55 protein-coding genes, 1 tRNA gene and 1 pseudogene (2 of these 57 cut by a window edge) are annotated in these 55,638 nt (G+C 60.8%); 21 read left to right on the forward strand and 36 right to left on the reverse strand.

The window, feature by feature from the left end; genetic code table 11:
• Nucleotides 1–369: the 5' end (the start) of an EamA family transporter gene (locus C7U61_RS17390; RefSeq protein ID WP_106999516.1), read on the reverse strand. Its footprint begins 528 nt before the window's first position; the window shows 369 of its 897 coding nt (coding positions 1–369); the start codon lies at nucleotides 367–369; its stop codon lies beyond the left edge, outside the window.
• Between the two features lie 83 nt (nucleotides 370–452).
• On the opposite strand from C7U61_RS17390, the gene C7U61_RS17395 reads away from it, so the two are divergent.
• From C7U61_RS17395 to C7U61_RS17405, 3 genes and pseudogenes are all read left to right on the forward strand, one after another.
• The gene (locus C7U61_RS17395) at nucleotides 453–941 is read left to right on the forward strand and encodes a MarR family transcriptional regulator (protein WP_106999332.1); all 489 of its coding nucleotides are present in this window, start codon (nucleotides 453–455) and stop codon (nucleotides 939–941) included.
• A gap of 146 nt (nucleotides 942–1,087) precedes the next feature.
• A pseudogene (locus C7U61_RS19685) lies at nucleotides 1,088–1,371 on the forward strand (MFS transporter); the annotation flags it as partial.
• Nucleotides 1,372–1,541: 170 nt separating this feature from the next.
• Nucleotides 1,542–2,633, forward strand: coding sequence for an acyltransferase (locus C7U61_RS17405; RefSeq protein ID WP_162703278.1), 1,092 nt, complete (start codon nucleotides 1,542–1,544; stop codon nucleotides 2,631–2,633).
• Between the two features lie 73 nt (nucleotides 2,634–2,706).
• Here the strand turns inward: C7U61_RS17405 and C7U61_RS17410 are convergent, their stop codons facing one another.
• A complete protein-coding gene (locus C7U61_RS17410) occupies nucleotides 2,707–3,537 on the reverse strand; it encodes an aldo/keto reductase (protein WP_106999335.1) in 831 nt (276 codons plus the stop codon).
• Nucleotides 3,538–3,678: 141 nt separating this feature from the next.
• Nucleotides 3,679–4,227 (reverse strand): L,D-transpeptidase family protein, encoded by a 549-nt coding sequence (locus C7U61_RS17415; protein WP_106999336.1) that lies wholly within the window; start codon nucleotides 4,225–4,227, stop codon nucleotides 3,679–3,681.
• 148 nt (nucleotides 4,228–4,375) lie between these two features.
• Here C7U61_RS17415 and C7U61_RS17420 point away from each other — a divergent pair, with 148 nt between their 5' ends.
• The gene (locus tag C7U61_RS17420) at nucleotides 4,376–5,059 is read left to right on the forward strand and encodes a response regulator transcription factor (RefSeq protein ID WP_106999337.1); all 684 of its coding nucleotides are present in this window, start codon (nucleotides 4,376–4,378) and stop codon (nucleotides 5,057–5,059) included.
• A gap of 7 nt (nucleotides 5,060–5,066) precedes the next feature.
• Complete coding sequence (locus C7U61_RS17425; protein WP_106999338.1) at nucleotides 5,067–5,522, forward strand: cyclic nucleotide-binding domain-containing protein; 456 nt, start codon at nucleotides 5,067–5,069, stop codon at nucleotides 5,520–5,522.
• Nucleotides 5,523–5,537: 15 nt separating this feature from the next.
• Here the strand turns inward: C7U61_RS17425 and C7U61_RS17430 are convergent, their stop codons facing one another.
• The 6 genes from C7U61_RS17430 to tesB all read right to left on the reverse strand — a co-directional run bounded on the left by C7U61_RS17430 (nucleotide 5,538) and on the right by tesB (nucleotide 13,127).
• A complete protein-coding gene (locus C7U61_RS17430) occupies nucleotides 5,538–6,341 on the reverse strand; it encodes an exodeoxyribonuclease III (RefSeq protein WP_106999339.1) in 804 nt (267 codons plus the stop codon).
• A gap of 201 nt (nucleotides 6,342–6,542) precedes the next feature.
• On the reverse strand, nucleotides 6,543–7,205 hold the full coding sequence (locus C7U61_RS17435; protein ID WP_106999517.1) for an outer membrane lipoprotein carrier protein LolA: 663 nt from the start codon (nucleotides 7,203–7,205) through the stop codon (nucleotides 6,543–6,545).
• Nucleotides 7,206–7,339: 134 nt separating this feature from the next.
• Nucleotides 7,340–10,009, reverse strand: a complete 2,670-nt coding sequence (locus C7U61_RS17440) for a DNA translocase FtsK (RefSeq protein WP_106999340.1) — start codon at nucleotides 10,007–10,009, stop codon at nucleotides 7,340–7,342.
• A 273-nt stretch (nucleotides 10,010–10,282) separates the two neighbouring features.
• Nucleotides 10,283–11,650, reverse strand: a complete 1,368-nt coding sequence (locus C7U61_RS17445; protein WP_106999341.1) for an ammonium transporter — start codon at nucleotides 11,648–11,650, stop codon at nucleotides 10,283–10,285.
• 28 nt (nucleotides 11,651–11,678) lie between these two features.
• Entirely contained in the window at nucleotides 11,679–12,029 is a 351-nt protein-coding gene (locus tag C7U61_RS17450) for a P-II family nitrogen regulator (protein WP_015341499.1), read from the reverse strand.
• Nucleotides 12,030–12,242: 213 nt separating this feature from the next.
• A complete protein-coding gene (gene tesB / locus C7U61_RS17455; RefSeq protein ID WP_106999342.1) occupies nucleotides 12,243–13,127 on the reverse strand; it encodes an acyl-CoA thioesterase II in 885 nt (294 codons plus the stop codon).
• 81 nt (nucleotides 13,128–13,208) lie between these two features.
• Here tesB and C7U61_RS17460 point away from each other — a divergent pair, with 81 nt between their 5' ends.
• Nucleotides 13,209–14,423, forward strand: a complete 1,215-nt coding sequence (locus C7U61_RS17460) for a ubiquinone biosynthesis hydroxylase (RefSeq protein ID WP_106999343.1) — start codon at nucleotides 13,209–13,211, stop codon at nucleotides 14,421–14,423.
• A 41-nt stretch (nucleotides 14,424–14,464) separates the two neighbouring features.
• Here C7U61_RS17460 and C7U61_RS17465 read toward each other — a convergent pair whose 3' ends face one another.
• Nucleotides 14,465–15,343, reverse strand: coding sequence for a LysR substrate-binding domain-containing protein (locus tag C7U61_RS17465; RefSeq protein ID WP_106999344.1), 879 nt, complete (start codon nucleotides 15,341–15,343; stop codon nucleotides 14,465–14,467).
• Between the two features lie 241 nt (nucleotides 15,344–15,584).
• Here C7U61_RS17465 and C7U61_RS17470 point away from each other — a divergent pair, with 241 nt between their 5' ends.
• Nucleotides 15,585–16,754 carry an MFS transporter gene (locus C7U61_RS17470; RefSeq protein WP_245410823.1) on the forward strand — a complete coding sequence of 390 codons (1,170 nt, stop codon included), beginning with the start codon at nucleotides 15,585–15,587 and terminating at the stop codon, nucleotides 16,752–16,754.
• 87 nt (nucleotides 16,755–16,841) lie between these two features.
• Here the strand turns inward: C7U61_RS17470 and C7U61_RS17475 are convergent, their stop codons facing one another.
• From C7U61_RS17475 to C7U61_RS17495, 4 genes are all read right to left on the reverse strand, one after another.
• Entirely contained in the window at nucleotides 16,842–17,030 is a 189-nt protein-coding gene (locus C7U61_RS17475) for a Trm112 family protein (RefSeq protein ID WP_037154712.1), read from the reverse strand.
• Nucleotides 17,031–17,040: 10 nt separating this feature from the next.
• The gene (locus C7U61_RS17480) at nucleotides 17,041–17,700 is read right to left on the reverse strand and encodes an LON peptidase substrate-binding domain-containing protein (protein ID WP_106999345.1); all 660 of its coding nucleotides are present in this window, start codon (nucleotides 17,698–17,700) and stop codon (nucleotides 17,041–17,043) included.
• Between the two features lie 335 nt (nucleotides 17,701–18,035).
• A complete protein-coding gene (gene trxA, locus C7U61_RS17490) occupies nucleotides 18,036–19,007 on the reverse strand; it encodes a thioredoxin (protein WP_106999519.1) in 972 nt (323 codons plus the stop codon).
• A gap of 159 nt (nucleotides 19,008–19,166) precedes the next feature.
• Entirely contained in the window at nucleotides 19,167–19,676 is a 510-nt protein-coding gene (locus C7U61_RS17495; RefSeq protein ID WP_106999347.1) for a prolyl-tRNA synthetase associated domain-containing protein, read from the reverse strand.
• A 244-nt stretch (nucleotides 19,677–19,920) separates the two neighbouring features.
• On the opposite strand from C7U61_RS17495, the gene C7U61_RS17500 reads away from it, so the two are divergent.
• A tRNA-Gly gene (locus C7U61_RS17500) sits at nucleotides 19,921–19,995 on the forward strand.
• A gap of 127 nt (nucleotides 19,996–20,122) precedes the next feature.
• Here C7U61_RS17500 and C7U61_RS17505 read toward each other — a convergent pair.
• On the reverse strand, nucleotides 20,123–20,737 hold the full coding sequence (locus C7U61_RS17505) for a LysE family translocator (RefSeq protein ID WP_106999348.1): 615 nt from the start codon (nucleotides 20,735–20,737) through the stop codon (nucleotides 20,123–20,125).
• A gap of 195 nt (nucleotides 20,738–20,932) precedes the next feature.
• Between C7U61_RS17505 and C7U61_RS17510 the strand changes: the two genes are divergently transcribed.
• Nucleotides 20,933–21,574 (forward strand): DUF1007 family protein, encoded by a 642-nt coding sequence (locus C7U61_RS17510; protein WP_106999349.1) that lies wholly within the window; start codon nucleotides 20,933–20,935, stop codon nucleotides 21,572–21,574.
• A 20-nt stretch (nucleotides 21,575–21,594) separates the two neighbouring features.
• Here C7U61_RS17510 and C7U61_RS17515 read toward each other — a convergent pair whose 3' ends face one another.
• The gene (locus tag C7U61_RS17515; RefSeq protein WP_106999350.1) at nucleotides 21,595–22,341 is read right to left on the reverse strand and encodes a phosphatase PAP2 family protein; all 747 of its coding nucleotides are present in this window, start codon (nucleotides 22,339–22,341) and stop codon (nucleotides 21,595–21,597) included.
• Between the two features lie 463 nt (nucleotides 22,342–22,804).
• Here C7U61_RS17515 and C7U61_RS17520 point away from each other — a divergent pair, with 463 nt between their 5' ends.
• A complete protein-coding gene (locus C7U61_RS17520) occupies nucleotides 22,805–23,575 on the forward strand; it encodes a MipA/OmpV family protein (protein WP_245410824.1) in 771 nt (256 codons plus the stop codon).
• Here C7U61_RS17520 and C7U61_RS17525 read toward each other — a convergent pair.
• From C7U61_RS17525 to C7U61_RS17580, 12 genes are all read right to left on the reverse strand, one after another.
• Complete coding sequence (locus C7U61_RS17525) at nucleotides 23,516–24,856, reverse strand: cyclopropane-fatty-acyl-phospholipid synthase family protein (protein WP_106999352.1); 1,341 nt, start codon at nucleotides 24,854–24,856, stop codon at nucleotides 23,516–23,518. The genes C7U61_RS17520 and C7U61_RS17525 overlap by 60 nt on opposite strands.
• Nucleotides 24,856–25,281: an EamA family transporter gene (locus C7U61_RS17530; RefSeq protein ID WP_181315868.1), complete on the reverse strand. Its 426-nt coding sequence runs from the start codon at nucleotides 25,279–25,281 to the stop codon at nucleotides 24,856–24,858. The genes C7U61_RS17525 and C7U61_RS17530 overlap by 1 nt, the downstream gene beginning before the upstream one ends.
• Nucleotides 25,281–26,429, reverse strand: coding sequence for a GNAT family N-acetyltransferase (locus tag C7U61_RS17535; protein ID WP_106999353.1), 1,149 nt, complete (start codon nucleotides 26,427–26,429; stop codon nucleotides 25,281–25,283). Before C7U61_RS17535 ends, C7U61_RS17530 begins: the two co-directional genes overlap by 1 nt.
• Complete coding sequence (locus tag C7U61_RS17540) at nucleotides 26,410–27,225, reverse strand: alpha/beta fold hydrolase (protein WP_106999354.1); 816 nt, start codon at nucleotides 27,223–27,225, stop codon at nucleotides 26,410–26,412. Before C7U61_RS17540 ends, C7U61_RS17535 begins: the two co-directional genes overlap by 20 nt.
• Nucleotides 27,215–28,087, reverse strand: coding sequence for a fatty acid desaturase (locus C7U61_RS17545; RefSeq protein ID WP_106999355.1), 873 nt, complete (start codon nucleotides 28,085–28,087; stop codon nucleotides 27,215–27,217). Before C7U61_RS17545 ends, C7U61_RS17540 begins: the two co-directional genes overlap by 11 nt.
• A complete protein-coding gene (locus C7U61_RS17550; RefSeq protein ID WP_106999356.1) occupies nucleotides 28,084–28,437 on the reverse strand; it encodes an EamA family transporter in 354 nt (117 codons plus the stop codon). The genes C7U61_RS17545 and C7U61_RS17550 overlap by 4 nt, the downstream gene beginning before the upstream one ends.
• Complete coding sequence (locus tag C7U61_RS17555) at nucleotides 28,434–29,387, reverse strand: arginase (RefSeq protein WP_106999357.1); 954 nt, start codon at nucleotides 29,385–29,387, stop codon at nucleotides 28,434–28,436. The genes C7U61_RS17550 and C7U61_RS17555 overlap by 4 nt, the downstream gene beginning before the upstream one ends.
• A 4-nt stretch (nucleotides 29,388–29,391) precedes the next feature.
• Nucleotides 29,392–30,810, reverse strand: a complete 1,419-nt coding sequence (locus C7U61_RS17560; RefSeq protein ID WP_106999358.1) for an aminotransferase class III-fold pyridoxal phosphate-dependent enzyme — start codon at nucleotides 30,808–30,810, stop codon at nucleotides 29,392–29,394.
• A 20-nt stretch (nucleotides 30,811–30,830) separates the two neighbouring features.
• Nucleotides 30,831–31,514 carry an MtnX-like HAD-IB family phosphatase gene (locus tag C7U61_RS17565; RefSeq protein WP_106999359.1) on the reverse strand — a complete coding sequence of 228 codons (684 nt, stop codon included), beginning with the start codon at nucleotides 31,512–31,514 and terminating at the stop codon, nucleotides 30,831–30,833.
• A gap of 103 nt (nucleotides 31,515–31,617) precedes the next feature.
• A complete protein-coding gene (locus tag C7U61_RS17570) occupies nucleotides 31,618–32,994 on the reverse strand; it encodes a HAMP domain-containing sensor histidine kinase (protein ID WP_106999360.1) in 1,377 nt (458 codons plus the stop codon).
• On the reverse strand, nucleotides 32,991–33,647 hold the full coding sequence (locus C7U61_RS17575; protein WP_106999521.1) for a response regulator transcription factor: 657 nt from the start codon (nucleotides 33,645–33,647) through the stop codon (nucleotides 32,991–32,993). The genes C7U61_RS17570 and C7U61_RS17575 overlap by 4 nt, the downstream gene beginning before the upstream one ends.
• 162 nt (nucleotides 33,648–33,809) lie before the next feature.
• The gene (locus C7U61_RS17580) at nucleotides 33,810–34,667 is read right to left on the reverse strand and encodes a LysR family transcriptional regulator (protein WP_106999361.1); all 858 of its coding nucleotides are present in this window, start codon (nucleotides 34,665–34,667) and stop codon (nucleotides 33,810–33,812) included.
• Between the two features lie 103 nt (nucleotides 34,668–34,770).
• Here C7U61_RS17580 and C7U61_RS17585 point away from each other — a divergent pair, with 103 nt between their 5' ends.
• Complete coding sequence (locus tag C7U61_RS17585) at nucleotides 34,771–35,199, forward strand: VOC family protein (protein ID WP_106999362.1); 429 nt, start codon at nucleotides 34,771–34,773, stop codon at nucleotides 35,197–35,199.
• A 76-nt stretch (nucleotides 35,200–35,275) separates the two neighbouring features.
• Here C7U61_RS17585 and C7U61_RS17590 read toward each other — a convergent pair whose 3' ends face one another.
• Nucleotides 35,276–36,712, reverse strand: coding sequence for a PLP-dependent aminotransferase family protein (locus C7U61_RS17590; RefSeq protein ID WP_181315869.1), 1,437 nt, complete (start codon nucleotides 36,710–36,712; stop codon nucleotides 35,276–35,278).
• A 121-nt stretch (nucleotides 36,713–36,833) separates the two neighbouring features.
• On the opposite strand from C7U61_RS17590, the gene C7U61_RS17595 reads away from it, so the two are divergent.
• The 4 genes from C7U61_RS17595 to C7U61_RS17610 all read left to right on the forward strand — a co-directional run bounded on the left by C7U61_RS17595 (nucleotide 36,834) and on the right by C7U61_RS17610 (nucleotide 40,414).
• Nucleotides 36,834–37,697 (forward strand): DMT family transporter, encoded by an 864-nt coding sequence (locus C7U61_RS17595; RefSeq protein WP_106999364.1) that lies wholly within the window; start codon nucleotides 36,834–36,836, stop codon nucleotides 37,695–37,697.
• Nucleotides 37,698–37,781: 84 nt separating this feature from the next.
• A complete protein-coding gene (locus C7U61_RS17600; RefSeq protein WP_106999365.1) occupies nucleotides 37,782–38,246 on the forward strand; it encodes a nuclear transport factor 2 family protein in 465 nt (154 codons plus the stop codon).
• A 1-nt stretch (nucleotide 38,247) separates the two neighbouring features.
• The gene (locus tag C7U61_RS17605; RefSeq protein ID WP_106999366.1) at nucleotides 38,248–38,811 is read left to right on the forward strand and encodes a TetR/AcrR family transcriptional regulator; all 564 of its coding nucleotides are present in this window, start codon (nucleotides 38,248–38,250) and stop codon (nucleotides 38,809–38,811) included.
• 277 nt (nucleotides 38,812–39,088) lie between these two features.
• Nucleotides 39,089–40,414, forward strand: a complete 1,326-nt coding sequence (locus tag C7U61_RS17610; RefSeq protein WP_106999367.1) for a glucoamylase family protein — start codon at nucleotides 39,089–39,091, stop codon at nucleotides 40,412–40,414.
• A 94-nt stretch (nucleotides 40,415–40,508) separates the two neighbouring features.
• Here the strand turns inward: C7U61_RS17610 and C7U61_RS17615 are convergent, their stop codons facing one another.
• Nucleotides 40,509–42,044, reverse strand: a complete 1,536-nt coding sequence (locus tag C7U61_RS17615; RefSeq protein ID WP_106999368.1) for an aldehyde dehydrogenase family protein — start codon at nucleotides 42,042–42,044, stop codon at nucleotides 40,509–40,511.
• A gap of 40 nt (nucleotides 42,045–42,084) precedes the next feature.
• Entirely contained in the window at nucleotides 42,085–43,368 is a 1,284-nt protein-coding gene (locus C7U61_RS17620) for an FAD-binding oxidoreductase (RefSeq protein ID WP_106999369.1), read from the reverse strand.
• Between the two features lie 207 nt (nucleotides 43,369–43,575).
• Here C7U61_RS17620 and C7U61_RS17625 point away from each other — a divergent pair, with 207 nt between their 5' ends.
• Nucleotides 43,576–43,812, forward strand: coding sequence for an Lrp/AsnC ligand binding domain-containing protein (locus tag C7U61_RS17625; protein ID WP_015341532.1), 237 nt, complete (start codon nucleotides 43,576–43,578; stop codon nucleotides 43,810–43,812).
• Between the two features lie 244 nt (nucleotides 43,813–44,056).
• Nucleotides 44,057–45,259 carry a glycosyltransferase family 4 protein gene (locus C7U61_RS17630; protein ID WP_106999370.1) on the forward strand — a complete coding sequence of 401 codons (1,203 nt, stop codon included), beginning with the start codon at nucleotides 44,057–44,059 and terminating at the stop codon, nucleotides 45,257–45,259.
• Here C7U61_RS17630 and C7U61_RS17635 read toward each other — a convergent pair.
• Nucleotides 45,226–46,080: a glycosyltransferase family A protein gene (locus C7U61_RS17635; RefSeq protein WP_106999371.1), complete on the reverse strand. Its 855-nt coding sequence runs from the start codon at nucleotides 46,078–46,080 to the stop codon at nucleotides 45,226–45,228. The genes C7U61_RS17630 and C7U61_RS17635 overlap by 34 nt on opposite strands.
• A 186-nt stretch (nucleotides 46,081–46,266) precedes the next feature.
• Here C7U61_RS17635 and C7U61_RS17640 point away from each other — a divergent pair, with 186 nt between their 5' ends.
• From C7U61_RS17640 to C7U61_RS17655, 4 genes are all read left to right on the forward strand, one after another.
• Complete coding sequence (locus tag C7U61_RS17640; protein ID WP_106999372.1) at nucleotides 46,267–47,781, forward strand: polysaccharide biosynthesis C-terminal domain-containing protein; 1,515 nt, start codon at nucleotides 46,267–46,269, stop codon at nucleotides 47,779–47,781.
• A 10-nt stretch (nucleotides 47,782–47,791) separates the two neighbouring features.
• Nucleotides 47,792–49,582 (forward strand): alpha/beta fold hydrolase, encoded by a 1,791-nt coding sequence (locus C7U61_RS17645; RefSeq protein ID WP_106999373.1) that lies wholly within the window; start codon nucleotides 47,792–47,794, stop codon nucleotides 49,580–49,582.
• 63 nt (nucleotides 49,583–49,645) lie between these two features.
• The gene (locus C7U61_RS17650; protein ID WP_106999374.1) at nucleotides 49,646–50,314 is read left to right on the forward strand and encodes a response regulator; all 669 of its coding nucleotides are present in this window, start codon (nucleotides 49,646–49,648) and stop codon (nucleotides 50,312–50,314) included.
• Nucleotides 50,304–51,719 (forward strand): sensor histidine kinase, encoded by a 1,416-nt coding sequence (locus C7U61_RS17655; protein ID WP_106999375.1) that lies wholly within the window; start codon nucleotides 50,304–50,306, stop codon nucleotides 51,717–51,719. Before C7U61_RS17650 ends, C7U61_RS17655 begins: the two co-directional genes overlap by 11 nt.
• 138 nt (nucleotides 51,720–51,857) lie before the next feature.
• Here C7U61_RS17655 and C7U61_RS17660 read toward each other — a convergent pair whose 3' ends face one another.
• From C7U61_RS17660 to C7U61_RS17675, 4 genes are all read right to left on the reverse strand, one after another.
• Nucleotides 51,858–52,739: an ABC transporter permease gene (locus C7U61_RS17660; protein WP_106999376.1), complete on the reverse strand. Its 882-nt coding sequence runs from the start codon at nucleotides 52,737–52,739 to the stop codon at nucleotides 51,858–51,860.
• Between the two features lie 13 nt (nucleotides 52,740–52,752).
• Nucleotides 52,753–53,571 carry an ABC transporter ATP-binding protein gene (locus tag C7U61_RS17665; RefSeq protein WP_106999522.1) on the reverse strand — a complete coding sequence of 273 codons (819 nt, stop codon included), beginning with the start codon at nucleotides 53,569–53,571 and terminating at the stop codon, nucleotides 52,753–52,755.
• A 121-nt stretch (nucleotides 53,572–53,692) separates the two neighbouring features.
• Nucleotides 53,693–54,706 (reverse strand): ABC transporter substrate-binding protein, encoded by a 1,014-nt coding sequence (locus tag C7U61_RS17670; RefSeq protein WP_106999377.1) that lies wholly within the window; start codon nucleotides 54,704–54,706, stop codon nucleotides 53,693–53,695.
• 246 nt (nucleotides 54,707–54,952) lie between these two features.
• Nucleotides 54,953–55,638, reverse strand: the 3' portion of a protein-coding gene (locus C7U61_RS17675) for an ABC transporter substrate-binding protein (protein ID WP_106999378.1). 328 nt of this gene lie beyond the right edge of the window; only the last 686 of its 1,014 coding nucleotides appear in the window; its start codon lies off the right edge, out of view; the stop codon is at nucleotides 54,953–54,955.

Consider the following 55,638-nt stretch of genomic DNA (forward strand, 5'->3'; position numbering starts at 1 on the left):
AATCGCCGCAATGATGGAAAGGCTGCGGATCGGCGACCCCAGCAGAAATCGTGCGAGCACGATGACGATCAGCGGCTGGACGGCACCGACCGTCGCGGCCACGCCACCCGGCAGCCGGTAAGCCGAAATGAACAGCAGCCACCAGAAGACCGAGAAATTCAGCGCCCCGAGCACCAGCGACTTCAGCCACCAGGCCCCATGCGGCAGCCGCCGCACGATAAGGAGCAGTAGCAAGCCGGCCGGTAGCGCGCGCAGCATCGCGACCGTAAGGGGATAGCCGGCGGGCAAAAGCTGCGTCGTCACCAGATAGGTGCTGCCCCAGATCGCCGGCGCGATGGCGGTGAGCAACAGGTCGACATTGCGGTTCATGGCATCAGCCTCGAAATTTATCTTGACCTCAAGATAACTCAAGATACCTTGACGTCAAGATAAATTTATGGCGTGATCCCGGCATGGATCGCATCGACAAAATTCTTGAGCAATGGCGCCGCGAACGGCCTGACCTGGACACGACCGCCATGGGCCTGCTCGGGCGCCTGCGCAATCTCGCGCTTCATCTCTCACGCGAGATGGAGAAGACCTTCGGCCGCTTCAACCTGAACGCGGCGAATTTCGATATGCTGGCGACCCTGCGCCGCTCGGGCGAACCCTACACCCTCTCCCCCAGCGACCTGATGGAGACGATGATGGTGTCATCGGGCACGATGACCAATCGCATCGATCAGCTCGAGAGGGCCGGCCTCGTCGCTCGCAGCCAGAATCCGGATGATGGCCGCAGCTTCCTGATATCCCTGACGCCGAAAGGCTTCGAGCTTATCGACGCGGCGGTGACGGCGCATGTCGAAACGCAGAAACGCCTGATCTCCACTCTTTCTGAAGGCGAACGAAAGGCTCTTGACCGGCTGCTGCGCAATTATTTAGCCGACCTCGAATCTGGTTGAACGCGATCCGGGGCAGATATCGCGAATTCAGCCCCTCAGCCAGCGATGCGCCGGGTCGACATCCATCCGCGGATGCCAAAGCAGCGAGATCATGACATCCTGGTTATCGCGACCGCAAACTATGCGCTCATTCAGGGGTCCAACAAAGCACGATCATGGAGGACATAAATGCGGAGCAACGTGGCGTGATTTCCGGTATGTTGAGCTGTCACGAAATCTTGGCCTGATCGCCGGCGCAGCCGTCATGGGGGCGGTCTTCGCCTTCGCCTCCGGAGCTGCCGACATCACGGCTGCACATCCGGACGCAGTGGCGAGCGGAACGCAGATTGCATTTGCGGTGGCTGCTCTGCTGATCGCTGGGACACTCGCCGTGGCTATTATGAATATTGCCTTGCTAAGACGCGCCACCTTCTCGCCTGGGGAATTGTAGAGCGCTTAACCTTATTTTCTGGCATCTACTTGGCGTTGTGCACAATATTAACCGAAGCCCACTGTCATGAGCTGCAAGAATGATATTCAGGAGTCGAGTTTCGGCAAATGCTACTCGGAGATGACAAGGTATCTTTAACAGCGTCTGCGAAACTAACGTCATTGGAAGCGATGCGCGGCATCGCCTCCATAATCGTCATGTTCCATCATTTCTGCCTTGCCTTCCTGCCTTGGATCAAGGAACCATATCCAAAGGGCCTGGCCGGCACACCATTCGCCTGGATCATGCGTGGCGAGTCGGCGGTAACCTTCTTTTTTGTCCTTTCCGGCTTTGTACTCGCTCTGAAATTCTATCGGCGCCCTGAATACAAGTCGTTACTCATATCCGCGTTGAAACGACTTCCGAGACTGATGGGACCCGCAGCCGTCTCAATCTGCTGCGGCTTCCTCATCCTGTTTTTCAGCCTCCACTATAATGAGGAAGCCGCTCTCATAACGGGTTCTGACTGGCTCAAGACGTTCGGAAATGCCTATCTGCCGCAAGACTTCACGCCGACACCCGCATCCGCAATCGGACAATTCCTGCTGGTTTTCCTCTTAAAGAACCATTTCTGGTACAATTCCAATCTTTGGACGATGCGATACGAATATTTTGGCAGCCTTCTCGTTTTTCTGCTGTGCGGGCTGACGATGCGCCGATCATCGATCGTGCAGCTGATACTGATGATCGGCTCTGCCTACCTCCTCTGGAGGTACGGTCACGCACTCCTGCCATTTGCCGCAGGCACCTATCTGGCATTCCTCTTCGCATCGACGGGCATGAAAGCCGTCGACAATATCTGGATTGCCGCGCTCGTTGGTCTCATCTCGGTTCTCCTGCTCTGCTCGCTCGATCTCGATCTCCAGATTGCCGGATCCATAGGCCTGATGGTCTGTCTCATCTATTGCCCGAAACTCGCGCGTCCACTCTCGGGCAGGCTCGGCCGACTGTTGGGACGTTTCTCCTTCCCTCTTTACCTCGTGCATTTTCTGGTGATCGCGTCGGTGTCGTCCTTGGGCTTTGCCACCATGTACGATTGGTGCGGTTCCTACGCATGGGCCGCAACGGTCGCGGGGATCATCACTGTTCTCGTGAGCTTGGCCGCAGCAATTCCATTGCTGCTTTTCGATGAGCGCTGGGTCGCGACCGTAAACGATATTGCCTCGATGGTGAGCAGGAACGCAGCGGCAATGTACAAGGCGCGCTTTCCAATATCGGACTAAATGCTGAGAAAGCAAAAAGGCCCGGCTGCCATCGCAACCGAGCCTCCTTCAAACCTGGAGATTCGCAAGCGGGTTAAAAGCTCGCCGTCAGCGGATCCGGGCCGATGCGGCCGCCGGCCGAATCGAGCTTGGCGATCTCTGCCAGATCGTCGCCGTCGAGCTTGAAATCGAATACCCTATGGTTTTCCTCGATGCGGCTCGGCGTCACCGATTTCGGGATGACGATCAGACCATTGTCGATGTGCCAGCGGATGATGATCTGTGCAGGGGTGCGGCCATGCTTGGCGGCGATCTTGCCGATGACGGCATTGGTGAGAAGCTTGCCCTGGCCGAGCGGGCTCCAGGATTCGGTCTTGATGCCGAGCTTGTCGTGCACGGCGCGCAATTCCTTCTGCTGGAAGGTCGGGTGCAGCTCGATCTGGTTGAGGACGGGCGTCACCCCGGTCTCGCCGATGATACGTTCGAGATGCGCCGCGGCAAAATTGGAAACGCCGATCGAGCGGGCACGGCCTTCTTCCTTCAGGCGCACGAAGGCCTTCCAGGTATCGAGATAGCGGTTGCGATGCGGCGACGGCCAATGGATGAGGTAGAGATCGATATAGTCGGTGCCGAGCCGCTTCAGGCTTTCGTCGAAGGCCTTCAGCGTGGAATCGAAGCCTTGCGCCTCGTTCCATAGCTTGGTGGTGAGATAGATGTTCTCGCGGGCAACGCCCGACTGGCGCACGCCTTCGCCCACACCATCCTCATTGGCATAGATGGCTGCGGTGTCGATATGGCGGTAACCGGCTTTCAAAGCCGTGCTGACGGCCATCGGCGCGACGTTTTCCGGCGTCTGCCAGACGCCGAGGCCGACCTGGGGAATGGAATTGCCGTCATTGAACGTGATTGTCGGTTGGGCGGTCACGATAAGTCTCCAAAGGATGATAAGGGGGTGGAGTGAAGGCGTAATTTAAATTCTGAAAGATGGGCGGTCAGGTCCGCAAAGGCGCACCGGTCGAAATCCCATATAGTGGAGAATATCGGGATGTTAACCCCGGGCGGCATTTCAGACAACCCGAACGGTCGTACCTTTCCGCAGGGATGGCAGGATGCGCTTCATGTCGCGCAGGCTGACTGCGACACACCCGGCCGTCGGCTCATATCCCGGCCTGATCAGGTGGAAGAAAATCGCTGAGCCGCGGTTGCGCCGGCGCGAGCGCACATTCCAATCGAGCACCAAGCAGATATCGTAAAGACCGTCGCCCCGCCGCAATTCCTCGTGACTTGGTTTGAAGGGCGCCTTCACCGGCCTGTTGTAGTTGGGATCGTCGGATTGATCGCACCAGAGCATATCCTTGCGGATATGCCGCATCGGCAGGGCTGTCCGTAGAAAGCGGACGCGATCGCCGCGCGTGAAGCCGTAGAGCAGCTTCATGGCGGCAATGGGCGTCGCGCCGTCGCCCTCCCGCTTCAATATGCTGCGTCCGGACCGGCCGATCGCCGCCAGCACGGTCATGCCCCCAACCCGCACCAATGCGCGCGTCTTCTGGACCGGCGCAGGCCGCACGACGATCGTCGATGCGGTCCGCCCTGCCCCCGCTCTTGTCTTTTGCATTTTCCTCACATGTTTTTGCTTTGCGTGTGATTTCGTTTGAAATCATAGCAGTTTCAACCAAACGACCAAGCCTGAGTCGCCTCGCGACTTGCCAAAAGTGCAATTTGGCGTAGGACTTAGGAGGAATGAGAACAAGGACCCGAACGGCATGACGGCACGCACCATTCTCCTGGTGGATGATGACAACGACCTGCGTGAGATGTTAGTCGAGCAATTATCGCTTTACGAGGAATTCAACGTCCTGCAGGAAGTGACCGCCGGAAAGGGCGTGCAGACGGCGCGTACCGTACCCGTCGATCTCCTGATCATGGATGTCGGCCTGCCCGATATGGACGGCCGCGAGGCCGTGAAGCTGCTGCGCAAGAACGGCTTCAAGCCGCCGATCATCATGCTGACGGGCCATGACACGGACTCCGACACCATCCTCGGGCTTGAAGCCGGCGCCAACGATTACGTGACGAAGCCTTTCCGCTTCGCCGTCCTCCTCGCCCGCATTCGCGCGCAGCTGCGCCAGCACGAGCAGAGCGAGGACGCGACCTTTACCGTCGGTCGCTACCTCTTCAAGCCCAGCCAGAAGCTGCTCACTACCGAAGACGGGCAGAAGATCCGCCTGACGGAAAAGGAAGCGGCCATCATCCGCTATCTCTATCGCGCCGACCAGAGGGTCGTGACCCGCGATATCCTTCTTGAAGAGGTCTGGGGCTACAATTCCGGCGTCACCACCCATACGCTCGAGACGCATGTCTACCGCCTTCGCCAGAAGATCGAACGCGATCCCTCCAACGCCGAAATCCTGGTCACGGAAAACGGCGGCTACAAGATCATTCCGTAGGCAATCGATGGCGCTGAACGACGATATCCGACTGCTGTCGCAACTGCCGCTGTTTCACGGCATGGGCGACGAGCCGCTGCGGCTGATCGCCTTCGGCGCCGACCGCCGCCATGTGAATGAAGGCCAGACGCTGTTCCGCGAGAAATCGCCCGCCGAATGCGCCTATGTCATCACGCGCGGCAGTTTCGAGCTCAGCACCATCGACGCAGACGGCCGAAAGCAGGTGGAAGCGATAGTCCAGGCAGGCACCATGCTTTCGGAACTGGCGATGGTGACCTTGGTGGAGCGGAAGTATACGGCTGTCGCCGCCGAAGAATCCGACGTGATCCGCATCACGCGCGCCCTCTTTCACCGGTTGATCGAAGAATATCCGGACGCCGGTCTGCTGATCCAGAACCGCATCCGTGAAAACTTCGCCGCTCTGGCGAGGCAAGCGGCCGCAATGCTCGGCCGCTTCTCTTAAAACGAGCAATCCCTTTTAGAGATTGAAATGCGCCACGACCGGCACGTGGTCGGACGGACGGTCCCAGCCGCGCGCCGCCTTCAGAATCTCGATCCTCTGCAGATGCGGACCGAGATCAGATGACGACCAGATGTGATCGAGACGACGGCCGCGATCGGCGGCCTCCCAGTCCTTGGCGCGATAGCTCCACCACGTATAGAGCTTTTCGTTTTCCGGCACCTGCTGGCGCATCAGATCGAGCCAGGAGCCGCGCTTCATCACCTCGAGCAACCCTTCTGTCTCCACAGGCGTATGACTGACGATCTTTAAAAGCTGCTTGTGCGACCAGACGTCATGCTCCAGCGGCGCGATATTCAGATCGCCGACAAGGATGGCGGAGGTGTTCTGCTCGGCATTGGCATGCAGCTTCTTCATCTCCTCGATGAAATCGAGCTTGTGGCCGAATTTCGGATTGATCGTGCGATCAGGTTCGTCGCCGCCGGCCGGAACATAGAAATTATGCAGGCGGATGCGCCGGCCGCCGCGCTCGAAGATGGCCGAGATATGCCTGCTGTCGCCGACATTGCAATAATCCTGGCGATGATCCTCGGTCAGCGGGAAACGCGAGGCGATTGCCACCCCATGATAGCCCTTCTGACCATGGATGATGATGTGCTCATAACCAAGCGCGCGGAGCGGCGCATGGGGGAAAAGCTCGTTCGGAACCTTGGTTTCCTGCAGGCAGAGAATATCCGGCCGGGCCTGCATGACGAACCGCTCGACAATGGGCATACGCAGCCGCACCGAGTTGATATTCCAGGTCGCAATCGAAAATCCCATGCCCGAGCCTTTCCTTAGAGCAATTCGAGGAAAAGTGCGCAGCGTTTTTCCATCCGGAATTGCGTCAAAACAGACAGCCGGAGCGACTGAGCGATTCGATCAAGCGCTGGTCTCTCCGGTCAGCGTAAGGCTTTAGACCGGCTGCAGCGGAAAGAAAAGCGCCATTCCGCGCTTACCTATGGCTCGGTACGGAGACGACGCTCAGCGCGTGTAATCGATGCGGAAAACGCTGTCGTCGAAGGCAACGTTGGTCTTCACGTTGTTGATGATCACGTCGGTCGTCTTGCCCTGCGGATCGATGACGGTCCACTGGCGCAGGTCGTAGGTCTTCGAATCGAAGATCATCGTGATGGTGGAATCGCCGAACACAGTCCGGTTGCCGAGCGTGATCTTGGTGAGATCCGGTTTCGAATCGACATCGCGAACCATGTCGGCGGAAAGATCGATCTTGTTGGCGAGCAGCAGGCTCAGCGGCGTCTTCGACAGCTGATACATGTTTCGCGTCTGCGTCTGGTCGTTGATGACCTGCACATTGTTGCCGTCGCAGATCACGCGCATGCGAGACGGCGGATCGTAGTTGAAACGCATCTTGCCGGGCCGCTGGATGAAGAAGGAGCCGCTCATCTGATCGCCGCGCGGGCCGATCTGCAGGAAGCCGCCCTTCATCGTCTTGATGGACGAGAAATGATCGGCGATGGCCTGGGCAATACCGGGATTGAGGGTAGCGGCAGCTGTCTGGGTCTGCGCCTGCGCGAAAGCCGAAACCGGCAGCACGCCTGCCGCGCCGAACGCAACCACGGCACCGAGCAAATGCCGGCGGGTCAGGGAAAGTCGGCTGGACGGCTGCGCATCAAACTTTGTCATCGAATTCTCCTTCATGCTTCGTCCATGGCGCGCAAAATCGGCGTCTTCATGGCGCAACGGCTAAGGCCGGTAAGGGGTTGCGATCAAATTTCCCTGAACTTCGCCCGGATATGCCGCTGAAAGGAACTTTGGCCTCAGCGATCCAGAATATCCGCTTCGGTCGGAACGAGAATTTCGCGCTTGCCGGCATGGTTGGCCGGACCGATCACGCCCTCCTGCTCCATGCGCTCGATCAGCGACGCCGCGCGGTTGTAGCCGATACCGAGGCGGCGCTGGATATAGGAGGTCGATGCCTTGCCGTCACGCAGCACGATTGCGACCGCCTGATCGTAAGGGTCCTCCGAATCGGAAAGATTGGAGGTGCCGACCGGACCGTGACCGTCATCATCCTCTTCATCATCGGCGGTAATGGCATCGAGATATTGCGGCGCGCCCTGCGTCTTCAGATAGGCGACGATATCCTCCACTTCGCCGTCGGAGACGAAGGGACCGTGGACGCGCTGGATACGTCCGCCGCCCGCCATGTAGAGCATGTCGCCCATGCCGAGCAGCTGTTCGGCTCCCTGCTCGCCGAGAATGGTGCGGCTGTCGATCTTCGAGGTAACCTGGAAGGAGATGCGTGTCGGGAAGTTCGCCTTGATCGTGCCGGTGATGACATCGACCGAGGGGCGCTGTGTCGCCATGATGACGTGGATCCCGGCTGCACGGGCCATCTGCGCCAGACGCTGCACCGCGCCTTCGATATCCTTGCCCGCGACCATCATCAGGTCGGCCATCTCGTCGATGATGACGACGATATAGGGCATCGGCTTCAGGTCGAATTCTTCCGTTTCGTAGATCGCCTCGCCGGTCTGGCGATCGAAGCCGGTCTGCACCGTGCGGCTGATCGCCTCGCCCTTGGCAACGGCCTGCTCGACGCGGCTGTTGAAGCCGTCGATATTGCGCACGCCGATCTTCGACATCTTCTTGTAGCGCTCTTCCATCTCGCGGACGGTCCATTTGAGCGCAACGACGGCCTTCTTCGGATCCGTGACGACGGGCGAGAGCAAATGCGGAATGCCGTCATAGACGGAGAGTTCGAGCATCTTCGGATCGATCATGATCAGCCGGCACTGCTCGGGCGTCATGCGGTAGAGCAGCGACAGGATCATGGTATTGATCGCGACGGACTTACCCGAGCCCGTGGTGCCGGCGACGAGCAGATGCGGCATCTTGGCGAGATCGGCAATCACGGGCTCGCCGCCGATCGTCTTGCCGAGCGACATGGCAAGCTTCGCCTTGGAGGCCTCGAAATCGCGGCTGGCGATGAGCTCGCGCAGATAGACCGTCTCGCGCGTCGAATTCGGTAGTTCGATGCCGATCGCATTGCGGCCGGGAACGACGGCGACGCGGGCGGCGATCGCGCTCATCGAGCGGGCGATATCGTCGGCGAGGCCGATGACGCGGGACGATTTGATGCCGGGCGCCGGCTCCAGCTCGTAAAGCGTGACGACCGGACCGGGGCGGACATGGATGATTTCGCCCTTGACGCCAAAATCCTCCAGCACGCCTTCGAGCATGCGGGCATTCTGCTCCAGCGCATCGGCAGAGAGCGTCGCATCGCGGGCAACAGCCTTCGGTTCGGCAAGCAGATGGGCGGCGGGGAGCTGGAAACCATACGGACGGATGAAGGAGGTCTGCGCCTCGCGCTCTGCCCGCGCGCCGGGCTTCGGGCGCGGAGCGGCTGGCGTGACGCGATGGCCGGCGGCGGCTCCCTTCGGGGCGGCCGGGGCCAACGGCCAATCCTCATCTTCGTCGTCGGGCAGGATATCGGCCGGACGCCGGGGATCGCGATCATAAAGAGAATCCTCGTCCTCATCGTCGTCACCGAGACTGATCGAGGGCGCGGAAACGACGCGGCGGGCGGCGGGCACATCCATGGAGGGCTCGAGACGGTCGCCTCGCGCCATCGGCGCCTTGGCGCGCACGGGCTCGTTCAGCGTGCCGAATTCGTCATCGTTGAAATCGTAAGGGGCATCGAAGGCATGGTCGCGGCGCTTGCGCGGACCCATGCCGAACAGCCGGCGCAGGCGGGCCTGGGTGTTGTACCAGGCATGCATGACCGCGCCGAAAGCCATGAAATTGGCGAGGAAGCTGCCGCGGTCATCATCCTCGTCGACGTCGCCCACCCGGCGGGCACGGCTGCGGGTTTCCTCGTAATCGTCCTCATCCTCCCCGTCTTCCACGAGGTTTTCGCCGATGATGCCGGAGGCAAAGAGCATGAGCCATGCGGCCGGCACGGCAAGAACCGAACCGATGATGATGGCGACCACACCGCTCGGATAGGTGCCGATGAAAAGGGCCGGGAGGCGCAAAAGAAGATCGCCGACGACACCGCCGATACCGTTCGGGATGGGCCAGGTCGGCGGCGCCGGGAAGCAGGCGATGGAGCCGGCCGCGACGATGCAGCCGCCGAACCAGGCGCCGAGGCGCGAGGGCACACGATGAAGCTTGCGGTTGGCAATCAGCGCGAAGGCCCAGGCGACGACGGGCAGCATCGCCAGAACCGAGGCAAGGCCGAACGACTGCATCACGATGTCGGCAAAGGCGGCGCCGGGAAAGCCGAGCAGGTTGGTCGGCGCGTTGGCGGTGGCATAGGAGTAGCTGGGATCCATGACGTTCCATGTCGCCAGCGCCGCAACGGCGAGTGCCAGCAGGAACAATATCGCGAAGCCCGACAGCCCCTTGATCTGACGCCAAACCACGCTCGAAAGCGATAAACGGTCGGGGCGACCGCTCAACGCCGCCGAATTGCTTCTGCCCATGATATCAAGCCCCGTTCCAGTCCAAAGCGCAAGCGAATCGGTCTATGCCCACTCGCCGGCAGGTTAGCCATACCTAATCAGAGGAGGGTTAATGGCATGTTAACCATGCACGCCGAGCGGGGGGATCGCCGGCTTTTCCGGCTGGATATGATTGCACCAAAGAAAAGGGCCCGAACCGAGGTCCGGGCCAAGAGCGGCCTATTTGCGATGAAACAGGACGCGACGGGATGTTGAGCGAAACCGGAAGTTTTGCTCCGGTTTCGCAAGCTCCGATCAGGAATTATGGTAGGCGGCTTCGCCGTGCGAAGCGAGGTCGAGACCTTCACGCTCGGCTTCCGGAGCGACGCGCAGGCCGATGATGACATCGACCACCTTGTAGAGGATCGCCGAGCCGATGCCGCACCACAGGATTGTCGTGACGACGGCGGTCAGCTGGACGACGACCTGGCTGCCCATCGTGACACCGTCGGCATAGCCGACGCCGCCGAGCGAGGCGCTGGCGAAGATGCCGGTCGCAATGGCGCCGAAGATGCCGCCGATGCAGTGTACGCCGAAGACGTCGGCCGTATCGTCATAGCCGAACTTGTTCTTCACGACAGAGACGAAGAAGTAGCAGAGCGGCGAGACGATCAGGCCCATGACGATCGCGCCCATCGGGCCGGCGATACCGGCTGCAGGCGTAATGGCGACGAGACCGGCGACCATGCCCGAAGCACCGCCGAGCATGGAGGCCTTGCCGCGGGTGAAGGTTTCGACCAGCGACCAGGAGATGATGGCGGCCGCGGTTGCGACGAAGGTGTTGACGGTTGCGAGCATTGCGCCGCCGGATGCTTCAAGGTTCGAACCGGCATTGAAGCCGAACCAGCCGACCCAGAGCATGGATGCGCCGACCATGGTCAGCGTCATGGAATGCGGAGCCATCATGTCCTTGCCGAAGCCGACGCGCTTGCCGACGAGCAGGGCGCCGACGATGCCTGCGATACCGGCATTGATGTGAACGACGGTGCCGCCTGCGAAGTCGAGGGCGCCCATCTTGAAGAGCATGCCGTTGGAATCCCAGACCATGTGAGCGATCGGGAAGTAGACGAAGGTCGCCCACAGCGCGCAGAAGAGCACGGCTGCGCCGAACTTGATGCGCTCGGCGAAGGCGCCGATGATGAGCGCCGGCGTGATGGCGGCAAAGGTCATCTGGAACAGCATGAAGATGAATTCAGGGATGACGACGCCCTTGGAGAAGGTGGCCGCCGTGGTCGAAGTCGAGACGCCCGAAAGGAACATCTTGGCCGTGCCGCCCCAATAAGGACTGGTGCCGCCGCCGAAGGCGAAGGAGTAACCGTAGAGAACCCAGAGGATCATCACGACAGCGCCGATCATCGTGCACTGCATCAGCACCGAGAGCATGTTCTTGGCGCGGACGAGGCCGCCATAGAACAGCGCAAGGCCTGGCACGAGCATGAACAGCACGAGAATGGTGGAGATGAACATGAAGGCGGTGTCGCCCTTGTCGGGAACAGGAGCGGCGGCGGTCGCGGCCGCAGCAGCCGGGGCGGCCTCCTGCGCAAAGGCGATCGCCGGCGCAAGCAAGGCCGCAGAAAGCGCGCCCACCCGTGTCAAGGCGGAGGAAATCGTGGAAAATGACATGCAAATAACTCCCTGGTCCGCCGTGTTCTTACAGCGCTTCTGAATCGGTTTCGCCCGTACGGATGCGCACGGCATGGTCGATGGAATAGACAAAGATCTTGCCGTCGCCGATCTGGCCGGTCTTGGCGGCCGACGCGATGGCCTCGACGGCCTTGTCGACGGTTTCGGATGCGACCGCGACCTCGATCTTCAGCTTCGGCAGGAAGCTGACGGCATATTCGGTGCCGCGATAGATCTCGGTATGCCCCTTCTGGCGCCCGTAGCCCTTCACTTCGGTCACAGTCAGGCCCTGGATGCCGACAGCCGTGAGGGCCTCACGGACCTCATCGAGCTTGAACGGCTTGATAATGGCCATCACAATTTTCATCTGGTTTCCCATCCTTTGTTAGCCTCGGCACGGAGCCGACTCTCCTTGCCGCCGACGATTGTTTTTGCAGCGACTGGCCATACACATTCAAAGGACGTGCCAGATTCGTGACACATTTATAACCTATTGAAATAAAACGGATTTTTTGCGCAGACCCAATAAAGCGGCATTTGTCGCCGCGCGAGCCGCACAAACAAAGTGCAAATTTATAAAATTGCACTTTATTTAATCATTTGCCTTTTTACGAATCAGACCCTCCTGCGCCACCGACGCAATCAGGACACCGGATCGTGTAAACAGGCTGCCGCGGGTAAACCCGCGCGCGCCGGAGGCGCTGGGGCTCTCCTGGCTGTAGAGCAGCCAGTCGTCGAGCTTGAACGGGCGATGGAACCACATGGCGTGATCGAGGCTCGCCACCTGGACGGTCGGGTCCAGAACCGATGTCCCATGCGCATTCAGGGCAACATCGAGCAGCGTCATGTCGGAGAGATAGGCAAGCACGGCATTCTGGTAGAGCCGGTCATCCGGCACGGGTCCGGTGACCCGAACCCAGATATTCTGCCGCTGGCTTGGTTGAGAGCGCGAGAAATAGCTCTCGATCGACACCGGCCTGATTTCGATCGCCCGCTTGCGCTCCCAGTAGCGGCGCACATTCTCCGGCGCATGGGCGAGATAGCGCTGCTTGACCTGCTCTTCGTCCATCAATTCCTCCGGCATCGGCACGTCGGGCATCTCACCCTGATGATCGAAGCCGGGTTCGTCGACCTGGAAGGATGCGGTCAGCGCAAAGATCGCCTTGCCATGCTGGATGGCAAGCACCCGCCGCGTGTTGAAGCTCGAACCGTCACGCAGGCGATCGACCTGATAGAGGATCGGTACCGAAGGATCGCCGGGCAGCATGAAATAGGCATGCAGCGAATGCGCGAAGCGATCGCCATCCACCGTTCGCTGCGCCGCCATCAGCGCCTGGCCGATGACCTGACCGCCGAAGACGCGCTGCCAGCCGACCTGCGGGCTGTTGCCGCGAAACAGGTTCATCTCGATCGTTTCGAGATCGAGCGTCGCCAGCACGGTTTCCATCGGGGTGAGCTTCTCGGTCTCTCGCGACATTTTGCTTGAACTCCCATGGTAGGAACCGTCAACAGGATGCTCTATATAGAGCAGGACGTGACAGTAAGACAGGGAAGCGCTATGTTGGACATGCTGGTAGTGGGCGGCGGATATGTGGGTCTCGCCGCAGCGGTCGCAGTCAAGCAGGCCGCACCCCATCTCGACGTCATGATCGTGGAAGCCGCGCCGGAAACCGCCTGGAAGAAGGACATGCGGGCATCGGCGATCATCTCCGCTGCCTCGAAGATGCTGGAAGTCCTCGGCGTCTGGAACGAGATCGCGCCGGAGGCCGAAGCGATCACCCGCATGATCGTTACCGATTCGCGCACCGGCGATCCCGTCCGCCCGGTCTTCCTCACCTTCGACGGCGAAGTGGCCGAGGGCCACCCCTTCGCCCACATGGTGCCGAACCTCACCATGGTCGGGGCGCTTCGCGGCGCCTGCGAGCGCTTGGGCATTGCGATCAAGCATGGCCTCAGCGCCACCGGATTCACGACCGCCGACAACAAGACCACCCTTACCCTTTCGGATGGCAGCACGCTGGAAACGCGGCTTCTGGTCGCCTGCGACGGTGTGCGCTCCAAGCTGCGCGACATGGCCGGCATCAAGACCGTCAATTGGGACTACGGCCAGTCCGGCATCGTCGTCACCGTCGAGCATGAGCGGCCGCACGGCGGCTGCGCCGAGGAGCATTTCCTCCCCTCCGGCCCTTTCGCCATCCTGCCCTTGAAGAACAACCGCTCCTCGCTCGTCTGGACGGAGCGCACCTCCCATGCCGAACGACTGGTCGCCTCGGACGATCTCGTTTTCGAGGAGGAGCTGGAACGCCGCTTCGGCCATAAGCTCGGCGCGCTCACCACCGTCGGCGAACGCCGCGCCTTCCCGCTGGGCCTCACCCTTGCCCGCGCCTTCGTCGCGCCGCGCTTCGCGCTGGCCGGCGATGCCGCCCACGGCATCCACCCGATCTCCGGCCAGGGCCTCAATCTCGGCTTCAAGGATGTGGCCGCCCTTGCCGAAACCATCGTCGAGGCCGACCGCCTCGGCCTCGACATCGGCTCGATCAACACCCTCGAACGCTACCAGACCTGGCGCCGCTTCGACACTTTCCGCATGGGGGTGACGACCGACGTGCTGAACCGGCTGTTTTCCAATGATAACACCCCACTGCGCATCGCCCGCGACTTCGGGCTGGGGATCGTTGACCGCCTGCCCAGCCTCAAATCCTTTTTTATCGGCCAAGCGGCCGGGACGACTGCTAGGGATAATCCGCGGCTGCTGGCTGGCGAGGCGATTTGAGAAGTCGGGGTCGAATCGCCAATCTCTGAAGCGGAAAGCCGCTATACGAAGTTCCGCATCTCGGCATCCATCCAGCTGCAGAATTGACGGACCGCTCTTGATTCCGAACGGCGCTGGTAGCGATACATGCCGATTTCGACCGGTTCGTAGCCAGGCAGGTTTACCAGTGCCCCCGACTTCATTTCCCGACCCGTGAGGATGGTCGGTGCAAGCAGCACTCCAAGACCGGCAACGCAGGCATGAAGCGCGGCATCGTCCGTATCGAAGGCATGGCTGAAGGAAAGATCTGCGGGCGAAAGATGGAACGCCTCGCACCAGAGCTGCCAATCCCAGTTACCCACACAGCATTGCAAAGCTGGCAGGCGCGGAACGGCAATCTCCTGACGATTGGCCTCCTTTGCCAGGAGGCCCGGAGAAACGACCGGACGGCGTAGGTCGCGCGCAAGGAATTCCCATCCCTCCACGACCTCCCCAATCCGGAAATGACGAATGCTCACATCTGAGTCCGGAACTGCCGGAAAGCCGCGCGCGGAACTCGTTTCCACCCGGACGCGCACCTGCGGGCAGAAAGCGCGAAAGCGATCCAGCGACGGGATAAGCCAGCGCAGCGCTAGCGATGTGGTGGCATGGACGCCGATTTCGTTTTCATCGCGATAGAGGGCATCTGCCGAACGTTCGATGAGCCCGATCGCCGGCGCCACCTCCTGATAGAACCGCCGCCCCACTTCGGTGAGGGAGACGGTATTGTTTCCGCGGCGGAAGAAAATCACCCCAAGCTCATCTTCAAGCTTTTTGAGCTGGTGACTTACCGCGCCGGAGGTAACGCCAAGCTCGGCACCGGCCGCCACCAGGCTTCCCGTGCGTGCCACGATCGCAAACACCCTGATGGCATTGAGCGAGATGCGGTGTCGCTTCTGCATGAATTTTCCTCAACCTCCCCTCAAATTCCTCGTTTGAGCATAATGCGAAAATCAAGCACAACGGAGGTGGGATAACACCGGAAACTTGCGCTTTAAGCCCCACCCAATATCACAACGGACCTGGAACCACAGCAAGTGCAGCCACTAAGCCAGCATCAATTTCTTTTCGCCATCGCTGACGGAAATGCCGACGTTCCTCATTCCATAAGACGTAAAAGGTAGTCGCATCCAAGGGTATTTGATGCCTCCTCTTTTCCATCATTGCCGCGACTTCATGACGCTTTCCGCACCGATTACTGGCGTTCGGCTCCGCTCGCCTACAGCTCGTGCCGTTGTCGCCCTGTCGCTGACCCAGCTCATCGGCTGGGGCGCCACCTTCTATCTTCCGGCAGTGATGGGCCCTGCCATGGCCGGCGAGCTGGGGATGGCTCTGCCCATGGTCATGGCGGGACCAACCATCATGCTTGTCGTGATGGCGATGATGTCCTGGCCGCTGAGCTCAATCTTCGAACGCCACGGCGCGCGCGCGGTCATGACCTGGGGAGCCGCTCTGGGCGCCGGCGGACTGCTGATCCTCGGGCTCGCCCACGGTCCGGTCTTCTATATCCTTTCATGGGTGACCATCGGCCTCGCCGGCACCTGCATGTTGACCACACCGGCACAGATCGCGGTCAGCGAAATCGCCGGCGATAAAGCGCGTCGGGCGCTCGGCATTCTGATCCTGGCGGGTGGTCTGACGTCGACGATCGTCTGGCCGCTGACCGGCCTTCTGCAGGATCAATGGGGCTGGCGCGCAACAACGCTTCTCTTTGCCGCGCTGATGTTGTTTGTCTGCGCGCCACTCCATTGGACCGCGCTCGCCCGTCGGCCTAAGGAGAAATCGGGAGTTAAGGCCGCACCGGAGTCTGCGCCCATCCATGGGCCGAGTTTTATCCTGCTGGCCGCAAGCTTTGCCGCCAACGGCTTCGTAACCTGGGGATTTGCCCTGACGATCATCATCCTCTTCGAGGCTGCCGGTCTCGATCATGCAGGCGCGCTGGCGGCAGCAGCCTTCATCGGCATTGCCCGATGGGCAGGCCGCTTGGTCGATTTTCTAGGCGGCCGGCGCTGGTCGGGCTTTTTCATCGGCCTCACGGGCTCAGCTCTGTTTCCCTTGAGCTTCGCGGTTCTTTTGCTGAGCAACAGCTTCACGGGCGCCATGCTTTTCGCCGCGCTTTATGGCATTGCCAGCGGCATCACCGCCGTTACCCGCGCCACGCTGCCGCTGCAGATTTTTCCCACCGGCACTTACGCCCGCGCATCGGCACGACTGGCGGTCCCGCTCAATCTCTCCTATGCAGCGGCGCCACCATTATTTACGACTGTAGTGACCTACGCCGGTCCGCAGACTGCTCTGTGTTGGCTCTCGTGATCTCGGGCATTGCATATTGCACGCTCCTCAGCCTTTTACTGGTGCATCGCCGATTGAATGATACATCTCAACCGAACTGAATCAGCCTCAATCCTCGATACGCCGCGCTTCCGAAATCAGCATGATCGGAATGCCATCCCGGATCGGATAGGCGAGGCGCGCCTTTTCCGAGATCAGCTCGTTCTTTTCCCGATCGTAGCTCAGCCGCCCTTTGGTCAGCGGGCAGACGAGCAGATCGAGCAGTTTCGGATCGACTTTGCTGACCGTGACATCCATCGGCAAGCTCCTACTGCATCAGCGAATCGGTGTCACCGGAACCGGCGAGCACGATCTTGACGATGGCGATGAAGGTTTCGGCGCGGGTCTTCAGGTCGGGCGCTTCGAGAAGGGCCTGTTTCTCGGCCGGATCGAAGGGCGCCATGATCGACAGCGAATTGACCAGCATCATATTGTCGGCGCGCTCGACGCTTTCCCAATCCGCCTCCAGCTTGTTGGCTTCCAGATAGGCTCGGAACGCCGCAAGCAGCGCGGCGCGGTCGACCGTATCCTCCTCATGGTGCGACTTGAGGTCGGAGATGAAGGGCGTGATGCGGAAGGTGCGATAGGGCTGGCTGTTGGTGATTTCATCCATCAGCCGGAAACGGCATATGCCGGTCAGCGCGGCGATATAGCGTCCGTCTCCGGTTTCCGAGAGGGAAGTGATACGGCCGAGGCAGCCGACATGCGCCAGATTGGACGATTCCGGCGGCTCTCCCAGCGCCGGCTGGATCATGCCGATCAAACGATTTCCGGCGATCGCCGCATCGAACATGGCAAGATAGCGCGGCTCGAAGACATTGAGCGGCAATTGCGCCCCGGGCAGCAGCAACGCACCGGACAAAGGAAAGACGGCAACCGAATCAGGCAGATCGCTTGGCTTCAAATATCTGGCATTGCCGACTTGCATCTCTTCCATCCCGCCAAAGCATGTCGCGCAAGTGTGCAGCGGTTTTGCGACAGCGACATGCGCAAAATCAAAGACCTAAAGTGCGAAAAGCAAAGCCGAAAGATCGCAACGCACTTTGGATCGCCGCGCGCGCCGCAGTTGGCCGCGCAGGAACGACACAGTCGCGGTCATCGTCCCTTTTTGCGCCGTCACCGATAATGTGAGCCCGTCTGCCGAAAACACAAGAGCATCTTCAATGAAAAACGCCGCCCGCCTGCCGAATATCTTGACCGCTGCCTAACAGGCGATCGTCCGGAAGGTTCCGCACGATCGCTACACCTGGCGGAACAGACCCTTTACGAAAACAGAATGGAGGACAGCTTGCGCCGTGCCGCGATGGTGGCCGGGTCCTTGGCGCCCCATACCTCGAAGAATTCCAGGAGCTGGCGGCGCGCGCCGTCGTCGCCGTAGCTGCGATCCTTGCGCATGACGGTCAGAAGATGGTCGGCCGCCTCGTCCCGCTTGCCTTCGACATTGCGGATCTTGGCAAGCTTGATGCGCTGCTCGTGATTGTCCGGATTGGCGGCCAGTTCCCGTTCGATCGCCACGGGATCGCCGAGCTTGCGGGCTTCGTCGATCTGATCCAGCTTCTTGACCACCGCCTGAATGCCGGCATCCTTGGCGAGCGTTTCCGGCAGGTCGGCAAGCGCCTCGCGGGCGCGCTGGCTCTGTCCGGCGGCGATCATGCATTCCGCCATGCCCGCAAGCGCCTTGGCATTTTCAGGGTCCGCCTGCAGCACCGCGCCGAAGAGTTCGGCAGCGCCATTGACGTCACCGGCGGCAAGCAGGCCGCCCGCCTCTTCGAGAACTGCGGCAATTTCCGCCGCCTGATCGCCGCCGCCTGCAGGGCCGCCGAGACGATCGATGAACTGGCGAACCTGGCTCTCGGGAACAGCACCCATGAAGCCATCGGCCGGACGGCCGTCGACGAAGGCGATGACGGCCGGGATCGACTGGATGCCGAGCTGGCCGGCGATCGACGGATGATCGTCTATGTTCATCTTGACCAGTTTGACGCGCCCCTGCGCTTCGGTGACGACCTTTTCGAGAACCGGCGTCAGCTGCTTGCACGGGCCGCACCAGGGCGCCCAGAAATCGACCAGCACCGGTTGCCGGCGCGATTCTTCGATAACGTCCTTGGCGAAGTTGGCAGTCGTCGTATCCTTGATCGGCGATGCGCCGCCTGCGGCCGGCGCGCCGCCGTAAGATGCCGAGGCCGACATCTGCCCGCCGAAGGAAGCGTTGTAGGGATTGTTCGAACCGCTCATGAGTGTCTCCCGCCTGCCGGCATCCTTGATCTTGTAAGGAGCATGCTTTCCGAACGAACCCATTGAAGTCCGCCTCGCAGCACGCCGAATGGAATGGTCAAAGCACGCGGACAGCCCAAAGAGAAGCCGCCTGCCATATCTTAGCGCTAAAATCGTATGTTAGCTCGTCACTTTCAAGACTAGCGGCGTATGACCCGTCGCCTCCATGAAGCGCAGGAGGTCGCCGCTGGCAATCGACGTCGTCGCATCGTTCGACAGGGGATGGCAGTTGACGATGTCATGCGCCATCAGATCGGCATCGAGGACGAAGGTGACATTGTTGGCGGTGTCGTTGATCGCGCCGAAGGCCGTAACCGAGCCCGGAAGGACGCCGAGATATTCCATCAGCTTCTCCGGCTTGCCGAAGGACACCTTGCTCGCCGCACCGATCAGCGTGTGAACGGTCTTCAGATCGACGGTCGCATTTTCCTCGACGGTCAGCAGGAAGAAATTGTCCTTCTTGTCCTTCACGAACAGGTTCTTCGTATGGCCGCCGGGAATCTCGTCGCGCAGCGATACCGATTCGGCGACGGTGAAAACCGGGGCATGGTCCTTGGTCTTATGGGCAATGCCGAGCCCGTCCAGGAATCGGAAGAGGTCGTCGCGGGTTTTCGGGGTGGTCTCGGTCATGACGTCTCGCAATGAAAAATGGTCCGCTCCTGATACGTCGCCCACAATTTCATTGCAATCTTCGAGACGACAAAGCCCGGCGTTTCCGGGCTTTCCGAGAGCTTGCGAAAAGAAGATGCAATTTTTCTTCGCGAACGCGTCATTTCCCTGTTGCATTTGAAAAATGGTTAGGCCATATAGCGCCCGTCGCCGCAAGACGACGCCCAGCGGTCCAACACACTACCCCGGATCGCGACGGGAATGAGCGGGTGTAGCTCAGGGGTAGAGCACAACCTTGCCAAGGTTGGGGTCGAGGGTTCGAATCCCTTCGCCCGCTCCAGTTTTCAAATTTTCCCATAGAATAAAGACGCTACGGCTTGGCCGTAAAAGCGCCTTTCCGACCGGAAGGCGCATTTTTCGCGCGCCTGTTTTCTTTTCCTCTCGCGCTTCCGCGCAATGCGCTCGTCCTAGTTACGAATCGCGATCGTCGCCGCAGCGCCTCCCATGCAAAAGGCTGCGCCGCGATTCATCAGGCGCATCGCCCGAGGCGACTGCAGGGACCGGCGCGTCTTCGCTCCGAGGATGGCGAAAGGGAACTGCACGGCGGTCAGAATGATGGCGGTTATCGCCAGAAGAATCGGAACGTCGGTGGCCGATAGCGCGCGGATGTCCACGACCGTCGGCAGGATGGAGATATAGAACAGGATCGATTTGGGATTGCCGAGCGTCACCAGAACGCCCGAAACGAATGCATTTGCACCACTCCCCCGCTGGGCCGCATGGCTTTCATCGAAGGTCTCGCCGGATCGCCAGAATTGCACAGCCAGCCAGCAAAGATAGGCTACCCCTGCCCATTTGATCGCAATCAACAAATAACTGAAGGTTTCCGCGATGAATGCCAATCCGGCAAGAACCGTGGCAAGGTACAATACGTCGCCGAACACCATACCGGCCGTCATCCATGCTGCACGCCGATAGCCGCTCTTCAAAGCTTGCGCCACGATGGCAACGATTTGCGGACCCGGAATGATTGCCGCAATCGCCAGCGCACCGGAATATGCGATGAATCCCGACTGAGTCATTTTGCTTTCCCGTTCCTCTTCGATGTCGGAAACCGATTTTAACTCTTAATTCGTAAACATGCTCAGAGATGGCAGCAAGCATGTTTCTCCCCTCGCCCACCCTCGCTCGGCGGCCGAAGCGCAGGTCTCAAATCAGTCCAATTTGACGTGCAGGTCTGCGCAACGGATAACGGACGGAACGCGGTAGCTGTGCGCATGAAAACAAAGATTTCCCTGCTGATTGCGATACTGTCGCTTCTGCCGTTTCCCGCGCTCGCCCATCCGCATATCTTCATCGATGCCAAATTCGAGGTCGTCTCGGCGCCCGATGGCTCCATCAGCGAGCTGCGCAATGTCTGGAGCTTCGACGAGGTGTTCACCTCCTCCGTGCTCATGGATTACGGCAAGAGCGGCGATCAGTCGTTGAGCGCGAGCGAGCTCAAGGCCGTGGGAAAGACGGTCAGGGATTCCTTGGCGCAATATGGTTACTACACGAACGTCACCAGCAATGGCAAAGCGGTGCCGATGGCAAAGCCGGACGCGATTGAGGCCCACTATAAGGACGGCTCCCTGACGCTGACCTTTTCGCTCAAGCCGGAGCAGAAGACCTTCCTCAAGGGAACCACCATCTTCGGCATTTACGACAAGACACTCTATACGGCGGTCGATTTCGCCACCGACAACGATTTGAGCACATCGGGACCCGCCTTCGGCCGCTGCAAGCGCAAGGTCATCAGACCCGATCCGAAAGAAGTCATGGCCGAAAACCAGGCTGCGCTGACAAGCATGTTCTTCAGCGATCCGAAAGGCACGGACTACTCGCTGCTGGTGGCCACGCGCCTCGAAGTCCAGTGCTGATCCGGTAAGATCACCTTCCCTCACTTGAAAGGCGGGCCATCGTCTTCGGAATATCCCTTGCCCCTGGCCGCAGGCGATATAGAGCGGCGGGCAATGATCCAGCAGGCGAGCGCCCAGGTCGCACCGGCGCACCAGCCGCCGAGAACGTCGGTCGGATAATGCACGCCGAGATAGACCCGGCTCGCGCCGATCATCAATGTCAGCAGGATGCCGGCCGCCACGGTGAAAACACGCGTCGAACGATAGGTCCGCGTGCCTGAGATCAGCGCGGCAAGGGTCAGATAGGTCACGGCCGATACCATGGCATGGCCGCTCGGAAAGCTCAGATCGTGAACCTCCACCAGATGCGGCACGATATCCGGCCGCGCCCGTGCGACGCCGACCTTCAGGGCCGCACTCAGCGCCCAGCCGCCAAGAACCGAGGCCAGGACGAAGATGGCGATGGCGCGCTGCCGGTCGAGCAGCAGATAGATCGTCACGAGCGCCGTCATCAGCGCCAGAACCGTCGTCCCGCCGAGGCTGGTAATGTCCTTGACGGCATGGGTCAGCCATCCCGGCCCGATCGGCACGGCCAGGTTCCCGGGCTGGCGAAGCGCCAGCAATATAGCCTCGTCGAATCCCTTCGTGCTGCCTTCGAGGACCTCTCCCGTCAGATAGATGAACAGAAGAATACCGCCCGAAAGCGCGGCGAACATCACAAGCAGCAAAGGCTCGTAGCGGTTCAACCATCCAGGGATGCCCGATGTTCCGAATGGCCGATCCTTCATGCGCTGAAACCTGCCTTGCGTGCTCTTTTATCATCCGTCCACAGTCGAAGCTCGATATCGGACAAAGCCTATCTAGGAACAAAACGCGCAGCTTCCAACCGACCGAAGCCTGAACGATATATCCGGCCGCGCATGCGCTTCAGGTTCGTGAAATAAAATCTCTCTATCTTGGCGGGAATTATTGCAGTCGCCGCGGCCGCCACGACAGGAGGTGGCCTGCTTTGCTGTCTGCAGAAGGATGGTTCATGGGGGCGTTAGCGATACGGAAGCGTTCAGGCCGCTGGTCGGGCGCCATGTCTGCTTTCAAACTTTCTGCTGTTTTTCAAGCCGCGAGCTGTGCTAGTAGAGCTGCAGGGGCGATCAGGTATCAGGTGTTTTCAGAGTGTTAAATGTTGGGACATCTTTTTCCGCCCGGCTGTCTGCACTGGCCGGAACGGGGTTGCTGGCGGCGTGCATAGCCGGCATGTTTCCCGCCTCGTCCAGAGCGGACGATACCCCTGCTAAATCCTCGTCCAGTACTTGGGTCGTCACGCTTGGCGCGACCGTGGAATACGGTCCGAGCTATGAGGGATCGAAGCACTATACCTTTGGCGCCCTGCCGTCTTTCGACATTCATCGTTTGGGTGAGGCCCAGGAATACAGCGCGCCGGACGATAATTTCGATTATCAGCTCTTCGATCTCGGCGGTGTCGAAATCGGCCCGGTTGTGGGGCTGCGGGACGACCGCTTCGACATCAACGACCTGCACCTGCAAAGCCAGCGCAGGGTGCGCTGGAATTTCGATGCGGGCGGCTTTGCGCAATATTGGCTGATGGACAATCGGCTCCGGTTCCGCACGGAGATCCGCCAATCGCTTTGGGGCGGCGATGGACTGGTCGGTGATTTCGCCCTCGACTGGTTCCAGCCGCTAGGAGACAAATGGCTCCTGTCCGCCGGTCCTCGCCTGTCGATGGCAAACACAGTCTATATGCGCACCAACTTCGGCATCTCGGAGAGTGAAGCTGCAAGGCATGGCCATATCAATGCCTTCGATGCCGGTGCCGGCATCAAATCGGTCGGTTTCACCGTGGCGGCGACCTATACGATCTCGCCCGAATGGAGCGTGCAGGTTTACGGAAAATATAACCGCCTCGTAGGCGATGCCGCCGATAGCCCGATCACCTCGCGCTTCGGCTCACCCGACCAGAACATTATCGGCTTTACGCTGAACAGAACCTTCAACGTCAAGTTTTGAAACGCTCTTCGCTTCATTCTCGGCAATATAGTTGCGCGTCAGCGGAATGATGTCGTTTCGCTTGGCGATCTGTATCTGGAAGACGACGAGATCCTCATAGCGGAACGCTGCCTCCGCCGTCGAAAGATAATATTCCCACATGCGGCAGAAGCGCTCGTCGTAGAGCTTGGCGGCGTCGTCCCAGCGTGCCATGAACCGCTCCCGCCACGCCTCCAGCGTCTTGGCATAATGCAGCCGCAGCACCTCGACATCGGTAATGGCAAGCCCCGCCGCCTCGATTTCAGGCACGATCTCGGACAACGCCGGAATATAGCCGCCGGGAAAGATGTATTTGTCGAGCCACGGCGTCGTGAAGCCCGGTGTCGCCGAACAGCCGATGGTGTGCAGCACCATGATGCCGTCGTCCTCCAGCAGCTCGGCGCATTTGCGGAAAAAGGTGCGATAGGATGCAAGCCCGACATGCTCGAACATGCCGACGGAAACGATCCTGTCGAAGCGGCCGGTCAGGCTGCGGTAATCCCTCAGCGCGAACTGAACCTCTGCCGGCGTTCCACCCGCCCTCTCGGCGACCCGCTTCGACGCGTATTCGTGCTGCTCTTCCGATAGGGTGACGCCGAGCACGTAACCGCCCGGCGCATGTTCGGCCATATGCAGCGCGAGGCCGCCCCAGCCGCAGCCGATATCGAGGATGCTGTTGTTCGGCTCGATCAAAAGCTTGGCGGCGAGATGCCGCTTTTTGGCAATCTGCGCATCGTCAAGTGATTGGTCTGCATGCTCGAAATAGGCGCAGGAATATTGCCGGTCCGGATCGAGGAAAAGCTCGTAGAGCCGGCCGTCGAGATCGTAGTGATGCGCGACATTCGCTTTCGATCGCCCCGGCAGGTTGCGATGGCGGAAAATCCGCAGCTTCGTTCGCGCGTAATCGATGATGCGGGCAATAAGGGGATGAGTGCTGTTCTGCGCCTCGCGCAAGATCATCGCCACGAAATCGTAAAGCGTACCCTGCTCGACGACGAAGCGGCCATCCATGAAGAGTTCGCCGAGCCGCATATCGGCATCGATGAGAAACGCCCATTCGGCGCGGTCGTCGGTGAAACGAACGTGAACCGGCTTGCCGGTTCCGTCGCCGAAGGTCAGCACACGGCCGCTGGCCGTGGTCACGCTCAACGCACCACGCGTCACGATCGAAGACAGCGCGCGCTTCACGCACCAGTCCGCAACGCCGGAGAAAAGGGCATTGCTCTTGCCCTTGGGGCGGCTTTCAGCTGGAGAACCGGTCATCACCCATCCTTACCGGCGCTGCTGCGCAGCCCGTCATGCTTCACATGCCAATCGTCACGCTCTTCCGGCACCGCATTGGCACCGGCAATCAACCAGACCCCCAGGAGGATCAATCCGCTGCCGACCACCTGCAGGGCGACGACACGCTCGCCGAAGACGAACCAGCCTGTGGCGATGATCAGCACGTAGCTGATGCCGGAAAGCGGGAAGGCGCGGCTGAGATCGAGTTCGGCAAGCACGTTCATCCAGATGAAGAAGGTCCCGATCTCGACGGCGATGGCCGCCAATATCCAGTAGGAGGAGAGCGCTTGCCACAGCCAGCCTTCCGTGCCGCCACCACTCATCTGCTCGGCTCCGAGCTTGATGAAGAACTGGAACAGAGTATTCAGCACCGGCACGGCAAGCCAGGAAAGACGCATCGGCATTACACATCCGCCTCATCTGTCGAGAACAGCGGCGACACCAGCCGCAACACTCCCTGAAGGAAAGGATTGCGATGGCGGAAATACATGGCATTGGCCGTCAGCTTGCTGCCGAGCCGCACCTTGTTTTCATAATAGGCCTGGCCGCTCTGGTACCGGCTCAATCCATTGTCGAGGCAATAGCGCAGATTGGTGAACCAGCTCAGGAAATAGAGATTGTACGGCCGGCCCTTTTCGCCATCCATGCAGAAGAACTTGTCGATCGCCACCCGCTCGTCATGGACGATCAGATTGGCGGCCAGGAGCTTGTCTTCGACGAAATAGAAGGCGCAGAAGGAACGGCCGTTCATGCGGTCGAGAATGCCCTGGAAATAGGCAGGGGTCAGTTCCTCGAACTGCCATTCGCTGCGATTGCGCGTGTCGTGATAGAGCGCCATGACCTCCGGCAGGAATTCGCCGAAATCGGTCCGGATCTCGACCCTGACCTGTTCGAAGGATTTCATCTTGCGCCGCATGTCCTTGCGGGTGCCGGACGAAAGCCTGGCGAGATATTCGTCGACCGTCTTGAAATCGATGTCGAGCCAGGCGGTCGGCAGGCCGCCGATCGAGGCATAGCCGCGCGTGGCAAACAGCGCGCCGAATTCGGCCGATGTCGGCTCGGGAATGTCCTTGAGGCCGATCAGCCCGCAATGCTCGGCCGCAGCGACCTGCTCGAAAAAGGACAGCATCTCAGCCAGCAAGACGCCGCGGCGCTCGCTATCGACGTCGGGATGAAAGCCGATCGCTCCCGTTTCCGTGCAGGGCGAACCGAGGCAGGCAAGACGCAGCTTCAGGAACTTCGGAAAATAGCGCTGGACCTTGCGCATGGACCGGCGCAGGAAACCTTCCTCCAGCGTGGTATCAAGGGCATAAAGGCAGAGAAAGGCCGGCATGGCCGCGCTGATCCGTCCGCCCTCCGTGACGGTGATGTAGCGCCATTCGAACCCTTCGAGACCGGCTTCCTCGATCGCCAGCAGGCAATCATAGTCCTCGACCTGACCCGGGAAACACGCATTCCACGCATCGCGGCCGATGGCTCGGATGCTGACATGAACTTCGGCCACCGGATCGCCCATCGGCTGCGGCGGGACTTTAAGCAGCGGCTGCGACATGACGCGCCTCGAAGAAATCGGCCGTGAAATCGGCCACCTGGCGGTGCTGCCGGTCGACATGGATCATGTGGTAGCTGTCGGTGATCCATTTCAGCTCGTGCGGAGCGCCGATATGCTCGGAAATATAGCGGGCATGCTTCGGGCTGGCGAGATCGTCGTCCTCGGCATGCAGGATCAGCGTCGGCGTCTGCATTTGCGGCAACAGGCTGCGAAGAGCCTTGCCCAGCCGATGCATCTCGACCAGACCCTTGCCGGGAAATTTTTCCAAGACGCCTTCGCTCGCCATGCCTTCGATCAGCCGGCGCATGCGTTCGTCCTTTATCCCGAGCGAGGTCGTCTCGCTGAAGCTCAGCCGGTCGAGGAACGGAACGCGTGAGAGCCAGCCGATCTGTGAGGCCAGCAGCGGATAGTAGAAGGGAACGTCCCAGCCGTCGTAACTGAAGCAGGGAGAGTAGATCGCCACCGCGCCGATGGTCTTCTTCTGCTGTTCGGCGGCCAGCATGGCGAGCTTTCCGCCAACGCAGATGCCGGCGGCGAAGACCTCCTGCGTCCGGGATGCCAGCAACCGCGATGCCTCGACGACCGAGGCCAGCCAGTCTTCCCAGCGGGTTCCGCGCAGCGTCTTCGCATCGACGCCGTGACCGGCCAGCAACGGCGCATATATGCTGTAGCCTCGGCGGTTGAGGTGCCGGGCCACCAGCTTCATTTCGGCGGGCGCCCCCGTCAGTCCATGGACCAGAAGGACGCCTTTGCCGTTTGAGCCCTCCATGAAGAAGCTCAATTCGTCAGCTTTCATGAGAGAGCTCCGACTGCCGGTTTTCCTTGGCCATGAAGCCAAGAGCATGGCAGGTGCTGATCACATGCGTGCCGTTCTTTTCCTGCTCTTCCTTGATCTGCTCGTGCAGCGCCTGGAGTTTCGTCCAGTGAGTCCGCGGGCGATAATGGTGCTCCGCATGATAGCCGTTGCCGAACCAGAGCCAGTTGTAGAAGGATTTGTGGCTCGAAACACCCCAGGCGATCGGCTCGTCCGGATCGCCGTTCAGATGCTCGTAATAGCCGTTCAGCGACGATAGGCAATTGCCGATATAATAGAACGGCACGAAGAACAGCACCGCTTTCCAGTCGTAGACGAGCGCAAGCGCGGCAAGCCCCAGGAAGAAATAGAGCTCGAACCGGCCCCAGGCCGCGTCGAACGGACGGTTGCGGGCAATCGCCTTGTGAATGTCGCCGAGGCTGTCGCGGAAGAAACTCAGAAACGTGTAGGACCAGACGTTTTCCGGCTGGCCGTCGCGGCCGTAGCGATAGATCGACAGCATGTCGATAGTCTCGCCCTTTTCGTTCGGGCGGTCGCTGTTGCCGGAATGGTGGCGCATATGCACCCAATGATAATAGGTTTGCGAGAAACCGATCGCGACCGACTCCAGCAGGCTGAAACCATAGTTCATCCAGCGCGGCTTGAAATAGGGCGTGTGGATGAAGTTATGCGATATGCTGTTGATGTTCCAGGAGATGGAAACGGCATAAAGGCAGCCGAGAATGGCCGAAAGCCAAAGCGGCCGGCTTTCGAAGCCGACGATCAGATAGATGTCGAAGGCGAGATGGGCGACAGCGGCCAGAACCGGTGCCAGGTCCCATCGGGTGTGCGCAAAGATTTTCATAATCCTGTAACTCCCACGCAAGCCACACCGGCGGTGACGAGGAATACGCCCGTCGCGTGGCGCAGGTTGATGTTTTCCTTGAAGATGACGGCGCCGGCGAGCACGATGACCACGTAGCTCAGCGCCATCAGCGGGAAGGCGATTGTCAGGGGGACGTGCTCGAGAACCGCCGTCCAGGTGAAAAGCTCCACGGCCCAGAACAGAATGCCGAGCCAGGTGATCGGCTTGGCCAGCGCCGAAAGCAGGGTGCCTTCGCCGGCCGTTTGCTTGAAGCAAACTTCGCGGGCCGTCTCCGCGAGTATGCAGAATAGGATCAGTCCCAGCATGGGAAGTGTCAGGCTGCCAGTCATTCCATGTACTCCGCCAGAACTTCCAGCAGCGCGTGATTGGCGGCGCTGTTGATGTTCCTCGTCGTTTCGGCGCCTTGACGCATGCGCGGCTGATCGATGAAGATCTCCGCGCGCTTCATGAACTGCGTCCGAAGACTGCCAGCATAGCTCGGGATCGAATAATCCCCGATGACATCGGCGCCGATGATACGGTGACGGCTGCCGATTTCGCTGATCAGCGAGAGGAGGTAGGGCAGCCGCATGCGGCCCTGATCCCAATTGGTAACGGCATCGTCGGCTGCCAGCACGTCCTTGTCGATCGTTACATAGACCGCTTCGGTACGAATACGGCTGAGCATGTGATCGATGAAATTTTCCTCGCCGATCTCGGCGATCGACTTCCAGTGCAGCGCACCCCGTTCCTGCCGGTAGCTGGCGCCATTGCCGTAGTCACCAACGACGCGGCTCGGCGGATGCTCGTAAGGATACAGCTCCAGCTTGCCGTCGGCGAGCCAATGCAGGTTGGCCCCCTTGCGCTCTGGGCTGCGAAGATCGTGACTGCAGACGCCGATCGTGATGACCTTCTGGACGTTGGAATTGGCAAGGGCGCTGTTGACCCAGGAACCGCAGTGCAGTCCGCCGTCGAATTTGACCCAATCCGGATGATTGTCGAAATGGATCAGCGTGGCCGCACTGGACTGACGCTCGAGCGCATCGTCGAGCAGCAGGGCGGTGATATGATGGAAATCACCGGAGCCCATGAAGCTCAATTGCGGCGTCTTTCCTGTCGTCGGCCTGTTCTTGACGATCTCGCGGCTGAGATCGTCAAGGGCACCCTGTTTGCTCCAAAGCCGAACCTGCTGACCGGCGTTCTTGCCGAAATACTGGTACGCGCCGGCAAATTTGCAGGCGCGCACGAAGTCGGGCTGCAACTCCAAAGCATCATCGAGATGAAGAAGCAGCAGTTGCACGGTCTTATCTCCGGGCCGCGCGCGTCAGAAGCTGATCGAGCAGCGCAAGCGCCAGATCGATCTCTTCGCGGGTGATGAGCAGGTTCGGAGCGAAGGTGATGACGTTCTTATGGTAGCCGCCGACGTCAAGCACGAGGCCGTAGGTCCTGCCGCCGACCTGAAGATCGCCCTTCATGCCTTCGTCGCACATCCAGTCCATCGTCGCCTTGTCCGGCGTGTAGCTGTCGTCCTTGCAGATTTCCATGCGCAGCGCCAGGCCGAGACCATCGACTTCGCCGACGATGGCATGCCGCTTCTGCAGCTGCTTCAGTCCGTCGAGGAAATGCGCGCCCTTCTCCATGATCGCGGCGCCGAAATCCTGCTCTTCCAGCATCTTCATCGTTTCCAGCGCAACGGCAGTGCCCATCGGATTGCTGGCGAAGGTGGAATGCGTGGAGCCGGGCGGGAAGATCTCCGGATTGATCATCTCTTCGCGAGCCCAGACGCCGGAAAGCGGGTTGAGACCGTTGGTGATCGCCTTGCCGAAGATCAGCGCATCCGGCGAAACGCCGAAATGCTCGATCGACCAGAGCTTGCCCGTACGGTAGACGCCCATCTGGATTTCATCGACGACGAGCAGGATGCCGTGATCGTCGAGCACTTTCTTCAGTTCGACGAAGAAGTTCATCGGCGGAATGACGTAGCCGCCGGTGCCCTGGATCGGCTCGATGTAGAAGGCCGCATATTCGGACTTGCCGGCTTTCGGGTCCCAGACGCCGTTATATTCGCTCTCGAACAGGCGGGCGAACTTCTGAACGCAGTAATGTCCGTATTCTTCCTTCGACATGCCCTTCGGGCCGCGGAAGTAATAAGGGAACTCGACGAATTGCGCGCGATCGCCGAAATGGCCGTAACGGCGGCGATAGCGATAGCTCGAGGTGATTGCCGAAGCGCCGAGCGTGCGGCCGTGATAGCCGCCTTCGAAGGCGAACATCAGGCTCTTGCCGCCGGTGTAATTGCGCACGAGCTTCAAGGAATCCTCGACGGCCTGCGAGCCACCGACGTTGAAGTGGACGCGGCCCTTGCGGCCGAACTTGCGCTCGGCATCCTGGGCGATCATCGCGGCAAGCTCCACCTTTTCGCGGTGCAGATATTGCGAGGCGACCTGCGGGAGACGGTCGAGCTGGCGGTGCGCAGCCTGGTTCAGGCGCTCGTTGCGATAGCCGAAGTTGACGGCGGAGTACCACATCTGCAGATCCAGGAACGGCGTTCCGGACCGATCGTAGACATAGGAACCTTCGCATTCCTCGAAGAATTTCGGCTTGTCCGTGTAGTGAACCGTATCGCCATGGGAGCAATAGAGCTCCTCAAGAACGCGCAATTCCTCTTCGGAGCGGACGGACTCGGTCTCGCCGCTGAAGGCTTCGGCTACATTCGTTTTCATTCAATGCCTCTCGGTCTGTTTTACGCTGTCTTGAAGTGCGGCAGCGTACGGGAGCGTCGCTCGACGCTCGGGAGAACGGCTTCCATCTTTGGAAGCAGGTCGGAAAAGTCTTCGAAACCGACATAGGGAATGCCGCTTTCCTCGCAGTAATCGACAAGCTTGGCCTTGGCGAAAACGAGGTCCACCTTGTCGGAAACGCAGAAGTCGCTGCGCCCGTCGCCGATATAGACCTGCAGGTCGCTGCTATCGACGACGCGGCATTTGCAGACGCCGGCGCCGGATACGCAGCCGGTCGCCGTAAACGGCGGAAACAGCGAATAGGATTCGCGGCCCTGGGAAACGCTGCAGGTCAGCACGTTGGCGACGATCGGCAGACCCTCGATGCCGTGACGCGCCAGGATGCGCCGGATGAAATAATCAACACCGTCGCTGACGATCGTGACAGGCAATTCGCCGCGGCGGCAGAAGGACAGGAAAGCCTCGAAACCGGAATCGATCGCCAGCGTATCGAGAAAACGGTCGAGCTCGCCTCTGCTTGCCTTGATGAGAGCGATCTGCCGGCGCATGCATTCGCCGGAGCCGATCTGCCCCTGCTTCCACAATTGCTCGATATCTTCCCACTCGGAACCGGCGAAACGGGTTAGCACCATATCCGTCGCGTCTTCGATGGATATGGTTCCATCAAAATCGCAAAACACCTGCATCAAATACCCCTTCGCCTAATCTTAAGTTGCGTCTAACAACCTCAGATGAGCCGGGCATGAGCGGAAAATGATGCGAATATGAAAAACGACGAGGCTGTCATTTTTAGCTGAGCGGCAATCTCAAATCGACTTGAAGACCGCTACCCAGACGAGATGTGGAAAGATCGACGGTTGCTGAAAGGCGGTCTGCGGTGTCTGCGACGATCGCAAGGCCAAGGCCAGCCCCTTCGGTGTGAAGCGTATGGAGGCGGTAGAAGCGCTGGAACACCGCCTCCCTTTCGTGCGGCGGAATGCCGGGGCCGCTGTCGTTGATCGAAATGCAACCGAAGCCATCCTCCGAGGCGATGGAAACTTTGATTTCCCCGCCGGCGGGCGTGTATTTGATCGCATTGTCGAGCAGGTTGGTGACGAGCATGCGCAGCAGGGCCTCGTCGGTTCGGATCTGGATCGCTTCGTCCCCTTCCAGCACGACGTCGAGCTTGCGGCTGGTGATGATGTTGCCGAATTCAGCAATGAGCGACGCCATCCAGTGATAAAGCTCGATCGAGGTGAGATTAAGAGGGTGATGACTGACCCTGGCGAGCCGCAGCAGCTGTTCGATAAGATGGATGGTGCGGTTGTTGCTGGCCACCAGATCGGAAATGATCGCCTGGCGCTCCTGATCGCTGTCGCTGTTCTCGAGCATTCGCAACAGCAGCTTCACGCTCGCCTGCGGCGTGCGCAGCTGATGCGCGGCAAGATCGGAAAAGCGTCGCTCCAGCGTCAGCGATTGCCCGAGCTTTTCAAGCAGCTGATTGATCGACCGGCCAAGCGGCAGCAGATCGCGCGGCAGCTCTTCGACCGGGATAGCCGAGAGATCGTCGGGCGATCTGGTCCGGATTTGCCGCACCAGCCCGTGAATCGTGCGCAGGCCGCTATTGATGCCGAGCCAGATGAGAAAGCCGATGACCGGCACCAGCATCAGCAGCGGAAAGAACAGATTGAGCAAGATATTGGAAACGAGCGTTTCGCGCAGCGCGATCTTTTCGCCGAGCTCGATCACGATGGTCGTGTTCGGGATCGGCAGCGAATAGACGCGCCACTCATCGCCGCCATAGGTCAGCGTGGTAAAACCCACCTTCTGCTGCGGAACGTCAGAGAGAAAGGCCGTGCTGCTGTAGAAGCGGATCTTGCCGTCGACCCAGGCGCGGAACATATGCGCATCGGCATAGTCATCAGCGTCTTCGTTGAAGGCCAGCTGATTGTCCATGTTGAAATCGATGTCGTCGATCTGCTTGGCGCCATGGTCCGGATTCTTCTCCAGCGGCCGACGCAGCAGGCTCCAGATCACATTGGCATCATCGATGAGCTGGGCATCGTAGATATTATTGATTTCCCGCGTCGCGCTGTTGAAGGCGAAGGCGGCGATCACGACGATCGTCACCACGACAACCGGCGCGATGCGCAGAAACAGCTTGCGGGTGAGCGTGGAATTGTTCATCGCTCGATCATATAGCCGACGCCGCGGATCGACTTGATGAAATCGGTGCCGAGCTTCTTGCGCAGATTGTAGATCGTCACTTCGATCGTATTGCTCTCGACGGTGTTTTCCGCGTCATAAAGCGCATATTCGATATCGTTCTTCGTCACGTATCGGCCGCTGCGCTCCATGAGCAGCTTCAGGAGATGGAACTCCTTCGCCGTCGTATGGACCTGCACATTGCCCTTGCGAGCCACCATGGCGGAGGGATCGACCTCGACGTCACCGCAGCGGATGACGCTTTCGGTGCGTCCGTCGCGCCGGCGGATGAGCGCCCGCAGCCGCGCCAGCAGCTCGTCGAGATCGAACGGCTTGACGAGATAGTCGTCCGCACCCTCATCCAGGCCCTCGACCTTCTGGCGCACGGAATCCATCGCCGTCAGCAGCAGCACAGGCACGGAATTTCCCCGCTGCCGGATGCGCCGCAGCACCTCCATGCCGCTCAGCTGCGGCAGATTGATATCGAGCACGATCGCCGCGAAATGCGAATGCTCCGCCGCTTCGAGGCCGGATTCGCCGTCGCGCATCCAGTCGACGCCATAGGCGTGCTTTTCCAGCGCCTTCTTCAGCGATGAGCCGAGGATATTGTCGTCTTCAACAAGCAGAACGCGCACGACCGGCCTCACTAAACGGTGTATTCCATTGCGGATATGAACCGCACTTGGAGCGGCCATGTGGCAAAGCTATGACGGATATTTTCCGTGTGGCAAGAGCTTCAGGAAGAGACGGCATTGCCGCTGGCGGCTCGGAGGCACGGTTTTGTGCCGAATATGGTCTTATTGCTGAGTCGCCATCAGGCATTCTGCAAGACAGATTGCGGCTGGCATACTCTCCTGCGGCTGCAATATCCCTATCTCGCGATAAAATGCAGGTCCGGATAGGGGCACCATGCGGATCGGCGCCACCGGAGGAGGACTGCCGTCGACAACAGGCAGAAGTGCCACCCCGAGCCCCTGTCCGACCAGCGCGACGATCCCTGCTATATCGTCGATCTCCACCGATTCCCGCGGAACGATCGAATGCGACCGCAAGAAGCGGTCAACCTGCCGCCCTCCGAACGAGCTGCGATCATAGCGGATGAAGGGCTGCTCGCGCAGCAGCGTTCGCCAGTCGTCGCCCTGGAGCCGCTCGGGAACCGCAAGCACATAGGGCTCGCGCACCAGGGGTCGCCAGATGAGATTTTTGGGCAAGCCGAAAGGAGGTTCGATCAGCACGGCGAGATCGAGTTCGCCGGCATCGAGCAGGTCGAGCAGATGCAGCGACACCCCTGGGACGATGCGGAGGTGATGGTTTGCAAATCGCTGCCGAAAAGGACCGAGTGCGCGGGCAAGCAGCGCCGATTGAACGGAAGCGATTGCGCCGACGCGCAGCTCGCCGCCCGAGGTCTCGTCGACGGGATCGGCAATGTGCTCGAACATCGCGATAATGCTCTTGGCGCGCTCGAGCGTTCTAAGCCCGGCGGCATTCAGCGTTGCGGAGCGGCCCGTCCGCTCGAACAGTTTGACGCCGAGCCTTTCCTCGAGCCGTTTCATCTGCCCGCTGACAGCGGCCTGCGTCAGGCCAATGCGATCTCCCGCCGCAGCAAACGTTCCGAAGCGGGCGATAGCCACAAGGGTTTGAAGTTCCGCAATCATGATTCATAATTTTTCCTGTATCTCAACATCACGATATACCATTTTTCATAGAGAAAAATGTATCTTATTAATGGCTGCATCACTCGCTTCTCCGGAGACCATCATGAGCGCAGCACCGCTTCATCCCTTCCACCTCGCATTTCCCGTCAACGATCTCGCTGCGGCGAGGAGCTTCTATGGCGGCCTTCTCGGTTGCCCCGAAGGCCGCAGTTCGCCTGATTGGATCGATTTCAACTTTTACGGCCACCAGATCGTTGCCCATCTGGCGCCGGGTGAAACGACCGACGTGGCAGCAAACGCTGTCGATGGCCACGGCGTCCCGGTACGCCATTTCGGCGTCGTTCTGTCGATGGAGGAATGGGAGGCAGCCGCCGAGAAGTTGGCGAAAGCCGACATAGAATTCGTCATCAAGCCCTATATCCGCTTCCGCGGCGAGCCGGGTGAACAGGCGACCATGTTCTTCAAGGACCCGAGCGGCAATGCCATCGAGATGAAGGCTTTCGCCGACATCAACAGCCTCTTCGCCAAATAGGGATCAGACCGGCGACAGGAGCAGCCGCCACGGTGGAAACCGGCCGGTCGGGAATGCTCGTGTCGCCGGTAAACCTCTAGGCTGGCGTAAGGCCGGTCGCAACGGGGTCCCTATGCTTCATCCGCAGCTTTTGCATGGATGCTTCCAGCACGTCGAAGATCCGGGGCTCGGCCGATTGCGCGACGTTGAACCGCATGAAGCGGCCGGCCGTTTCCGACAGGCTGAAAACATTGCCCGGGGCGAGGATGACACCTTCCGCGAGGCAAGCACGGGCAAGGTCGGCGGCATCAAGCCCTTCCGGCAGCCTGCACCAAAGGAACATGCCCGCATGCGGCTTGAGCCATGGGGTGATACCGATCGCTTCCAGCCGGGCCGAAACCTCATCCATCGCCTTTGCAAGCCGGACACGCAGCGCCTCGACATGCTTGCGATAACTTCCATCCTTCAGCGCGAGATAGACGAGCTCGGCCGACACTTGCCCGCAGCTGAAGCTGCTGGCGACCTTGAGATCGACGAGATCGTCGATCCAGGCCGGCTTCGCGGCGACGAACCCGCAGCGGATGGAGGCCGACAACGTTTTCGAGGAACTGCCGATATGAATCACCCGCTCCAGCCCGTCATAGGCGGCCAGGCGCGGCGCCGGCACCTGCTCGAAATCGGCGAAGATATCGTCCTCGATGATGACGAGCCCGGCAGCATCCGCCAGCTTCAGCAGCCGATGCGCCGTGACGGGCGAGAGCGTTGCACCCGTCGGGTTGTGAATGGCGGAGTTGGTGATGTAGAGCCGCGGCTTGTGCCGTTCGAGCGCTTGGCCGAACAGTTCGACATCCGGTCCCGTCGGCGTGAAAGGCACGGAAACGACTTTGGCGCGATGCGCCCGCAGCAGCGCATGGAAATTGAAGTAGCAGGGATCGTCGACCACGACGGTATCGCCGGGTTTGAGTAGGAAGCGGCAGAGAAGATCGATCGCCTGCGTGCCCGATTCCGTCAGCATGATCTGATCCGGCGGCACATTGATGCCGTGTTCGCCCAGGCGCCGGGCCAGCAGCTGCCGCAATGGCTGCAGGCCGAGCGGCGTCCCGTAATTCGCAAGCACTCCGATATCGCCGCGCGCCAGCGTCCGCATCGCTTTGCGCAGGGCCGTCTGAGGCAACCATGAAGGCGGCAGCCAGCCGCAGCCCGGCTTCAGCGTATCGTCGCCGACTTCGAGCGACTGCCGCGAGATCCACAGCGGATCGACATTGCGGCCCGATCTCGCCCCCGTTTCGGAGAGCGAGAGCGGCGGCAGCGGCCCGCAGACATAAAAGCCGGACCCGGGCCGTGAGCGGATCACGCCCTCGGCCGCGAGCCGTTCATAGGCTTCGACAACGGTGGAAACGGAAACCCGCATCGTCTTGGCAAAGCTGCGCACGGACGGAAGCCGCGCGCCGGGCGCGAGGCTGCGCGCAGCGATGCGCTCCGATATCGTCGCCATCACGCCTTCGATCCGGGTTATGCCAGCAGTGCCGGTCATCGAAAGATTGTCCATCCGTACTGCGCCTTTAACCATAACAGTTCGTATGAATTGTACTGTACCGTCTCTGGCTCGACCAGGCAAATGCGCCGATACCGCGAGCCAGTAAGGAGCACACGCAATGGACAAGACGACGACAGGATGGATCTACGGTTTGACGGGTGTGGTCATCTTCAGCGGCTCGCTGCCGGCCACGCGCGTGGCCGTGATGGATTTCGACCCGCTGTTCCTGACCGTTGCCCGAGCCGTAATTGCCGGCCTTCTGGGACTTGGTCTGCTGCTCGCCTTTCGTGAGAAGCGCCCTACCCGCGGTGATATCGCCTCGCTGACGATCGTCGCCCTCGGTTGTGTCGTCGGCTTTCCGCTCTTGACGGCACTGGCGCTGAAGCACGTCACCTCAGCCCATTCGATCGTCTTCATCGGATTGCTGCCGCTGGCGACCGCCATATTTGGCGTGGTGCGCGGCGGCGAACGGCCGCGCCCGGCCTTCTGGATATTCTCCATCCTCGGCAGCGCGCTCGTCTGCAGCTATGCGCTGGCGCAGGGTGTGTCAGCCTCGCCGGTCGGCGATCTCCTGATGCTTGCCGCCGTAGTCGTCTGTGGCCTCGGCTATGCCGAGGGTGCCGTGCTCGCGCGCCGGCTGGGCGGTTGGCAGGTCATCTGCTGGGCGCTGGTTCTGTCCCTGCCCGTCACCGTCGCGCTCTGTATCATGACAATGCCGGATAGCATGGCCGGAATCGGCGGGCCCGCCTGGCTCGGCCTCCTCTACGTCTCGCTTTTCAGCATGCTGATCGGCTTCATCTTCTGGTATCGCGGGCTCGCCCAGGGCGGTATCGCGGCCGTCGGCCAGCTGCAGTTCCTGCAGCCCTTCTTCGGCTTCGCGCTTGCCGCAGCCCTCCTCAAGGAAAGCGTCAGCTGGTCGATGCTGGTCGTAACCCTTGCCGTCGTCGCCTGCGTCGCCGGAGCCAGAAAGTTCGCGCACTGAAGGGCGGTATCACGAAAAAGCACGTCGCTTGACCCTTTAAACCGATCGGTCTATTTAAAGCCAATCGGTTTAAAGGAGCGCATCATGCCAACCCCACTCGTCCCGCCCTTCACCCGCGAAACCGCCATCGCCAAGGTCCGCATGGCCGAGGACGGATGGAACAGCCGCGACCCGGAGCGTGTCTCCAAGGTCTATACGGAGGACAGCCAATGGCGGAACCGCGCTGAATTTCCGCGCGGCCGCAAGGAAATCATCGAGTTCCTGACACGCAAATGGGCAAAAGAACTGGACTACCGGCTGATCAAGGAACTCTGGGCTTTCGAGGGCAACCGCATCGCCGTGCGCTTTGCCTATGAGTGGCATGACGACAGCGGCCATTGGTTCCGCTCCTACGGCAACGAGAATTGGGAATTCGACGCCGAGGGCCTGATGCAACGCCGTTTCGCCTCCATCAACGACATGCCGATCAGGCAAGAGGACCGGAAATTCCATTGGCCGCTCGGCCGGCGGCCGGACGATCACCCCGGCCTCTCCGACCTCGGCCTGTGAGATGGTGCGCATCCTCTTCGAAAAGGCCGATGCCATCGCCCTCGTTGCCGAAGTCTTTCGCGAGCTCGGCTACGAAGGTGCCTCGATGAGCGAGATCACCGCCCGCACGAAACTGTCCAAGGGCAGCCTTTATCATTTCTTTCCGGGCGGCAAGGAAGAGATGGCGGCCGAGATCATGGCCAATATCGACGCATGGTTCGTGACTGAAATGTTCAAGCCGCTGGAAGAGGAGGAACCGCGCGCCGCGATTGCCCGCATGTGGGAGACGACGGACAGCTATTTCCGCTCCGGCCGCCGCGTCTGCCTGATCGGCGCCTTTGCACTGGATGAAACGCGCGACCGCTTCTCCGCCGCCATCGGCGGCTATTTCCATCGCTGGATCGAATCCCTTTGCGGCGCTTTGCTCAGGGCCGGGGCGCCGGGCGCCGAGGCGAAGATGCTCGCCGAAGAGGCCGTCGGCGGCATCCAGGGCGCGTTGACGCTTGCCAGAGCCCTCGGAGACGAGGCAGTGTTTGGCAGAACCCTGGCGCGGCTGAAGCACCGGTTGGACGCAGCACTCGGCTAAGGCCATCTTATCGACGTGAATCACTGAACTATCGATGCTCCGCCCTCGACGAATGGCTCATACCATCAGCTATTCCTCCACTTCTGCTGGCGATCCCACGAAAAATCGCCCGGGAGGGGCATAACCAGACCTCAGAGCTGGGGATGACCGCCTCAACAACCCACTGATATTAAAGAATCCTCCACAAAAGTATGTCATCGTTAATCATGTTTGATTTGCAACTATCCAAGCTCCCATGTTCAGCAGGGAATGGGAGCATCGAGGAGATGGATAGAAGATGCTGCAGCAGGTAAACGAAACCGACGACGCGCTGATCGATCAACTGCAACGGTCGGCCTTCGACTATTTCATGCTCTATACCAACCCGGAAAACGGACTGGTGGCGGATACGTCGATCAAGACGAGCCATTGCAGCATTGCCGCCGTCGGCTTCGCCCTGTCGAGCTATCCGGTCGCCGTCGAGCGCGGCTGGATCACCCGAGCCGATGCGGCAAAGCGGGTGTTGGCCGCCCTTGATTTCTTCGCAGACAGCCAGCAGGGCACCGAACGCGGCGCCACCGGCCATCGCGGTTTCTATTATCACTTCCTGTACATGGAGACCGGCAAGCGCGCCTGGAATAGCGAGCTTTCGACGATCGATACCGGCCTGCTGCTGCTAGGCGTCCTGACCGCCGCCGCCTATTTCAATGGAAACAGCCAGGTCGAGCGCGATCTCCGCAAGCAGGCGAAATTTCTTTACGAGCGCTGCGACTGGCATTGGGCCTTGAACAAGGGCCAGACCATCAGCATGGGCTGGAAACCCGCGAGCGGCTTCCTGCGCTGGCGCTACCAGGGCTATGACGAGGCGATCTTCCTCTATGTGCTGGCGCTCGCCTCGCCCACGCATGCGATACCATCCTCCAGCTACGATGCCTTTGCCTCGACCTATACCTGGATGATGTTCAAGGATACGCCCTTTCTCTATGCCGGGCCGCTCTTCATCCACCTCTTCTCGCATGCCTGGATCGATTTCCGCGACATCCGTGACGAGCATGTCGCCGACAAGGATACGGACTACTTCCGCAATACGCAGACGGCAATTGCGGTGCAGCGCGACTACACGGATCGCAATCCCGGCCATTTCGTCGGCTATACGAAGGATGTTTGGGGGCTTTCCGCCTGTGACGGCCCGAACCCGACCGGCACAAAACATAGCCTGCGCTATGCCCCCAAGGTCTTCGGCTATGCCGCCCGCGGCGCGCCGCTCGGTCCCGACGACGGCACCATCGCCCCTTGGGGACCGCTGTCCTGCCTGCCGTTCGACCGCGAAGCGGCACTCAATGGCACGCGGGCACTGCTTTCAACCTATCCCAACCTGCTGCTCGACGGCCGCTTCCCCGGCGGCTTCAATCCGAGCGTGAAAGGACCGGGGCCGGAAGGCTGGGTGGACGACCGCTCGGTGGCGATCGACCAGGGGCTGCTGGTCATGATGATCGAAAACGCCCGCACCGGCATGATCTGGGATCTGATGCGGCAATCTCCGATCCTCCGCACCGGCCTGGAACGCGCCGGCTTCACCGGCGGCTGGCTGGACGAGAAGAAGGCAAAGCCTGCGATCGCCTGATTCATATCGCGACGGGCCGGCGCAAGAGAGTGGCAAAAAGACACTCGTCCAACCATCATCTGCAGCGCCTCAAAGCTCCTTGCTCGTCCCGGCGCTATGCCACGTCGAACTTGACACCCTGCGCTAATGGCAGCGTCCGGCCGTAATTGATGGTATTGGTTGCCCGGCGCATATAGGCCTTCCAGGCATCCGAGCCGGACTCGCGGCCGCCGCCGGTTTCCTTCTCGCCGCCGAATGCACCGCCGATCTCCGCGCCGGAAGGACCGAGATTGACGTTGGCGATGCCGCAATCCGAACCGCGCGAGGAGACGAAGATCTCGGCTTCCCGCATGTCGTTGGTGAAGATCGAGGAGGACAGGCCTTGCGGCACGGCGTTATGCAGCGCCAGCGCTTTGTCAAAATCGCTGTACCTCATCACATAGAGGATCGGCGCGAAGGTTTCCTGCTCGACGGGACCCGTCTGCTCCGGCATTTCGACAAGAGCCGGGCGAACATAGAAGGCATCGGCGTAACCGTTTTCGACGCGCTCGCCGCCAGTGACCTTGCCGCCGGCCGCCCTCGCAGCCGCGAGCGCTGCCTGCATGCGGTCGAAGGCCTGCTTGTCGATCAGCGGGCCGACCAGAGTGCCGGATTCAAGCGGATTGCCGATCGTCACCGAACCATAGGCCTTCTGCAGGCGTGGAACGAGCCGGTCATAGACGCTGTCATGAACGAAGAGGCGCCGCAGCGTCGTGCAGCGCTGGCCGGCCGTGCCCATCGCGGAAAATGCGACGCCACGCAGGGTAAGATCGAGATCGGCCGTCGGGCAGACGATGGCGGCATTGTTGCCGCCGAGCTCGAGGATGGCGCGTGCGAAACGGCCGGCAAGACGCGGGCCGACGGCGCGGCCCATCGCCGTCGATCCGGTTGCCGAGACCAGCGGCACCTGCGGATGATCGACCAAAAGCTCTCCAAGATCGCGGCCGCCGACCAGCAGCGTCGAAAGATTGGCCGGCGCCTCGCCGCCTTCGGCGACATAGCGCTTCAGTGCCTTTTCGAACAGAGCCTGCACGGCAAGCGCCGTCAGCGGCGTCTTCTCCGACGGCTTCCAGATGGTGGAATTGCCGCAGACGATGGCAAGCGCCGCATTCCACGACCAGACGGCAACGGGGAAATTGAAGGCCGAGATGATGCCCACCGCCCCCAGCGGATGCCAGCTTTCCATCATCCGGTGCTCGGAGCGCTCGGTGGCGATGGTCAGACCGTAAAGCTGGCGGGAAAGTCCCACAGCGAAATCGCAGATATCGATCATCTCCTGCACTTCGCCAAGACCTTCTGAAATGATCTTGCCGACTTCGATGGAGACGAGTCGGCCAAGGGCAGCCTTGCCGGCGCGCAGCTCCTCGCCGAGCAGGCGGATGAGCTCGCCGCGCTTCGGCGCCGGCACGTTGCGCCAGGACAGAAATGCCTCGTGCGCCGCCGCGATCGCAGCACTCGCCTCATCAGTCGAATGCTCCTTCAGCCGGCCGATTTCGGCGCCGGTCACAGGAGACGTGACGGCAAGCGTTCCGCCGGTGTAACGGTCGGGCGGCACGCCGATTTCCGTCAGTATGGCCTTGGTTTCGGCAGCGAGATCCGATGTCGCGGTCATCTTGTTTCCTCTTCCCTCAATGCTGGTTCCCGGAATTGCCTTAGATTCTGGCGCCGACGAAATGCGCGGCCTGGGCGCCCGCTTCATACCACATTTCCCTCGCTGCCCTGAAGCTCGGCTCGACGATCTCGGTCACCGGCAGCGGCAGATCGGCCTCGGAAATCTGCCCGAGGATGTGGCCGGCAAGCACCTTGCCGAACACGGTGCCGGGCGCAATTCCGCGGCCGTTATAGCCGGAGAAACCGACAACGTTCTGATCCAGCTTGTGGAAACGCGGCAGGGCGTTATCGGTCATGCCGATCTTGCCATACCATTCGCATTCGAACGGGATATCGCCGAGCTGCGGGAAAAGCTTTCTGATCGAGCGCCGGGCCCAGTTCTTGTGAATGGCAAGTCCGGTATTGCGCAGCGCCCCGACACTGCCGAAGACGAGCCGGCCGGCCTGATCCATGCGGAAGGACGAGAGCACTTCCTTGGTATCCCACGCCCCCTCGCGTCCCGGCAGCACGGATTTGCTGAGGTTGTCGCCAAGCGGGACGGTCGCAAAATTGAAATAGGGCAGATGGACCTGTTCATTCCGAACCTTTTCCCATGGGCCGGTGCTATAGGCGTCCGTGGCGACCACGATCCAGTCGGCGCTGACCTTGCCGCGCTCGGTCGAAACCAGCCATTTCGCACCGCTTCTTTCCGTCGCTGTCACCCGGCTGCCGGTGTGAATGGTAACGCCGGCTTTCACTGCGGCATGCGCAAGGCCGCGGGCATAGGCCAGCGGCTGCAGCGTGCCGGCACGCATGTCGAGCAGCGCCCCGGCATAGGCCGAGCTGCCGAGCCGGCGCTCCGCCTCCCGCGCATTCAGCACCGTGACCGGTGCGCCGCGCTTTCCCCATTGCCGGGCGCGCTCCTCGATTTCCTTCAGCCCTTCAGGGCCAACGGCGCAATGCAGCGTGCCGTTGCGCTCGAGTTCGCAGGCGATGCCATGCTTGTCGATCAGTTCCATGACCAGCTTCGGCCCGTTGCCGAGCAGATCGAGCAGCCGCTCGCCGTGAACGGGGCCGAGTTCGCCGGGCAGATCGTCCGGCATCACCCACATGCCGGCATTGATGAGGCCGACATTGCGCCCCGCCCCGCCAAAGCCGATTTCATTGGCTTCCAGCAGCACGACGCTGGTACCGGCTTCCGCCAGATGCAGCGCCGTCGAAAGACCGGTATAGCCGCCGCCGACCACCACGACATCGGCGGAGATATCGCCGGAAAGCGGCTTCGTTGCCGGCGGTGGCGGAGCGGTCTTTTCCCAGAGACCATGGGAGCGTAGGTCATTCAGCATGAAATCGGTCCAATCAAGAAAGCTATTGGCGCCAATCTAGCGCCATGCTCGAAATTGCGGAAGCCGCAAGAGCAACATCCGATGGACATGACATGATGCCAAAAAATCATCCGCTCTGGAGAAAAACTTGCATGGCGGCGGCGCTTTCGACCATTATAGAAAAAAGCCGGCCGCCATCGTGGCGGCAGACAGAAGCAGGACATTCCCATGAAGCCCATTTTCGTTCAGCTCCAATGCGCCCCCGGCAAGACCTACGAGGTCGCCGACGCCATCTACCAGACGGAGCTGGTTTCGGAACTGTATTCCACCAGCGGCGATTACGACCTGCTGATGAAGGTCTACATTGCCGAAGAGCAGGATATCGGCAAGTTCATCAACGACCACATCGCCAACATCCCCGGCATCGTCCGCTCGCTGACGACGCTGACCTTCCGAGCGTTTTGAGAGGCCTGGGGTGAGGGGCCAGGCACAATGGTCCAGCATTATCGCATTCACCTGACAAGCTTGACATTTCTGCCGCCTAACGCTCCCAAATTAACCCTCTTGTCCGAAACGGCTTGGCTTTCCACCCGCAGTTAAACCCTTTTTAACCGACCCGATGATCTGCTTTGCCGGCTGATCAACGGGCGGCGCGCTGCAGCGCCGGATTGCCGTCGCGCGGCGAGGCATAAAGGTCGAGGGTGGATCGATGACATCGGCGATTGCGGATATTCAAGCAAACAAGCAGGCCGGGCCGTTGATCGTGCATGTCGTGCGCCAGTTCCTGCCGAACAAAGGCGGCCTGGAAGACGTCGTTGCCAACCTCTGCCGCCAGCTGGTTTCCCGCGGCTATCGCGTCCGAGTCGTTACCTGCAACAGCCTGTTTTCCGATCCCGGCCGCCACCTGCCGGAAAGGGAAACAATCGACGGCATCGAGATCGTACGCATTCCCTGGTCCGGCTCCAGCCGCTATCCGCTGGCACCCAAAGTCTTTCGCCATCTGGCCGATGCCGACCTCGTGCATGTCCACGCCGTCGATTTCTTCTTCGATGCGCTGGCATGGGGCAAGCTCCTGCATGGGCGACCCATGGTCGCCACCACGCATGGCGGCTTCTTCCACACGCAGAAATATGCGGCCATCAAGAAGGTCTGGTTCAAAACCGCAACGCGGCTGTCCGCACTCGGCTACGCTTCTGTTATCTGTTGCAGCCAGTCCGACGCACGACTCTTTTCCCAGATCGCCCACAGCCGGGTGCGCTTGATCGAAAACGGCGCCGACGTCGGCAAGTTTTCAAATTGCGCTGCGCTGGAAGCGCGCCGCCGCATCGTCACGATAGGCCGTTTCTCGATCAACAAGCGGCTCGACCATCTTCTCGACGTCATGAAGGTGCTGGCGGCCCGCCATGACGATTGGCATCTCGATATTATCGGCGCCGAGTCCGATCTCGACCGTGCGACGCTGGAAAAGGAAATTGCCGCCCGCAATCTCGCGCGCAATGTCGCTCTGCATGTTTCGATCGACGAAGGCTCGATGCGCAACATCATCGCGCGCGCCTCGCTCTTTGCTTCGGCTTCGGAATATGAGGGCTTCGGCCTGGTGGCGATCGAGGCGATGAGCGCCGGCCTATTGCCGGTGCTGAACGCTAACGACGCCTACAAGGCCATGGCCGAAACCCATCCGGCCCTCATGCTTGCGGATTTCGCAAAGCCGGAAGCGGCCGCCGATACGCTGACCGCAGCCTTCGAACGCCTTGGGGCCGACGATCAGAGCCTGCGGCAGGAATTGCTGCGGGACGCCCGCGCCTATGCCTGGAACGAAGTCGCCCAACGCTATATGGATGTCTATGCCGAGACGCTGACGCCGCGAGGCAAATCGCCTCAGCTTCTGCGCCAGCGCGGCCAGGCGGCGTAACCTTCCAGAATGCCCATCAACCAGGCGCGCTTGTAGCGGGCTGCATCGACGTTGAAGCGCGCCAGCGCCGCCAGCCAGCCGGCGACCGGACGAAACAGCCGGTAGCCGACATAATACGACGGAAAAGCCTGCTTTCGCATCAAAGCGCCGAAGCCGCGCCCGTATTTGCGGGCTCGCTCTACCTGCCGCGGTCCGTATTCGCTGGTGACCTGATCGTGATGGACGATCAATTCCGGGAAGAACATCGCTTGCCTGCCGGCGCCGAGCGCGCGCAGCAGGAAATCCGCCTCCTCGCCGCTCTGGAAGGGCGATTCCGAACCGACGCCGAGATCCTCGTCGAAACCGCCGATATCAGCCAGGGCGGCGCGGCGCACGAAGATGCCGTTGGAATTGCCGCACTTCAGATAGTTCCAGCGCGTCAGTGCCAGCCGCGTCTCGCCCGTCGGGCTGACGGAAGCGAGACCTTCGGCATCGAGCGTGCGGCCGGTGATGATCGCCAGGTCCGGATGCGTCGAAAACAGCGCCGAGGCCGTCAAAAGCGTATCGGCCTCGTACCAGCAATCATCATCGGGAAAACAGATGTAATCGCCTGCCGCAACCGCCATGCCGTTGTTGCGTGCCCGCGAAAGTCCCTTCGGCGAGCGGATATGACGGATCGTGAAGGAAGGGGAAAAGCTGTCGATCATCGCCCGCAGCCGGTCGTCAGGATTCTGGTCGACGACGATCACCTCGAAATCTTTGTGGCTTTGTTCGGTCAGCGAGCGAAACAACCGCTCCAGCTGATCGAAACGGTCGATCGTGCAGACGATGAGGCTGAACAATGAAACCCTCCGCACAAGCCTGGGAGCGGCCAATATCAGAGAGAAAGAATATTAGCCGAAGTAAAAAATGAACTTAGGGCAGCATTAAACCCTAAATATTAAGGCATATGAAATAGAGCTGGCGCTATCCCCACGAAAAGCCGGATAGGAGCGAAGTCCCGGCAGTTTGAGGAACGGTCTATCTTCATGACGAAGAGCATAATGGCAAATTCGGTTTTGAACGCGGCGGCGGGATTGACCCTGCTTGCCACCGGTTTCGCCTGTTCGATCATCGCCGCGCGCCTGCTTGGCCCGGAGGCCAACGGCGTCATCGCCTTTTCCCTCTGGCTGACGACAACAGGCGCGCTCGTCGCCGAGCTCGGCGCCGGCGTCACCCTGCTGCGTATCCTGCCGCAGTTGAAGGGAAACGGCTATTCGGCGGAAGAGCGGCGGGGCTTTGCCGCCTACCTCCTGCAGCCGACGATTCTCGCAACCGTGATCCTGCTCGCCGGCTATGTCGCCTATTATTGGGATACGGAACGTTTGCACTGGGCGGGCGATGCGTCTGAAGTCATCGCCATAACAGGCGTATTCTTCGTTCTTCAGTCTCTTGGTGCCTACAGCAAGAACTACCTGATCGGCGAGCAGCGGGTCGGCGCTTTCCTGCGCATCACCTTGATAAGTTCGGCGCTCCAGCTCGTTACAGTCCTCTTCGGCGCGATCTTCTTCGGCATCAGCGGCGCGCTAGCCGGCTATGCGATCGGCCAGCTGCCGATGTTCATCGCGACGCTTAGGATCGCCATCGCCCGCAAGAACAGCTGCGGTGTCGGCCTTTCCACTCTGTTTAGTTCGTCGCTCATTCTCTCGATCGAACTCATCAACAGCTCGATCTTCCTCAATCGCATCGAGCTTTTGTTCCTGCAGCGGTACTGGGGTATCGAGGCGGTCGGCTTTTACGCCGTCGGCCTGTCGCTCGCCAATCTGGCGCTGCAGCTGCCGGTGCAGTTGAGCGGCAGCCTCTTGCCCTATTATTCCGAGCAGATGCACGCGCGGGAATCGGACAAGCTGCCGGTCGAGGTCTTCGCCGGTGTGGCGCGCAGTATTGCCTATATCACCCTGCCGATGAGCTTCGGCCTCGCTGCCATCTCGCCGGAGCTCGTCGTAACGATCTTCGGCCCGGCTTTTGCGCCGAGCGGCGGCATGGTGGCACTGCTGTCCCTGACCGCCGTACCCTACGTCTTCATGCAGATATGCACGCAGTATCTCTATTCGCTGGATCGCGTGCGCGAACGCACCGTCATCGGCGTCGTCGCCAGCTTCATCATGGTCATCGGCTGCGCCGTCGCCGTGCCCTTCTACGGAGGCGAGGGTGCGGCATTTATTCGTCTGCTCACCTTTGCCGCCCTTTGCCTGCTGATGGTGCGCCGAATGGAATTCGAAGGATCGACGCGCGGTATGCTCATCAACCTTGCAAAAGTCACGGTTGCTGCCATTCTATGCGCGGTTGCAGCCTATGGTTTCGTTCAGGCGCTGACCGGTGTCGCAGGTCTCGTAAGCGCCATTATCGGCGGCGCCCTTGCCTATGGCATTGCGCTCAGACTGCTGAAAGCCGTTCCAGCCGAAGACATTGACGTCTTGCAGCAGATCGCGACGCGACTGCCTGCACGCGTCAATCCGATTGCCACTCAGGCTCTGGCCCTCTTAGCGCCGCGCCGAATGTGAGGAGACTAGCATGGCTGGTTGGGGAGCCGCCGAAAAACAGGAGAAGGAAGGGCAGACAAGATCCGCAGCCTTCCCGATAACCTTCGCCGGCACCGTCGGCCTGTTTACCCCGGCCGTCACACCCTCGCGGGGCAGCGCCGTCCTGTTTCTCAGCCCCTGGGGTTTCGAGGAGATGTGCGTCCGCAAGTTCTGGCGGATACTGGCTGAAGATCTTGCCGATATCGGCATATCCAGCCTGCGCTTCGATTATGCCGGCACGGGCGATGCACTTGATATCGTCGATGCGGGCGAAGGTCTGTTGCCGTGGCATGAAACCGCGCTGGCCGCCGCCACGCAGCTGAAAGCACTTTCCGGTTGCGAGCGCTTGATCCTCGTCAGCCAGGGCCTCGGCGGCACCTTTGCCGCCACGCTCGCTGAGCGGCTTGCCGGCATCGATGGCATTGCCTTTCTCGCACCTGTCGTCTCCGGCCGCGCCTATCTGCGCGAACTGACCGTCTGGTCGAAGATGATCGATGAAAGCATGGGACTTGCCGAAGCGCAGCGCCAGGCGGAAGGCGTCACCGTCGCAAGCCTGCGCATGCCCGATAGCGCCGCCGATGCGGTAAAGAAGCTGAATCTCATGACGCTGGATCGGCTCGGCACGGCCAACTGCCTCGTGCTGACGCGCCCGGGCCGCCCCGGAGATTCCGACTTGGCGCACCATCTGGAAACGCTCGGCGCCGATGTCGCACAGGCCTCCTACGAGGGTTATGACGATCTCGTCTCGAACCCGACCATCGCCACGATGCCGACCCAAACTGGCCGGAAGATCGTCGAATGGGTGCAATCGGTCGCCGTTAAAACCATTGAGATGGCATCGGCGGATCTTGCACTGCCCGCCGCCGAGCCTCTGATCGGCGAAGGCTTTCGCGAGACGCCGCTGCGTTTCGGCGCGGACAACCGCCTGTTCGGCATTCTCTGCGAGCCGCAGGGTGCCCGCACCGGAGCGACCGCGCTTCTCCTGACGACCGCCTATGACAGGCATGCCGGCTGGGGCCGGATGTCGGTCACCATGGCGCGGGCGCTTGCCCGGGACGGCATTGCCTCCCTGCGTTTCGATACGGCCAATGTCGGCGACAGCCCGCCGCTTTCGGGCGCGCCCGAGCAGGTGCTCTATTCCCGCGAACAGCATCTCGATGTCGTTGAGGCGCTGGATCTTCTGGAGAGGCGGGCGCTGCTGCCGGCCTATGTGGTCGGGCGCTGCAGCGGCGGCTATCTCGCTTTTCAGACAGCGTTGGGCGATGCGCGCTGCCGCGGCCTCATCACGGTCAATCCCTACAGCTTCCATTGGGACGAGAGCCGATCGGTCGATGAAGCCCTGCGCTTTGCTCCCCGGTCGCTGGAAACCTATGGGCGCAAACTCCTGCAGATGGAGACGCTGAAGCGGCTCTTCGGCGGCCAGATCGATGCAAGGAGCGCCATATGCAATATGGCGACCGGTCTCGGCCGGCGGGCGCTGCGAACGGCTCGCCAACTGCTCGGCGCGTTCCCCATCTTCGCTGCGGCTCAGGGACCTGTTCTAAACGGCTTCCGCACACTCGCCCGACGCGGCGTCGATATGTCGCTGATCTACAGCGCCCACGACATCGGTCTCGATCACCTGCATGACGAGTTCGGCGAGAACGGCGCCGGCCTGAAGCATTTTCCCGATATACGCCTCACCATCATTCCCGAAGCCGACCACAATCTGACCCCACCCTATGCCCGCAAGGTCTATCTGAGAGAGGTTCGGGAGATGGGTTTGCGGCTCGGCAGCCGATGATCCGCCAACCGGAATAGCCCCGGAAATGTTCGCCATATCCGATACTTGCTGTATAGTCGCTCCATGAGGCTCCTGATCGTCGAAGACAACCGCGAACTGGCGTCCTGGCTCGGCAAGGCGCTGCGTCAGGCGCAATATGTCGTCGACATCGCCTACGACGGCGAGGACGCCGAGCACATGCTGAAAGTCGCGGCCTATGCCATCGTCATCCTCGATCTGTCGCTGCCGAAAATGGACGGGCTGACACTGCTGAAGCGGCTGCGTCAGAGCGGCAACAAGGTGCCGGTCATCATCCTGACGGCCAATGCCAGCCTCGATGGCCGCGTTGCGGGCCTCGACAGCGGCGCCGACGATTATCTGGCCAAACCTTTCGAAATTGCCGAGCTCGAAGCCCGCATACGCGCAGCCGTCCGCCGCGGCCACGACCGCGCCGCCCCGGAGATCGCTGTCGGCGACCTGGTGTTCGACGGCGGCACCCGGCAATTCTACCTGGCCGGTGAATCCCTGGCACTGACGCCGCGCGAGCACGCGGTACTCGAACATCTGATCATGAAGGCGGGCACGACCGTCACCAAGGCGACCCTCTCCGAAAGCGTCTTCGGTTTCGACGATCTCGCCGACACCAGCGCCATTGAGATCTATGTACATCGCGTCCGCAAGAAGCTCGAAGGCAGCACCGTGCAGATCGCGACGCTGCGCGGCCTGGGTTACCTCCTTCGCCATGCGCAATGATGAGGCTTCATCACCCAAGGGAATCCTGAGCCGTGCCGTCGGCGCGGTAAGGACGAGCCTGCGGGCGCAGCTCTTCGCCTGGGTCGTACTGACCCTGATCGGCGCGATCTGCATCAATCTTTATCTTAGCTTCCGTTCGGCCGACGCGACGGCCAATCTCGTCACCGATCACACCTTGCTTGCCTCGGCACGCGTCATTGCGGAGGCCGTGCGGGTCGATGCCAACGGCTCGGTGCAGATCGACATTCCGCCTGCCGCATTGGAAATGTTCGACACCGGCTATGGCGACCGCGTCTTCTATCAGGTCGTGACCGCATGGGGAAATCTCGTCGCCGGCTTCCCCGATCTGCCGCGGCCAGAGCGTGACCAGATCGGCGAAGATAAAACCTTTCGGACCGATGGTGTCCGCGTGCTGATGCTCAGCCATCCTGTTGTCGGCCTCGATAAGGACAGCACGATTTCCGTCGCCGTTGCCGTTACCCATAACAGTCAGTATGCCATGCGCCGCAGGCTGTGGCTGTCGGACTTCACCAAGCAGCTCGCGCTGGTGTTGCTTGCCGGCCTGGTGACCATCATTGGCCTGCAGCGCGGCCTTGCTCCCGTGCTGCGCCTGCGTGACGCCGTGCGCGGACGCGGCCGCCAGCGCCTCGATCCGCTGAATCCCCACATGGTGCAGAACGAGCTTCGGCCCCTCGTCCACGCCCTCAACGATCATATGGAGCGCGTGCAGAACCAGATGGCGGCGCAACGCCGCTTCGTCTCGAACGCCGCTCACCAGCTGCGGACGCCGCTTGCGCTGATTTCCACTCAGGCAAGCTTTGCTGCACGCGAAACGGACAATGGCCGCCGCGATGAGGCGCTGACCGCGTTGCGTTCCAGCACGCGGCAGGTGACGCGGCTTGCAAGCCAGCTTCTGACGCTCTCGCGCGCCGAACCTGGCAGCCGCCGGCCGCGCAACGATACGATCGATCTGGCGGAAACCGCCAGGCGGGTGCTGGAAACGCTCGCCGAGGAAGCCCTGCGCCGCAATATCGATCTCGGTCTGGAAGCCGATGAGACACCGGTGCATATCGAAGGCGACGGCACCATGCTGCGCGAAATGCTGGTCAATCTCGTCGATAATGCGCTGCGGTATACGCAAGCGGGCGGCCGGGTCACGGTCGGCATCGGCCGGGACGGCGACACGGCTCTGCTATGGGTCGAGGACAACGGCCCGGGCATTCCCGAAGCGGAGCGGGCCCAGGTATTCGAACGCTTCTATCGCATCATGGGCACCGAGCCGGAAGGCAGCGGCCTCGGCCTCGCCATCGTCCGCGAAGTCGTGGACGGCGCCGGCGGCTCCGTCACGCTCGGCGATGCGGCGGGCGGCGGCCTGCTGGTCCGCGTGCGGCTGCCAGCGGCGTGAAGGGGGTGAGGTGCGGTTGTTGCGCGACAGTCCCCTCTCTCCGCAGGCGGGGGAGAGGGCGCTTCTTGTATCGGTAAAACAAAAAGGCCGGGCGAAACGCCCGGCCTCTGGCCTTGGGAGGTACCAGAAAACCAACCCTTAATGCGTGTCGAGGCTTTGCTGCGGACGCCAGCGGGTGATGCGGTTTTCGATGAGTGTCATCACATATTCGGCGCCGAGGGTAACAACCATCACCAGGATGATCGCGGCATAGAGGCCGGCGGCGTCGTAGGTGCCCTTGGCGATCGAGATCAGGTAGCCGATGCCGGCCAGCGATCCGACGAACTCGCCGACGATCGCGCCGATGATGGCGAAGGAGAAGGAGATGTGCAGGCTTGCAAAAATCCAGCTCATCGCCGACGGCAAGATCACTCTGCGGGTGACCTGCCAGTTGGATGCGCCGAGAATTCGGGCGTTGGCGATCATGTTACGGTCGGCTTCGCGAACGCCCTGGAAGGCATTGGCAAACACCACGAAGAACACCATGATGAAGGCGAGCGCCACCTTCGACGCCAGGCCGAGACCCATGATCATCACGAAGATCGGCGCAAGAACGACGCGCGGGATCGAGTTGATCGCCTTGATGTAGATCGACAGAATATCGGAAGCGAGCTTGTTGCGGCCAAGGGCGACGCCGACGAGGACGCCGGTCACCGAGCCGATGATAAAGCCGATCAGCGCTTCTTCCATGGTGACGCCGAGATGATACCAGAGCGAGCCGCTCTCTGTTCCCTCGCGAACCCAGTCCCAAAGACGTAGCCCGATGGCGTAGGGGCTGGAATAGAAGAAGGGATCGATCCAGTGCAGATCGGAGGTGAGCTGCCACAGGCCGAGGATGGCGGCGAGAATGCCCACCTGCCATGCGGCGACGACATATTTGCGGCGCGTCATCGCCTTTAGTGCTGCAGCTTCGATTTCCGCATCCGAAGTGCCGGCGCGGAAGATCGGGGCATTGCCTGCTTCGAGAGCTGTATTTGCCATGATGAATCCTCCCTTACGCCGCTTCCGCGGCACGGCGATAGCTGGTTTCGACCTCTTCGCGCAGGTCGTCCCAAATCGTCTTGCAATAATCGATGAAGTTCTGCTCGTAGCGGATCTCCGAGACGACGCGCGGGCGCGGCAGATCGATCGTGTAGACCGATTTGACCGTTGCCGGGCCAGCCGTCAGGACATAGACCTTGTCGGCGAGCGCGACGGCTTCTTCGAGATCGTGCGTGACGAAGACGACGGACGCCTGGCGTTCGGCCCAGAGCTTCAGGAGCTCTTCATGCATGACCGTGCGGGTCTGCACGTCGAGCGCCGAGAAGGGCTCGTCCATGAGCAGGATTTCCGGCTCGTTGATGAAGGTCTGCGCCAGCGAAACGCGCTTGCGCATGCCGCCCGAGAGCTGATGCGGATAGTGATGCAGGAACTTCGAAAGACCCACGCGGGCCAGCCAATCCTTGGCCATCTTTTCGGCTTCGGCCTTCGACTTGCCGCGGAACAGCGGGCCGGACATCACGTTTTCGATGACATTCTGCCACGGAAAGAGTGCATCCGTCTGGAAGGCGAAGCCGACGCGCCGGTCGATGCCGCTGACCGGCCCGCCCATCAAGCGGACTTCGCCGGCGCTCGGCTTGGCAAGGCCCGTGACGAGATTGAGCGTCGTCGACTTGCCGCAGCCCGTCGGCCCGACAACGGCGACGAATTCGCCGCGCTCGACGGTCATGTTGAAATCGCGCAGTGCGGTCAGCGACTTGCCGGTCGGCGACACGAAACGGCGGCTGACATTGATGAGCTCTATCGCCGGGGTACGGCGTTCATCCTGTTGCATGGTGCTGATCCTGACGCGTGCCTTCAGGGCGTGCACGCAAAGCCCGGTGAACTGCAAAGTCTGTTGAACTGCCGCTTCCGAAACCTGTCTGAAAACTGGCCGGAAGCGGCGTTCTGACTGCTTACTTGACGTTCTTCACGAATTCCGTCGTGTAGGTCTTCGACAGGTCGATCGTCTTGCCCTTGACGTTCTTGGAGAACTGCGAGAGCACGGCGAGAACCGTCTTCGGACCATCTTCCGGCATCACGCCATCGGGCGTGAACATTTCCTTGCCGGCATCGAGCGCCTTGATGTAGCCGTCCTTGTCGCCGACGTAGAAATCTTTCGGCATCTTGTCGGCGATCTCAGCGCCCGAATGCGTGTTGATGAAACGCAGCGTCTTGACGAAAGCGTTCGCGAGCTTCTGCACTTCTTCCTTATGCGCATCGACCCATGCGGCATCCATATAGAGCGAGGCCGCCGGATAGGTACCGCCGAGCGCCTCTTCGGTGCCCTTCAGCGTCCGCAGATCAACGAGGATTTTGGCCTCGCCGGTCTTCAGCAGGCGCGAGATTGTCGGCTCGGTGGTCATGCCCACCTGGATTGCGTCCTGCTGCATGGCGGCGATGAAGGTCTGGCCGGCGCCGACCGGTACAGGCGTGATGTCAGCCGGAGAGAGGCCTGCCTTCGATGCCATGTAAAGGGTCAGGAAATTAGTGGAGGAGCCGAGGCCGGTGACGCCGGCGCGCTTGCCCTTCAGGTCGGCAAAGGACTTGATATCGGGATATTTGGCCGAAACCAGCTCCACTTCACCCGGTGCCTGGCTGAACTGCACGACCGACTTGATGAACTTGCCCTTGGCCTGCAGGTCCACGCAGTGGTCGTAGAAGCCAACGACACCCTGAACGGCGCCGGCAAGCAGCTGGTTTTCGGCGTCGACGCCGGCCGATTCGTTGAGAAGCTCGACGTCGAGACCTTCATCCTTGAAGTAGCCGAGGGATTCGGCGAGCTTGGCCGGCAGATAGATCTGCTTTTCGTAGCCGCCCACCATGATGGAAATCTTGTCAGCCGCATTGGCCGCGGTCGCTGCAAGGGAAGCGGCTGATATGACGAGAGAAAGGGCTACGGTGTGAAAAAGGGTGCGCGATGAACGCATCAATGTCTCCTCCTGTTCGAATCGTTGCGCCATGCGACGCTGCAGAAAAGATGCTTCCTCCACGAAGCTTAGCCAAACTAACCCAGGCTACCTTTCAGCTAGCTTTCAGCTTTCACCCTCCAATGCGGCATTGCAATTTTATTAACGTGAACGCCGGCGGCACAAATATGTGCCGCCGGCGCTCGTCCTTCACTTCGCGATCTGACGGAAATCCAGCCCCGGTCAGGACCGGAACGATGCTCCGAACTATTTGGCGTTCTTGACGAATTCCGTCGTATAGGTCCTCTTCAGGTCGATCGTCTTGCCCTGAACGTTCTTGGAAAATTCGGAAAGCACGGCAAGAACGGTTTTCGGGCCGTCTTCCGGCATCACGCCATCCGGCGTGAACATAGCCTTGCCGTTTTCGAGCGCCTTCACATAGCCTTCCTTGTCGCCGACATAGAAATCCTTCGGCATCTTGTCGGCGATCTCGGCGGCCGAATGGGTGTTGATGAAATGCAGCGTCTTGACGAAAGCATTCGCAAGCTTCTGCACCTCCTCCTTGTGATCCTTGACCCACGACTCCTGCATGTAAAGAGATGCGGCAGGATAGGTTCCGCCCAGGGCGGCTCTCGTTCCATCCATCGTGCGCATGTCGATGAGGACCTTGGCTTCCCCGGTCTTCAGGAGACGCGAGACCGTCGGCTCGGTCGTCATGCCGGCCTGGATGGCATCCTGCTGCATGGCGGCGATGAAGGTCTGGCCGGCACCGACCGGAACGGAGGTGAATTCGCCCAGCTTCAGGCCGGCCTTGACCGCCAGATACTGGGTCAGGAAATTGGTCGAGGAACCGAGGCCGGTGACGCCGAGGCTCTTGCCCTTGAAATCGGCGGGGGATTTGATCTCCGGATGCTTGGCCGAGACCAGTTCGACTTCGCCTGGCGCTTGGCTGA

Source organism: Rhizobium sp. JAB6 (assembly GCF_003024605.1).
Taxonomy (GTDB): Bacteria; Pseudomonadota; Alphaproteobacteria; order Rhizobiales; family Rhizobiaceae; genus Rhizobium.

Excerpts from the sequence above, each read along its gene's own strand:
- C7U61_RS17420 (WP_106999337.1), top strand. The coding sequence starts at position 4,376 with ATGACGGCACGCACCATTCTCCTGGTGGATGATGACAACGACCTGCGT.
- C7U61_RS17630 (WP_106999370.1), top strand. The coding sequence starts at position 44,057 with ATGACATCGGCGATTGCGGATATTCAAGCAAACAAGCAGGCCGGGCCG.
- C7U61_RS17450 (WP_015341499.1), bottom strand. The coding sequence starts at position 12,029 with ATGGGAAACCAGATGAAAATTGTGATGGCCATTATCAAGCCGTTCAAG.
- C7U61_RS17615 (WP_106999368.1), bottom strand. The coding sequence starts at position 42,044 with ATGACCGCGACATCGGATCTCGCTGCCGAAACCAAGGCCATACTGACG.
- C7U61_RS17480 (WP_106999345.1), bottom strand. The coding sequence starts at position 17,700 with ATGCAAGTCGGCAATGCCAGATATTTGAAGCCAAGCGATCTGCCTGAT.
- C7U61_RS17440 (WP_106999340.1), bottom strand. The coding sequence starts at position 10,009 with ATGGGCAGAAGCAATTCGGCGGCGTTGAGCGGTCGCCCCGACCGTTTA.
- C7U61_RS17430 (WP_106999339.1), bottom strand. The coding sequence starts at position 6,341 with ATGGGATTTTCGATTGCGACCTGGAATATCAACTCGGTGCGGCTGCGT.
- C7U61_RS17475 (WP_037154712.1), bottom strand. The coding sequence starts at position 17,030 with ATGGATGTCACGGTCAGCAAAGTCGATCCGAAACTGCTCGATCTGCTC.
- C7U61_RS17655 (WP_106999375.1), top strand. The coding sequence starts at position 50,304 with ATGCGCAATGATGAGGCTTCATCACCCAAGGGAATCCTGAGCCGTGCC.
- C7U61_RS17395 (WP_106999332.1), top strand. The coding sequence starts at position 453 with ATGGATCGCATCGACAAAATTCTTGAGCAATGGCGCCGCGAACGGCCT.
- C7U61_RS17620 (WP_106999369.1), bottom strand. The coding sequence starts at position 43,368 with ATGCTGAATGACCTACGCTCCCATGGTCTCTGGGAAAAGACCGCTCCG.
- C7U61_RS17515 (WP_106999350.1), bottom strand. The coding sequence starts at position 22,341 with ATGAAGGATCGGCCATTCGGAACATCGGGCATCCCTGGATGGTTGAAC.
- C7U61_RS17510 (WP_106999349.1), top strand. The coding sequence starts at position 20,933 with ATGAAAACAAAGATTTCCCTGCTGATTGCGATACTGTCGCTTCTGCCG.
- C7U61_RS17660 (WP_106999376.1), bottom strand. The coding sequence starts at position 52,739 with ATGGCAAATACAGCTCTCGAAGCAGGCAATGCCCCGATCTTCCGCGCC.
- C7U61_RS17670 (WP_106999377.1), bottom strand. The coding sequence starts at position 54,706 with ATGCGTTCATCGCGCACCCTTTTTCACACCGTAGCCCTTTCTCTCGTC.
- C7U61_RS17590 (WP_181315869.1), bottom strand. The coding sequence starts at position 36,712 with ATGACCGGCACTGCTGGCATAACCCGGATCGAAGGCGTGATGGCGACG.
- C7U61_RS17425 (WP_106999338.1), top strand. The coding sequence starts at position 5,067 with ATGGCGCTGAACGACGATATCCGACTGCTGTCGCAACTGCCGCTGTTT.
- C7U61_RS17610 (WP_106999367.1), top strand. The coding sequence starts at position 39,089 with ATGCTGCAGCAGGTAAACGAAACCGACGACGCGCTGATCGATCAACTG.
- C7U61_RS17465 (WP_106999344.1), bottom strand. The coding sequence starts at position 15,343 with ATGCAGAAGCGACACCGCATCTCGCTCAATGCCATCAGGGTGTTTGCG.
- C7U61_RS17545 (WP_106999355.1), bottom strand. The coding sequence starts at position 28,087 with ATGAAAATCTTTGCGCACACCCGATGGGACCTGGCACCGGTTCTGGCC.
- C7U61_RS17405 (WP_162703278.1), top strand. The coding sequence starts at position 1,542 with ATGCGCGGCATCGCCTCCATAATCGTCATGTTCCATCATTTCTGCCTT.
- C7U61_RS17415 (WP_106999336.1), bottom strand. The coding sequence starts at position 4,227 with ATGCAAAAGACAAGAGCGGGGGCAGGGCGGACCGCATCGACGATCGTC.
- C7U61_RS17550 (WP_106999356.1), bottom strand. The coding sequence starts at position 28,437 with ATGACTGGCAGCCTGACACTTCCCATGCTGGGACTGATCCTATTCTGC.
- C7U61_RS17625 (WP_015341532.1), top strand. The coding sequence starts at position 43,576 with ATGAAGCCCATTTTCGTTCAGCTCCAATGCGCCCCCGGCAAGACCTAC.
- C7U61_RS17600 (WP_106999365.1), top strand. The coding sequence starts at position 37,782 with ATGCCAACCCCACTCGTCCCGCCCTTCACCCGCGAAACCGCCATCGCC.
- tesB (WP_106999342.1), bottom strand. The coding sequence starts at position 13,127 with ATGTCGCGAGAGACCGAGAAGCTCACCCCGATGGAAACCGTGCTGGCG.
- C7U61_RS17565 (WP_106999359.1), bottom strand. The coding sequence starts at position 31,514 with ATGCAGGTGTTTTGCGATTTTGATGGAACCATATCCATCGAAGACGCG.
- C7U61_RS17665 (WP_106999522.1), bottom strand. The coding sequence starts at position 53,571 with ATGCAACAGGATGAACGCCGTACCCCGGCGATAGAGCTCATCAATGTC.
- C7U61_RS17530 (WP_181315868.1), bottom strand. The coding sequence starts at position 25,281 with ATGCCGATGCGTCTTTCCTGGCTTGCCGTGCCGGTGCTGAATACTCTG.
- C7U61_RS17505 (WP_106999348.1), bottom strand. The coding sequence starts at position 20,737 with ATGACTCAGTCGGGATTCATCGCATATTCCGGTGCGCTGGCGATTGCG.
- C7U61_RS17580 (WP_106999361.1), bottom strand. The coding sequence starts at position 34,667 with ATGATTGCGGAACTTCAAACCCTTGTGGCTATCGCCCGCTTCGGAACG.
- trxA (WP_106999519.1), bottom strand. The coding sequence starts at position 19,007 with ATGAGCGGTTCGAACAATCCCTACAACGCTTCCTTCGGCGGGCAGATG.
- C7U61_RS17470 (WP_245410823.1), top strand. The coding sequence starts at position 15,585 with ATGCCTCCTCTTTTCCATCATTGCCGCGACTTCATGACGCTTTCCGCA.
- C7U61_RS17570 (WP_106999360.1), bottom strand. The coding sequence starts at position 32,994 with ATGAACAATTCCACGCTCACCCGCAAGCTGTTTCTGCGCATCGCGCCG.
- C7U61_RS17495 (WP_106999347.1), bottom strand. The coding sequence starts at position 19,676 with ATGACCGAGACCACCCCGAAAACCCGCGACGACCTCTTCCGATTCCTG.
- C7U61_RS17520 (WP_245410824.1), top strand. The coding sequence starts at position 22,805 with ATGTTTCCCGCCTCGTCCAGAGCGGACGATACCCCTGCTAAATCCTCG.
- C7U61_RS17650 (WP_106999374.1), top strand. The coding sequence starts at position 49,646 with ATGAGGCTCCTGATCGTCGAAGACAACCGCGAACTGGCGTCCTGGCTC.
- C7U61_RS17645 (WP_106999373.1), top strand. The coding sequence starts at position 47,792 with ATGGCTGGTTGGGGAGCCGCCGAAAAACAGGAGAAGGAAGGGCAGACA.
- C7U61_RS17595 (WP_106999364.1), top strand. The coding sequence starts at position 36,834 with ATGGACAAGACGACGACAGGATGGATCTACGGTTTGACGGGTGTGGTC.
- C7U61_RS17540 (WP_106999354.1), bottom strand. The coding sequence starts at position 27,225 with ATGAAAGCTGACGAATTGAGCTTCTTCATGGAGGGCTCAAACGGCAAA.
- C7U61_RS17585 (WP_106999362.1), top strand. The coding sequence starts at position 34,771 with ATGAGCGCAGCACCGCTTCATCCCTTCCACCTCGCATTTCCCGTCAAC.
- C7U61_RS17435 (WP_106999517.1), bottom strand. The coding sequence starts at position 7,205 with ATGACAAAGTTTGATGCGCAGCCGTCCAGCCGACTTTCCCTGACCCGC.
- C7U61_RS17605 (WP_106999366.1), top strand. The coding sequence starts at position 38,248 with ATGGTGCGCATCCTCTTCGAAAAGGCCGATGCCATCGCCCTCGTTGCC.
- C7U61_RS17535 (WP_106999353.1), bottom strand. The coding sequence starts at position 26,429 with ATGTCGCAGCCGCTGCTTAAAGTCCCGCCGCAGCCGATGGGCGATCCG.
- C7U61_RS17445 (WP_106999341.1), bottom strand. The coding sequence starts at position 11,650 with ATGTCATTTTCCACGATTTCCTCCGCCTTGACACGGGTGGGCGCGCTT.
- C7U61_RS17525 (WP_106999352.1), bottom strand. The coding sequence starts at position 24,856 with ATGACCGGTTCTCCAGCTGAAAGCCGCCCCAAGGGCAAGAGCAATGCC.
- C7U61_RS17460 (WP_106999343.1), top strand. The coding sequence starts at position 13,209 with ATGTTGGACATGCTGGTAGTGGGCGGCGGATATGTGGGTCTCGCCGCA.
- C7U61_RS17640 (WP_106999372.1), top strand. The coding sequence starts at position 46,267 with ATGACGAAGAGCATAATGGCAAATTCGGTTTTGAACGCGGCGGCGGGA.
- C7U61_RS17560 (WP_106999358.1), bottom strand. The coding sequence starts at position 30,810 with ATGAAAACGAATGTAGCCGAAGCCTTCAGCGGCGAGACCGAGTCCGTC.